General features: G+C 32.5%; 36 protein-coding genes and 1 other RNA gene. 20 read left to right on the top strand and 17 right to left on the bottom strand.

Going from position 1 to position 40,470, the window contains the following annotated elements:
- On the bottom strand, positions 1–872 hold an 872-nt coding region (locus tag ACNO7W_RS15040; protein ID WP_417938742.1), incomplete at its 3' end, for a SprB repeat-containing protein.
- Between the two features lie 573 nt (positions 873–1,445).
- On the opposite strand from ACNO7W_RS15040, the gene ACNO7W_RS15035 reads away from it, so the two are divergent.
- From ACNO7W_RS15035 to ACNO7W_RS15020, 4 genes are all read left to right on the top strand, one after another.
- Complete coding sequence (locus tag ACNO7W_RS15035; protein WP_417938741.1) at positions 1,446–1,931, top strand: SixA phosphatase family protein; 486 nt, start codon at positions 1,446–1,448, stop codon at positions 1,929–1,931.
- A gap of 5 nt (positions 1,932–1,936) precedes the next feature.
- The gene (gene ppk1, locus ACNO7W_RS15030; protein ID WP_417938740.1) at positions 1,937–4,006 is read left to right on the top strand and encodes a polyphosphate kinase 1; all 2,070 of its coding nucleotides are present in this window, start codon (positions 1,937–1,939) and stop codon (positions 4,004–4,006) included.
- Between the two features lie 69 nt (positions 4,007–4,075).
- Positions 4,076–4,966 (top strand): Ppx/GppA phosphatase family protein, encoded by an 891-nt coding sequence (locus tag ACNO7W_RS15025; protein ID WP_417938739.1) that lies wholly within the window; start codon positions 4,076–4,078, stop codon positions 4,964–4,966.
- Positions 4,967–5,208: 242 nt separating this feature from the next.
- The gene (locus ACNO7W_RS15020) at positions 5,209–5,727 is read left to right on the top strand and encodes a TMEM175 family protein (protein ID WP_417938738.1); all 519 of its coding nucleotides are present in this window, start codon (positions 5,209–5,211) and stop codon (positions 5,725–5,727) included.
- A gap of 254 nt (positions 5,728–5,981) precedes the next feature.
- Here the strand turns inward: ACNO7W_RS15020 and ACNO7W_RS15015 are convergent, their stop codons facing one another.
- The 4 genes from ACNO7W_RS15015 to ACNO7W_RS15000 form a co-directional block, all read right to left on the bottom strand.
- Entirely contained in the window at positions 5,982–6,365 is a 384-nt protein-coding gene (locus ACNO7W_RS15015) for a DNA polymerase III (protein WP_235890208.1), read from the bottom strand.
- Between the two features lie 263 nt (positions 6,366–6,628).
- Positions 6,629–7,714: a DNA polymerase III subunit gamma/tau gene (gene dnaX, locus ACNO7W_RS15010; RefSeq protein WP_143388353.1), complete on the bottom strand. Its 1,086-nt coding sequence runs from the start codon at positions 7,712–7,714 to the stop codon at positions 6,629–6,631.
- Positions 7,715–8,014: 300 nt separating this feature from the next.
- Positions 8,015–9,127, bottom strand: a complete 1,113-nt coding sequence (locus ACNO7W_RS15005) for a class I SAM-dependent methyltransferase (protein ID WP_417938737.1) — start codon at positions 9,125–9,127, stop codon at positions 8,015–8,017.
- A 75-nt stretch (positions 9,128–9,202) separates the two neighbouring features.
- Positions 9,203–9,511 (bottom strand): hypothetical protein, encoded by a 309-nt coding sequence (locus ACNO7W_RS15000; protein WP_417938736.1) that lies wholly within the window; start codon positions 9,509–9,511, stop codon positions 9,203–9,205.
- Positions 9,512–9,632: 121 nt separating this feature from the next.
- On the opposite strand from ACNO7W_RS15000, the gene rnpB reads away from it, so the two are divergent.
- The 3 genes from rnpB to ACNO7W_RS14985 all read left to right on the top strand — a co-directional run bounded on the left by rnpB (position 9,633) and on the right by ACNO7W_RS14985 (position 11,789).
- Positions 9,633–9,988, top strand: an RNA gene (gene rnpB / locus ACNO7W_RS14995) — RNase P RNA component class A.
- A 192-nt stretch (positions 9,989–10,180) separates the two neighbouring features.
- Positions 10,181–11,131: a ketopantoate reductase family protein gene (locus ACNO7W_RS14990; RefSeq protein ID WP_417938735.1), complete on the top strand. Its 951-nt coding sequence runs from the start codon at positions 10,181–10,183 to the stop codon at positions 11,129–11,131.
- A gap of 100 nt (positions 11,132–11,231) precedes the next feature.
- The gene (locus tag ACNO7W_RS14985; protein WP_417938734.1) at positions 11,232–11,789 is read left to right on the top strand and encodes a hypothetical protein; all 558 of its coding nucleotides are present in this window, start codon (positions 11,232–11,234) and stop codon (positions 11,787–11,789) included.
- 74 nt (positions 11,790–11,863) lie between these two features.
- Here the strand turns inward: ACNO7W_RS14985 and ACNO7W_RS14980 are convergent, their stop codons facing one another.
- The gene (locus tag ACNO7W_RS14980) at positions 11,864–12,463 is read right to left on the bottom strand and encodes an RsmD family RNA methyltransferase (RefSeq protein WP_143388358.1); all 600 of its coding nucleotides are present in this window, start codon (positions 12,461–12,463) and stop codon (positions 11,864–11,866) included.
- On the bottom strand, positions 12,460–13,281 hold the full coding sequence (locus ACNO7W_RS14975; RefSeq protein ID WP_417938733.1) for a DUF3822 family protein: 822 nt from the start codon (positions 13,279–13,281) through the stop codon (positions 12,460–12,462). The genes ACNO7W_RS14980 and ACNO7W_RS14975 overlap by 4 nt, the downstream gene beginning before the upstream one ends.
- 154 nt (positions 13,282–13,435) lie before the next feature.
- Between ACNO7W_RS14975 and ACNO7W_RS14970 the strand changes: the two genes are divergently transcribed.
- From ACNO7W_RS14970 to ACNO7W_RS14940, 7 genes are all read left to right on the top strand, one after another.
- A complete protein-coding gene (locus ACNO7W_RS14970; protein WP_417938732.1) occupies positions 13,436–14,857 on the top strand; it encodes an ATP-dependent DNA helicase in 1,422 nt (473 codons plus the stop codon).
- Positions 14,858–14,967: 110 nt separating this feature from the next.
- Positions 14,968–15,798: a 4,5-DOPA dioxygenase extradiol gene (gene ygiD / locus ACNO7W_RS14965; protein WP_417938731.1), complete on the top strand. Its 831-nt coding sequence runs from the start codon at positions 14,968–14,970 to the stop codon at positions 15,796–15,798.
- A 79-nt stretch (positions 15,799–15,877) separates the two neighbouring features.
- Positions 15,878–16,744 carry a GIY-YIG nuclease family protein gene (locus ACNO7W_RS14960; protein ID WP_417938730.1) on the top strand — a complete coding sequence of 289 codons (867 nt, stop codon included), beginning with the start codon at positions 15,878–15,880 and terminating at the stop codon, positions 16,742–16,744.
- Positions 16,745–16,875: 131 nt separating this feature from the next.
- Positions 16,876–17,556, top strand: coding sequence for a GNAT family N-acetyltransferase (locus tag ACNO7W_RS14955; protein WP_417938729.1), 681 nt, complete (start codon positions 16,876–16,878; stop codon positions 17,554–17,556).
- 427 nt (positions 17,557–17,983) lie between these two features.
- Positions 17,984–18,709, top strand: a complete 726-nt coding sequence (kdsB, locus tag ACNO7W_RS14950; RefSeq protein ID WP_417938728.1) for a 3-deoxy-manno-octulosonate cytidylyltransferase — start codon at positions 17,984–17,986, stop codon at positions 18,707–18,709.
- A gap of 197 nt (positions 18,710–18,906) precedes the next feature.
- Positions 18,907–20,220: a M16 family metallopeptidase gene (locus tag ACNO7W_RS14945; RefSeq protein WP_417938727.1), complete on the top strand. Its 1,314-nt coding sequence runs from the start codon at positions 18,907–18,909 to the stop codon at positions 20,218–20,220.
- Between the two features lie 28 nt (positions 20,221–20,248).
- On the top strand, positions 20,249–21,625 hold the full coding sequence (locus ACNO7W_RS14940; RefSeq protein WP_417938726.1) for a M16 family metallopeptidase: 1,377 nt from the start codon (positions 20,249–20,251) through the stop codon (positions 21,623–21,625).
- Between the two features lie 400 nt (positions 21,626–22,025).
- On the opposite strand, the gene ACNO7W_RS14935 is transcribed toward ACNO7W_RS14940, so the two are convergent.
- From ACNO7W_RS14935 to ACNO7W_RS14925, 3 genes are all read right to left on the bottom strand, one after another.
- Entirely contained in the window at positions 22,026–22,736 is a 711-nt protein-coding gene (locus tag ACNO7W_RS14935) for a potassium channel family protein (protein WP_143388366.1), read from the bottom strand.
- 173 nt (positions 22,737–22,909) lie between these two features.
- A complete protein-coding gene (locus tag ACNO7W_RS14930) occupies positions 22,910–24,787 on the bottom strand; it encodes a glycoside hydrolase family 3 protein (protein ID WP_417938725.1) in 1,878 nt (625 codons plus the stop codon).
- Positions 24,788–24,899: 112 nt separating this feature from the next.
- Positions 24,900–25,565 (bottom strand): spermidine synthase, encoded by a 666-nt coding sequence (locus ACNO7W_RS14925; RefSeq protein WP_143388367.1) that lies wholly within the window; start codon positions 25,563–25,565, stop codon positions 24,900–24,902.
- 62 nt (positions 25,566–25,627) lie between these two features.
- On the opposite strand from ACNO7W_RS14925, the gene ACNO7W_RS14920 reads away from it, so the two are divergent.
- Positions 25,628–26,179 (top strand): 1-acyl-sn-glycerol-3-phosphate acyltransferase, encoded by a 552-nt coding sequence (locus ACNO7W_RS14920; protein WP_417938724.1) that lies wholly within the window; start codon positions 25,628–25,630, stop codon positions 26,177–26,179.
- A 77-nt stretch (positions 26,180–26,256) separates the two neighbouring features.
- On the opposite strand, the gene ACNO7W_RS14915 is transcribed toward ACNO7W_RS14920, so the two are convergent.
- Complete coding sequence (locus ACNO7W_RS14915; protein WP_417938723.1) at positions 26,257–26,733, bottom strand: helix-turn-helix domain-containing protein; 477 nt, start codon at positions 26,731–26,733, stop codon at positions 26,257–26,259.
- 311 nt (positions 26,734–27,044) lie between these two features.
- Between ACNO7W_RS14915 and ACNO7W_RS14910 the strand changes: the two genes are divergently transcribed.
- The 4 genes from ACNO7W_RS14910 (at position 27,045) to ACNO7W_RS14895 (ending at position 31,963) form a co-directional block, all read left to right on the top strand.
- On the top strand, positions 27,045–28,199 hold the full coding sequence (locus tag ACNO7W_RS14910) for a M14 metallopeptidase family protein (RefSeq protein WP_417938722.1): 1,155 nt from the start codon (positions 27,045–27,047) through the stop codon (positions 28,197–28,199).
- 77 nt (positions 28,200–28,276) lie between these two features.
- Positions 28,277–28,756, top strand: coding sequence for an Lrp/AsnC family transcriptional regulator (locus ACNO7W_RS14905; protein ID WP_035672404.1), 480 nt, complete (start codon positions 28,277–28,279; stop codon positions 28,754–28,756).
- Positions 28,757–28,852: 96 nt separating this feature from the next.
- Positions 28,853–31,438: a phosphoenolpyruvate carboxylase gene (locus ACNO7W_RS14900; protein WP_417938721.1), complete on the top strand. Its 2,586-nt coding sequence runs from the start codon at positions 28,853–28,855 to the stop codon at positions 31,436–31,438.
- Between the two features lie 9 nt (positions 31,439–31,447).
- Entirely contained in the window at positions 31,448–31,963 is a 516-nt protein-coding gene (locus ACNO7W_RS14895) for a DinB family protein (protein ID WP_143388372.1), read from the top strand.
- Here the strand turns inward: ACNO7W_RS14895 and ACNO7W_RS14890 are convergent.
- From ACNO7W_RS14890 to aroB, 6 genes are all read right to left on the bottom strand, one after another.
- Positions 31,911–32,441 carry a DNA-deoxyinosine glycosylase gene (locus ACNO7W_RS14890; protein ID WP_417938720.1) on the bottom strand — a complete coding sequence of 177 codons (531 nt, stop codon included), beginning with the start codon at positions 32,439–32,441 and terminating at the stop codon, positions 31,911–31,913. The two genes, ACNO7W_RS14895 and ACNO7W_RS14890, sit on opposite strands and share 53 nt — an antisense overlap.
- Before the next feature lie 5 nt (positions 32,442–32,446).
- Entirely contained in the window at positions 32,447–34,558 is a 2,112-nt protein-coding gene (recQ, locus tag ACNO7W_RS14885) for a DNA helicase RecQ (protein WP_417938719.1), read from the bottom strand.
- 83 nt (positions 34,559–34,641) lie between these two features.
- On the bottom strand, positions 34,642–35,079 hold the full coding sequence (locus ACNO7W_RS14880) for a DNA primase (RefSeq protein ID WP_417938718.1): 438 nt from the start codon (positions 35,077–35,079) through the stop codon (positions 34,642–34,644).
- Positions 35,080–35,088: 9 nt separating this feature from the next.
- Positions 35,089–36,060: a deoxyhypusine synthase family protein gene (locus ACNO7W_RS14875; protein ID WP_035672419.1), complete on the bottom strand. Its 972-nt coding sequence runs from the start codon at positions 36,058–36,060 to the stop codon at positions 35,089–35,091.
- Between the two features lie 92 nt (positions 36,061–36,152).
- Positions 36,153–37,553 (bottom strand): arginine decarboxylase, encoded by a 1,401-nt coding sequence (locus tag ACNO7W_RS14870; protein WP_417938717.1) that lies wholly within the window; start codon positions 37,551–37,553, stop codon positions 36,153–36,155.
- A gap of 288 nt (positions 37,554–37,841) precedes the next feature.
- Complete coding sequence (aroB, locus tag ACNO7W_RS14865) at positions 37,842–38,909, bottom strand: 3-dehydroquinate synthase (protein ID WP_417938716.1); 1,068 nt, start codon at positions 38,907–38,909, stop codon at positions 37,842–37,844.
- A gap of 92 nt (positions 38,910–39,001) precedes the next feature.
- Between aroB and ACNO7W_RS14860 the strand changes: the two genes are divergently transcribed.
- Positions 39,002–40,171, top strand: coding sequence for a proline dehydrogenase family protein (locus tag ACNO7W_RS14860; protein WP_417938715.1), 1,170 nt, complete (start codon positions 39,002–39,004; stop codon positions 40,169–40,171).
- Positions 40,172–40,470: the final 299 nt, after the last annotated feature.

Raw genomic sequence — 40,470 nt, 5'->3', positions numbered from 1 at the left:
GCATTTTTCCAAGAATAAGTTACCGTTCCAACCGCGTTCGTCACCGTTCCGGCAGTCACCGTTCCGGTGCTTGCGCCAAAACAAGTTGCGTCCGTTTTAGAAGAAGCAGCCAATGCCAAAGCAGTAGCCGGTTGGGTGATGGTGATTGCTTTGCTTGTTTGTGTTCCTTTAGAATCAGTTGCAGTGATGTTATAGGTCCCGGCGGTCAAACCTGATTGGTCTTCATTTGTGTTTATTACGCCAGTACCCGTCCAATTGTAAGAGTACGGAGCAGCCCCGCCAGTAACTGAAATATTAATGGATCCGTTAGATCCATTAAAACAAGACACATTATTTTGGGTGTAATTTATTGACAAAGGTGCATTTACTATTGTTGGGCTCAGGCAGATGCATCTGGGAGTATCAAAACTACAATTTTCGGACTTATTTTGTTTCCACGACATAAAAAAGTTTGAAATTTCCATAACGTTACCACAAGTCCAGGCAATAGACCCCAATTTAATCAAGGTATTAGGGATTTCTTGATGCTCGTAGAGACAATTAGTTACATGCGTGGTCGTTGAACTATTAGTAACGGGATTGGTCACTTTTAAATCGTAATCCACCTTTAATGAATAACGTTTATTACTACTAGTGACATTCATCCATATATAAGCGTTTACAGGGGATCCTGAAGAACAAGTTGCAGATAGTGGGGTTCCGCTGTCGTCTCCAAGGAAATATTGTTCGAAAGTAAAGTCACCTGCATTACACTTAGAGCAATCCAAAGTCGGTGTCTGCGAATAGCTGTTTAGCACTGTAAAAAACAGGCTTAAAATCAAAATCATCAGTTTCAGGGTAGACTTTATTCTGAGGGTAATAATTGTTTTCATATGGAATATTTTGTTTTTAAGATGAAGTATTATTATATTTTGTTACAGATAATTTTTTTAATACGTTTATTATCAATTCAAAATATTTCTTTACTTATTGCTAAAATATTTTGAGCGAATCTAATTATATTAAATTATTATGTATTCTTTTTTCTATGAAAGACTTAAATACTCGTTAAAACGACATTTCTTGTTAAAAAAATTAAAAGAAAGTGTTTTTCTTACTTTATTTTAATTGTTTTTTTGGGCTCTTTTATTTCTGGATATTTCGTATTAATAAGATTTTAACATATCAAAGCTATGTTTTTAATTTTATATTAACAAGTAATAAAATCGATAAAACGCAAAAAAATCCGATTATCTGCGTTTTTTATTTTTTTTTTATGTAAGAATAGTTTTGGTTTTGTGTTTTTTAAAATAGCAAATTGTATTTTGTCTCGATTTCAAGGAATCGTAAATCGATTTCATTTTCATTATTTGCGTTTGAATAAAAATTAGGTTTGAAAAATATTTTGTAATTTGTAATCTCAAATAAATTGATACAATGTCATTGATGAATAAAAACTTGTAAGTATGAAAAATCTAATATTAATACGACATGCAAAATCAAGTTGGGAAGCTCCGTTGCATGATAAAGATCGACCGTTGACTCATAAGGGAATGAAAGATGCTCATTTGGTATCTTCTAATGTAAGTGATTTTATTCCTAAGTCATATATAATGTGGAGTAGCACAGCTGAAAGAGCCTCAGAAACAGCACTGATTTTTGCTCAAAATATATCGTATCCCATCGAATGTATTGATTACAAAGACACACTTTATACTTTTGATGAAAAAAAACTGGAAAAAGTTGTTAAATCGTGCGATAATGGTATAGAAAGTGTTATTCTTTTTGGACATAATGAGGCTATTACAAATTTTGTTAATAAATTTGGAGATGCATTTATTAATAATGTTCCTACAGCCGGGTTTGTGTCTTTGCAATTTGATACAGACAACTGGGATACCATTAAAAAAGGCAAAACTAAAAAAATAATATTCCCCAAAGATTTAAAATAAATAAAGTGTTAGAACATAAATATATTGATAGAGAAAAAAGTTGGTTAGCGTTTAATGCAAGAGTACTTCAAGAAGCTGCAGATGATTCAGTACCATTATTGGACAGATTACGATTTTTAGGTATTTTTTCGAATAATATGGATGAGTTTTTCAGAGTTCGTTTTGCCGCTATCAGAAGATTAAGCCTCTCAGGAATATCTGGAGAGAAATACCTTGGTGGTATTTCGGCGCAACAATTAGTGAAGGATATTACCGAAATAGTAATTCAGCAACAATCCGAAAGTTTACGAATTTTAAACATCATCGAAACCAAACTGGGGAAAGAAAACATATTCATTATTAATGAAAATGAAATTTCCAGAGAACAGGAAAATTTTTTAAAAGATTTTTTTATTCAAAAATTAAGTCCGGAATTAGTAACCATAATATTAAATGATTTAGCTGAGTTTCCTTTATTGAAAGATACTTTAGGATACTTGGCTGTAAAATTAGTTATGAATCAAACTGCTGAAGTTCGATATGCAGTCATTGAAATTCCAAAAACAATTAATCGATTTGTTGTTTTGCCTTCTAATAATGAAAAGCAATATATAATCCTGCTTGACGATGTAATAAGGCATAATTTGAGTAGTATTTTTAATATTTTCGATTACGAAAGTGTTTCTGCACATATGATTAAAATTACCAGAGATGCACAGTTAGACATTGATAGTGATTTAAGTAAAAGTATGATTGAAAAAATTTCTACAAGCGTTAAAGATAGAAGAATAGGGGAACCGGTTCGCTTTATTTATGACCAGTTAATAGAAAAAGACACACTTCAATTTTTCCTTGATAAAATGAAGATTGTTTCTACTGACAGTATTATTCCTGGCGGTAGATATCACAATCGACGTGATTATATGAATTTTCCAAATCTTGGCAGATTCGATTTACTTTACAAAACGAATGTTCCCTTGCCAATTCCAGGATTAAGTCTTCAAGGAAGTATATTAGAAAAAATTAGTACTAAAGATTATTTATTAAATGCACCTTATCAATCTTTTTCTTATCTCACTAAATTTTTACGGGAAGCAGCTCTTGATCCAAAGGTGACTTCCATAAAAATTACGTTATACCGATTGGCAAAAAATTCTCAGATAATAAGTTCTCTGATCAATGCCGCTAAAAACGGAAAAAAAGTTACTGTTCAAATCGAATTGCAAGCTCGTTTTGATGAAGCTTCTAATATTTCGTATGCGGAGCAAATGAAAACAGAAGGTATTGAACTCATTTTTGGAATAAAAGGCTTAAAAGTACACAGTAAAATATGTGTAATCGAAAGAATTGAGAATGAAAAAATAAAACGATATGGTTTTATTTCTACAGGAAATTTTAATGAATCTACAGCAAAAGTATATACGGATGTCACTCTTTTTACAAGTCACCAACAAATTCTAAAAGATATTATAAAAATATTTGAATTTTTTGACATTAATTATCGAGTGCATCGATATAAACATCTTATCGTTTCCCCTCATTACACCCGAACCCGATTCTACAAACTGATTGACAGAGAAATTTTACATGCATCAGCAGGCAGAAAGACTCATATAAAGTTAAAAATGAATAGTTTATCTGATTTTAAAATGATTGATAAATTATATGAAGCCAGTAATGCGGGAGTGAAAATACAACTCGAAATTAGAGGGATTTGTTCATTGATACCGGGGATTCCTGGGATGAGTGAAAACATTGAAGCGATAAGTATTGTAGATAATTATCTGGAACATTCCAGAATTTATATTTTTGGTAATGCTGGTCAAACGGAAGTTTATATTTCGTCGGCTGATTTTATGACCAGAAATCTGGACGGCAGAGTAGAAGTTACCTGCCCAATTTATGATCAAGAAATTAAAAATGAACTAATAGACAATTTTGATTTGGGTTGGAAAGGAAATGTAAAAGCGCGATATCATTCCTATAAATTAGATAATAAATATAGAGTAAGAAAGCATGATCCTGTTTTTAGGGCTCAATTAGAGACTTATAGATATTATCAAAACAAAATTGATGTATTAGAAGAAATTATTTAAAAAAGTGGTTTCATATTTGCTATTGTCCTCGAATAAAATAAGAAACTAAATTCAAATCATAGATTAAGAATGATTAAACTTAAAAAATATGCTGCAATAGACATCGGTTCAAATGCGATGCGTTTATTGGTTGTAAATATTGTTGAGCAAGATGGGAAAGAACCTCAGTTCAATAAAAGTTCCCTTGTTCGAGTGCCTATACGGTTGGGGCAGGATGCTTTTACAGTAGGTGAAATTTCAGAAGAGAATATGGAACGAATGTGTGATGCCATGAAAGCATTCAATCTATTGATGAAAGTACATAAAGTGGAACGCTATATGGCATTTGCAACCTCAGCGATGCGCGAAGCCTATAATGGTAAGGAAGTAGTAGCAATGATTAAGAAAAAAGCAGATATCAAAATAGAAATCATTGATGGAAAAAAAGAAGCAGCAATAATCGCTTCAACGGATTTGCATCATCTGTTAAAAACGGACCAAACCTATCTTTTTGTGGATGTTGGAGGTGGAAGTACTGAATTTACTTTATTTTCAAATGGTAAAATGATTAATTCGAGATCATTCAAAGCTGGAACAGTTCGGTTACTTAATGATATGGTATGTGACGTTGTTTGGGATGAAATCGAAAAATGGATAAAAACAAATACCCAAGAATACGATGAAGTTACTTTAATAGGTTCCGGTGGGAACATTAATAAACTCTTCAAAATGTCGGGAAAAATGCAAGAAAAACCTTTGTCTTACATTTACATGAATTCTCAGTATGCTTTTTTGAATTCGCTTTCTTACGAACAAAGGATTTCAGAATTAGGATTGAATCCGGACCGTGCCGATGTAATTCTTCCCGCTACAAGAATTTATCTTAACGCAATGAAATGGAGTGGCGCAAGAAATATTTATGTACCCAAAATTGGACTTTCAGATGGTATTGTAAAAGCGATGTATTATGGTAAGATATAATTTATATATAAAATTTGAATTTAAAGATTTATTTCAACTACAAGGAGAATAATCATAAATTGCCGCAAAGGCTCAAAGACACAAAGAAAATAAGTTACGAAGTATAGAAAATTAATCTATTTGCTTAAAATATAAAATCGTATGATTTAAAACTTAGTGCCTTTGTGACTTAGTGGCCAAAAAAATGGTTTTGTATTTGTGGTTCCTGAATAGTTATGAAATTTGAATTTAAAGATTTACTAATGAATAAAAACAGATTAGAGGCATTTAGCGATGGTGTTTTGGCTATTATAATTACCATTATGATACTGGAAATAAAAGTTCCGGAAGGGGAAAATTTTAGCGATCTACAATTACTTTTCCCTAAATTTATAAGCTATATATTAAGTTTTGTTTATGTAGGCATATACTGGAATAATCATCATCACATGCTGCAAAGTGTTACTAAAGTAAATGGTAAAATCCTTTGGGCGAACCTTCATTTGTTATTTTGGTTATCATTAATTCCGGTTTCAACAGGATGGATGGGGGAGCATAATTTTGCCAAAGCCACACTGGCTTTATATGGCTTCATACTTTTAATGGCAGGGATTTCCTATGTGATATTGCAAAATTTTATTATTGCCGGCCAAGGAGAAAATTCCCTGCTGAAAAAAGCGATAGGTAAAGATCTTAAAGGAAAATCATCGGCAGCATTATATATCATTGCGATTGTTTTTTCATTTTTTAATGAATGGGTTTCGGGCATTATATATATATAGCTGTAGCCATGATGTGGCTCATACCTGATAAAAGAATTGAGAAAGTAATCAATTCAAATTAATATGACTATCCGTAAATAATACTAAAGAAAAATTTAGCCACAAATTTCACGAATTTGTCACGAATTTTTATCCTTAAAAGAAAAATTAAACACTAATTCGTAAAATTTGTGGAAATTCGTGGCTAAAAAATAATTATAGTCCGCTAAGCGGAGAGTCATACAAATTAATATTATAACTCTTATTCCATAAGATTACGCATCCAAATCTAATCCAAATGTTGTTCGTAACAGTTCAATATTTGGATTTATTTCAAGAAGTCTGTTGTATCGGTCTTGGTCATTAAAGCTTCTTTTATTTTCAAAACTTTCATTCACAATAACTTCTATTGTAATATCATGATTGTGTAAATGACCTTTTAAATGACCTAAAAGTCCATTCAATTCTTTTTCAAAATCTAATTTGGAACCTTCATTAGGCAATTCAATTGAAATGGCAGTTCCATTCAATTTAGGATCGTTGATGAGTAATAACGATTCCATAATTTTATATCCTTTATCCCCTAAACGTTGCGCATATTTATTCCATTGCAACAACATTTCCGTTTCTGTAAAAGTTTCTGTTGGTAAATGAACCACTTCTTTTACTATCCCTTTATTGCTTTCTTCTAATGCTTTTTTGGCACGAATACTCGATAATGAAAATGCGGAAATTTTTGGTTCATTTGATGATGGAATATCAATTTTTACTGTAAGAGCTGGAACTATAGGAGTAATATCTATAGCTTCTGGTTCTTTTTGTTGAACTGATTCTATAACTGGAATAACAGGTTTTGATTCTTCAGTTTCGGTTTGAACCGTTATTGAATAATCATTCTTCCTATAATAATAAGTTGGTGGAATTATAAATTGGTCAACTTTTTTTTTTCTCCATCAAAAGTGATAGAGGCAAGTTGCATCAAACAAAGTTCAACAAGAAGCCGTTGATTTTGGCTCAGTTTGTATTTCAAATCACAATCATTTGCAATTTCGATTCCTTTTAAAAGAAAGTCTTGACTGCATTTTTGGGCTTGCACACCATACATTTGTTGTGCTTGTTCTCCAACTTCTAATAAAGATAAAGTAGCAGGGGTTTTGGAAACCAATAAATCTCTAAAATGGGAAGCTAATCCGGATACAAAATGATGTGCATCAAATCCTTTGGCAAGAATATCGTTGAAAGCGATTAATAAATCTGGAATTTTGTTTTCCAAAATTAAGTCGGTTACATTGATATATGTTTCATAATCCAATACATTCAGGTTTTCCGTAACGGCCTGACGTGTTAAATCTTTTCCACAAAAAGAAACCACTCTATCAAAAATAGACAAAGCATCACGCATCGCTCCATCTGCTTTTTGGGCAATGATATGCAAAGCGTCATCTTCAAAATTAACCCCTTGACTGGTGGCAACTTCGGCAAGATGTTCTTTAGCATCTTTTACAGTGATTCTTTTGAAATCAAATATCTGGCAACGAGAAAGTATCGTTGGAATAATTTTATGTTTTTCAGTCGTTGCCAATATAAAAATGGCGTGTTTTGGCGGTTCTTCTAATGTCTTTAAAAAAGCATTAAAAGCTGCCGAAGACAACATGTGAACCTCATCGATAATATACACTTTGTATTGTCCCGTTTGTGGCGGAATACGGACTTGGTCAATTAAATTTCTGATATCATCAACTGAGTTGTTGGAAGCGGCATCTAATTCGAAAACATTAAAGGCAAAATCTTCATTCGGATCATCATACCCTGGTTGATTTATTTTCCGAGCCAAAATACGGGCACAAGTTGTTTTTCCGACTCCACGAGGTCCTGTAAATAATAGGGCAGAAGCAAGGTGATTACTTTCTATGGCATTCAATAAAGTATTGGTAATGGCTTTTTGTCCTACAACATCTTTAAATGTTTGAGGACGATATTTACGGGCCGATACAACAAATTGTTCCATAGAATTTTTATTCGAAAGCAAATATAGGTTTTAATTTAAAGATGGAAAAATTTGCGGCTTGAAAGATTTTATAATTTAACAAAAGGGTATTTAGGACTCAAATGCTCTAGCCCTGATTACTTCACTGTACTATAATTTTTATAGGAGTTCAGTGAACTGCGTTTGAAGTGAAAATCCTTTTTCAGGCTTTTTCAGCCTAAAAAAGATTGTAACAAAGAGCAGGAAACAGCTCCTGATTAAATATCAATGTGAAATATTATGTTCCTCACCCTTTTTTGTAATCTGATTGCGCTACAGTTTTTAACTAAAGACTGTTCTTGAAGAATTCAAAAATTTTAATCCCGATAATGGAAATTCTGGCACTCCTTTTTGTTGAATCAAAACCTTAAATTTTGGACCCATATCAAACAATAATCTGTAATTCATTAATGCCTCATGGGCTGCCAATTGCAAATTATCCTTATTTTTAATTAAAGCAATATTTTGATATTCTTTAATACCGAGCGCTAATAAAAATTGTGCTTGATCCACGATACCGCAACAATCTAGTCCGTTTTGCGTGCCCCAATGCGATATAGCAGAGAAATTGGTATGAGATGTAATGTCTTGTTCTCCAATAAATTGATAAGGATTGTCATTTTTGTGATGTTTGTGATAACACAATAATGTACCGCAACTCCTGTGGTTGTGGTATAATTCAGAGGACAAAGAACCATAATCTATGGTAATTACATAACCTTTCTGTAAAGATTGTGAAACTTCTTTTATCCAAGATACCGCTTCCAAATTGACCTCCGTGCGAAATCCTTTTGGTAGTTGCACATTTAATGTTTCGAAATAATGGGTGAGTTCTTTTTTTGCAGGTTTCAAAATTTCAATAAAATCCTCTTTATAGTCTACAAAGACTTCCTTAAGCTGTTCTTCCATAATTACCTGATGCACCGCAAAATTATCAACCAATTCATTAGATAAAATACAGCCATTAATTTCAGGGATATCTTGGATTGAGTTGTACCAACTTACTTTTTCATGCAAATGTTTTTTTTCAATTTCACGCATGCTGACACTTTTTTCGATGATACAATAGGTTAAGCTATCATACAAAGGGAGATTATTCTTGAGATAATCTAAAATATCATGACATAATAAACCGGTTCCAGCGCCATATTCAACAATCGTAAAAGGTTTTTTTTCTAAAATTTCCCACATTTCTTCGATTTGACGACCTATCATGGCCCCAAAGTCAGCAGAAATATAAGGGCTGGTGTAAAAATCTCCATTGGATCCTATCTTGTCCGGTATAGAATTATAATATCCCAATTCAGGATAATACAATGCCATTTCCATAAAATCCCGAAAAGATATTGGACCTTCTTTTTTGATTCGCTCTATTATTATTTCGGATAACTGCATCGAACTTAATAATTAATTTTTTTGGAAACCTTAAAAATGAAGTTCTTTTTTTTAAATAAGATGGCTATACGGCAACTAGAGTTTGCATTGCCCGCTACTTTCGATACATAACTTTTCCAAAACAAGTGCGGCATCATTATCTGAATTTGCCGAAAAGCCAGCGACAAAAACTCCTTTTTCGCCTGAATCGGAACTTATGCCGTAAACCACCGATTCTTCATCTGGATCAGCATCCCCTTCGTAGCGGTATACGTGTTTTACTTCATATTTATGCGGATTTGTTTTAATATCATCTTGATGAATATTAAAATCGTAGGTAAAGCCTTTTTCTTTTAAATCTTCTAAGGCTTCTAAAACTGTGGTATAATGGTAAGTTGGTTTCATGATTAATGGGAGATTAATTGTTATTTATAAAGATAACCATTTTATTTTTAAGTCGTTGCAAAAGACATGTTAAAGTAAATAATCTAAAATTGACATCCATGAAAAAATGTTGTAAATTCGCACCGCAGACCGCCTTATCGTTTTATGTTGAACTTGTTTCAACACCTGATTTCAGGTTCCGAATCGAGTTCGGAATAAAGAGGAAAGTCCGGACACCATAGGGAGGCATAGCGGGTAACACCCGTCGGTTCGAGCAATCGGATTAGGACAAGTGCAACAGAAAGTATGTACAGGTAATGCTGTAGTGAAACCAGGTAAACTCTATGCGGTGAAATATCAAGTATATCAGCATTTAAGGGCTTCTCGTCCGTTGTTGAAGGGTAGATAGCTTGAGCTTATGAGTAATTGTAAGCCTAGATAAATGATAAGGCTCCGATTTTTCGGAGACAGAATCCGGCTTATAGGTCTGCATTTTTTTTTACTGCTCAATGCATTTTTTTTGCCGCAAAGGCACAAAGGCGCTAAATTTTTTTCTTCTTTTTACACTTTACACTTTTAGAATTATTTATCAATAACTCATTTTCTTTGAGTCTTTGTGCCTTTGTGGTAAGTTTGATTACTTAACTTTGTTGTTTACTTTGAAATAGTGATATATGATCGACTTATAATATGAAAACAAGAATAGGGATTTTAGGATTAGGTGGAGTAGGCGGTTATTTTGGTGGATTATTAGCCAAAGCCCATACTCAATCTGAAGCAATAGAAATTGTATTTATTGCTCGCGGTGAAACCCAAAAAGCAATAGTACAAAATGGATTAAAAATTATTTGCTCCGCCAGTTCGCTATCGCTCGGGTCAGATGAAAGTGAAATGATTGTTTTTCCAAATTTGGTTTCGAATGATCCCGAAGAAATCGGGAAATTGGATTACCTTATTTGCGCTACTAAAACCTATGATATAGAAAGTAGTTTTCTTTCTATAAAAAACTGCATTACGCCAAAAACAATAATTCTTCCTTTATATAATGGTGTCGATGCCACGGAACGCATAGAAAAGCTGTTTCCTGAAAATACTGTTTTGCAAGGTTGTGTTTATATTATTTCTATGATTGTATCTCCCGGAGTTATTCGGAAAATTGGTCCTTACGAAAAACTGTTTTTTGGTTCTAAAACAGCACCAATTTCAAAATTGAATAAATTGCAATCCATTTTCGAAAAAGCTGCTATCGAAAGTTATATTGTTGATACTATCGAAGAAACAGTTTGGGAGAAATTCATTTTTATTTCTGCTTTGGCTTCGGCTACTTCGTATTTGAATCAAAATATCGGTGCTATTTTGAATAATGCAGCTAACAAAGCAATTTATATTTCATTGCTAAATGAGATTACTTCTGTCGCTTTCGCAAAAGGATTAGCGTTGCCAAATGACATTGTGGTTCAGACGATTGTCAAACTGGAAAAATCTCCTCAAGACGCCACTTCATCGATGCACAGAGATTTATTGGCTGGAAGAAATACCGAAGTAGTTTCTTTGACAAAATATGTTGTGGATCAAGCAGTAAAATTTGGAGTTGCAACACCTACGTATCAAATGATATTAGAGAAATTAACGAGAGATTGAGTTTATTATTAAAATAAAATTCTGACAAATTAAAATTTATTATTATGTTTGCTCCCGATATAAATCAAATGATATATCGAGAACTTAATAATAATTATACATGCAATTACCAGTATTTAAAAATGATAAAGCAGCTATTTTAGCTGTTTTTATTTTAATGACAATTTTACATTCTAACGCACAAGAAAAACCAGCCGTAGAAAAAAGTCAATTTAAAATTAATGTATTACTTCCGGGATTTGTTTACGAACACGGTCTAAGTAATAAAAACACGTTTTATTCAGAATTGAGTTCAGGTTATGGATATACATCGAATAGTTTTGGGAAAACCTGGATCTTTTATCCTTACATTAATGAACAGTTTCGTCATTATTATAATTTAGAGAAAAGGGCAGGAAAGGGAAAAATTACTTCCCATAATTCAGGAGGATTTGTTGCTATGTCCGCTTTTTATAATTTCAGATCAATTTCAACGAATAATAACTTTTTATCCGAAAATTCATCGATTACTGTAGCGCCGGTTTGGGGTTTTCAAAGAACCTACAAAGGGAATTTTAATCTTGATTTGAATATGGGCGTTGGTTATAATTTTGAAAAAAATGACAGTGGTTTAGTGCCTGTATTAAACTTTACTTTGGGTTGGGTAATTGGTAAATAATTACTTTAATTCTTTAATTAAAACAGAAAAGCTCTTGGAATTTCAAGGGTTTCTCTATTTATAGAATATCGAGATTATTCTTCTTCGTCATCGCTTTGGGTTGATTCATTTTCAGAATCTTCCATGTCATTATCAGCGTTTATTTCAAAAAAACTAAAAATAGAACCACCGTAACTTTTCTTAAACGAAAAATGAATCATGTGATCCAGTTTGGTATATTTTGAATGCTCGATTACCATCATTCCTTCGTCATTAAGTAACTCCTTTTCGAAAACCAATACTATAATTTTCTCAAAGGTCTTTTGGTCTAATGCATATGGAGGATCAGCAAAAATAATATCATACGAAGTTTTACATCTTTCTAAATAGGTGAAAACATCGCTTTTTGTGGCAGCAATATTAAAATCATACTCAGAGGCAACTTGCTTGATGAATTTTACACAACCAAAATCAGCATCAACGGAAGTGATTGGCGTGCTACCGCGCGAGGCAAATTCAAAACTGATATTTCCGGTTCCTGAGAATAAGTCTAATATTTTTAGTCCTTCAAAACTAAAATGGTTGTTCAGAACATTGAATAATGCTTCTTTAGACATATCGGTGGTGGGGCGGACTGGTAACCCTTTTGGTGGAAAAATGCGTCTTCCTTTGTGTTTTCCTGAAATGATTCTCATGAGTTGAAAAGTATAAAATGATTTCTGTTTTCGGCCTCAGAAAAATAATTGTTCCATCGCAAATCTTCCACATCAATAAGTGAAACGTTGCGAATGTATTTGTAAGCGATTTTGAAATAATCACTTTCGGTATCAATATTTCCGATTAATTCCAATGGGAAGTTTTCGGGATTTAAATTCAATTGTTCGGCTGTAAATAAAATGTAATACAAGAAATCTTCTGGTGTGTTGTAATCAAAAGAATTGAAAAGCAATAATTTTTGGTTCTGAACCACAATGATTTCAAAATGACCAGAATTGATGTGAATGAACATCTTTTTATCATCCTTATTTTTGGATGCAACCAATAATTTGGAAACCAAAATACTATTGGCATGTTTGTAATCGAAAGAACCAAATTGGTCAATAAAAAAATTATTGATATTCACATAAGGAATATAAACCGCATTCATTTGATAGTTTGGAATTTCATCAAAAGCGAAAAAATCCGTTTCAAATACCTTAGTGTTGTATTGTAAATAACTGCCTAAAAAGTTCTCATCAAAAAGAGCTGTGGGAACAAAAGTAGAAAGGTTATTATTGTGAATCACCAAAATTTCATCATACGAATCCTTTAATTCCGGATAATCCCGAAATGCATCACCAAATAATTCTTCAATTTTTGTGGCTTTATGAAAAGTATCAAAATGCACTTCGTTAAATGAAGTTACCGTATTGTTTAGTGTGTCAAAACAACAAAAAGAAAGTCCAGTCAAGGAAACTTGAATGGACAGTTTTTTATATTTTTTTTCGGTGATATTTGTGTTTTGTATTGACATAATTTGATTTTCAATCCATTTCTACCTTTATATATAGTACAAGAATTAAACGCGGAGACAAACTTACAATTTTTTTTGATTCTAATGCCAATTTATGCAATTGCCTCGATTTTCATACTTATATTTGATGTTCATTTATAGCAATCACCTTCACATGAATTCCTCCTTGTTTTACAGTCTTTTACAGAGAAAATTTCCTTTTCAGCCAACTTATAAACAAGATATTTTTTTTCAAAAAATTGCTATTTTTTTAACCGAAGCCGATAATAAGACCATTTTCGTTTTAAAAGGATATGCAGGAACCGGAAAAACAACCGTGATTTCTACGATTGTAAATAGTTTATTGGACATTAATAAAAAATATGTCTTGTTGGCACCAACGGGTCGTGCGGCTAAAGTGATTGCTAATTATTCGAATAAACCGGCTTTTACAATTCATAAAAAAATCTATTTCCCTAAGAAATCTTCCGGTGGTGGCGTTTCGTTTACATTGCAACAAAACAAACATAAGAATACCATATTTATAGTCGATGAAGCTTCAATGATTTCGGATACCAATTCCGATTCTAAGTTATATGAAAACGGTTCCTTATTGGATGATTTGATTTCTTATGTGTATTCAGGAACCAATTGCAAAATGATTTTATTGGGAGATACGGCTCAGTTGCCTCCGGTGAATTTGGATATCAGCCCCGCTTTGGACATTCGCACTTTAGGAATGAATTATGATAAGGAAGTAGAACATATCGAATTGGACGAAGTCATGCGTCAGGAAGAAAGTTCCGGGATTTTGCATAACGCAACCGAACTTAGGGAGTTATTGAAAGATTCCTTTATCGATGAATTCAAATTTAATGTCAAGAAATTCAAAGATATTGTTCGTTTGACCGATGGATACGATATTCAAGATGCCATCAATTCCGCCTATAGTAATTATAGTATAGAAGATACCGCTTTTATTGTTCGTTCCAATAAAAGGGCGAATCAATATAATGAGCAAATCAGAACCAAAATCCTCGATAAAGAAAGCGAACTTTCCACAGGCGATTTCCTGATGGTGGTGAAGAACAATTATTTTTGGTTAAAAGATTCTGATGAAGCAGGTTTTATAGCCAATGGCGATATTATCGAAATATTAGAAATTTTCAATATCAAAGAATTGTATGGTTTTAAGTTTGCCAAAGTAAAAATCCGAATGATCGATTACCCCAATCAGATTCCGTTTGAAACGGTATTGTTAATGGATACCATAAAAAGCGAATCGCCATCGCTGACCTATGAGGAATCAAACCGATTGTATCAGGAAGTGTTGAAAGATTATGAAGGCGAAACCAAGTATAAACAATTCCAAAAAGTAAAAGCCAACGAATATTTCAATGGTTTGCAAGTGAAATTCTCGTATGCGATTACGTGTCATAAATCACAAGGTGGGCAATGGAATACTGTTTTTATAGAACAACCGTATTTACCGGATGGAATCAATAGAGATTACATCCGCTGGTTGTACACCGCGATGACCAGAGCAAAAAATAAATTATATTTGATTGGTTTTAAGGATGAGAATTTTGTAGAGTAAATTTCATAAACATATAAGTCATATAAGCTTAACAATTAAAGTAAAACTTAAATGGCTTATATGGTTTGAAAAATTAATTTATCTGTTTTGAACTTTTAATAGAATTGGTTATGAACACTTTAAACGACTTACATAAAATTTCAGGCTCTTTTTCGAATACCGAAAAAATGCCGGTGCTGTTTTTGGGACACGGAAGTCCGATGAACGCCATTGAGGAAAATCAGTTTGTAACGGGTTTTCGAAACTTGGCTAAAACGTTGCCGCAACCGAATGCTATTTTGTGTATTTCGGCGCATTGGTTTACCAAAGGAACCAAAGTTACCGCAATGGAAATGCCCCGAACGATTCACGACTTTGGAGGTTTTCCACAAGCGTTATTTGATGTGCAATATCCAGCAAAAGGAAGTCCTGAATTAGCGATAGAAACAAAACAATTATTGACACCGGTAGAAGTAGAGTTGGACGAACATTGGGGTTTGGATCACGGTGCTTGGAGTGTAATCAAACATTTATATCCCGAGGCTAATGTTCCCGTGATTCAGTTGAGTATTGATTACACAAAATCCGGACAATACCATTTTGAGTTGGCTCAAAAACTAAGTGCGTTGCGTACCAAAGGAATCTTGATTGTAGGCAGCGGGAATATTGTTCATAATTTGAGATTGGTCGATTTTCACAATTTTGATAAAGACAATTACGGTTACGATTGGGCAATTGAAGCAAGGGAAACGGTAAATAATTATTTACTGGACGGGAATTTCCAACCGTTGATAGATTTTGAAAAACAAAGCAAAGCGTTCCAATTAGCGATTCCTACGCCAGAGCATTATTTACCTTTACTATATACCTTGGGATTAAAAGGAAAATCCGAAGAACTCAGTTTGTTCAATGATAAGTTATTGGCGGGTTCTTTGAGTATGACTTCAGTGAAGATTATGTAGATTGATTTTGGGGAAAAATCTTATATTTGATATTCCTTCGATAAAATTTTATAAATTAAAAAAATAAAGAAAGAGATAAATGAAATTCGGTAAAACAATAAAAATATTTTTAATAGACGGAGAACCAAACGGACGAATGAGTTGTGAACTTTCCAATTGGTCTGGAAAAGCATATAAAATCCCTCGTATTAAAGTGAAAGATTGTATTGATCGTAGCGATTTAGGAAGTACTGGGGTATATCTTTTATTCGGGAAAGATGAAGAAGGGAAAGACTTAGTTTATATTGGAGAAGCAGAATCAATATTAAAACGACTTAATCAACATTTAAACCAAAAGGACTTTTGGAATGAGGCAATTGTTTTTATAAGCAAAGATGAAAATTTAAATAAAGCACACGTAAAATATTTAGAAAATCGACTTCATGATATAGCACTATCTGCCAAACGCTATAAAGTTGAAAACTCAATTACCCCAACACAATCATCAATTTCAGAATCTGACAGGGCTGAAATGGAAGAATTTATCGAGAATATAAAAATGCTCGTAAACACACTTGGACACAAAGTATTCGATGAAAAAAGAGATTTCAAACCAAAGCAAAAAGTCGAAACATTTACAATTAAAGCTGCTCGTGGTGCTGATGGGCAAGGTGAACCAACATCTGATGGGTTTGTAGTATTCAAAGGTTCAAAAGCAGCTAGTACCATTGTTAATTCAATGACTCCAAGTTTTGTTAAATTAAGACAAAAATTAATTGACGAAGGTTTGCTTGTTGATAAAATAGAATATTTTGAATTTTCCGATGACTACATATTTAGTAGTCCTTCTACAGCAGCAGTTATAGTAATGGGACGAAATGCAAATGGATTATCAGAATGGAAGCTTAGAGATGGAAAAACATTAAAAGAATTTGAAACAAACGAAAAAACAGCAAAGGCATCTTAATCTTCTAAGAGATTATAAAATCCGCAAGCGAGCGTTTCATTAATGCCAATAAACTAAAATTAAATATTTCTTTCTCTTTTTCAAAGATGAAAATCACTAATCTCCAAAACAAACCCTCAAAACTACTTATTGTGAAAACGCAAGACGATAAAAAATTAGATAATCCAGTTTGGTTTTCGTTGTCGGAAACGCATCAAAGTTTTGCGGTAGATTATGACAGAATAAAATTCTATCATCCGGATTATTGTCCGTTTGGTGGTTTTGAAAAAGGCAATGCGATTTCAAAGTCTATCGATGAATATTCTACTAAGGTTGACAATTTTTTTGTTGTTGGAGAAAAACCGGAACTTTCAAATCTATTGAAGTTAAATAAAGAAGTGATTTGTCTTCAAATGATTGTTTACAATCCAATCGATATTGCAATTAATGAACAAATCGTAAAACTTACTGACGAACATATTGATGCTTTATATGAGTTGGTGAACTTGGTGCAACCGGGTTATTTTAAAAGAAAAACTGCTTTACTAGGTAATTATTACGGTATTTTCAAAAACGATGAACTTGTTGCCGTGACTGGTGAGCGCATGCAAATGAATAATTTTGTTGAAGTAAGCGCAGTAGTCACACATCACAATCATACCGGAAAAGGATATGCGAAACAATTAGTTGTCCATACTGTAAATGAAATTTTCAAGCAAAATAAAACTCCTTATTTACATGTGATTGAAGATAATAGTGGAGCAATACAACTCTACGAGAAATTAGGTTTTGAAATTCGACGAAAAATTAGTTTTTGGAATATCACAAAGTAAATTTAAGTCGAGAGAAGTTAGAACAGTTTTGTAACTCATAAAAAAACATACTAACTTAGTCGCCAATTAGCTCGATTGTTCTGAGCTAGCTTAAACCTCTCGCTTGTGACCATAATAAAATGAGAATTAATATTTTGTGTTCGATACGAGCGGGCAATGACATTAAGTTAAGGATTCGTCAGTTCGAGTTGAGTAGAAATTTGCGATAGAAAATTTCTACGAAGTATCGAGAACCCTTTGATAATAAAGGCTTCTCAATACAATTTTAAACATTAAAGCTGTCGCATTAATGTTCAAAATTACTCGAAGTGACGGTCAAAACTGCTTAACCTAATGACATTGTACGAGCGGGACACTCTCACCAGCAAAAGATTAAAAATAAAACTTTGCGACTTAGTGTCTTCGTGGCAAAAAAAAAAATACAAAAATGAAAATAATAGCAGTCATTCCCGCGCGTTACGCATCCACACGATTTTTCGCCAAACTCATGCAGGATTTGGGAGGTAAAACGGTGATTTTAAGAACTTATGAAGCCGCAATAAACACCCATTTATTTGATGATGTTTTTGTGGTAACGGATTCTGATTTAATTTATAGCGAAATTTTTTCTCATGGTGGAAAAGCCATTAGAAGTATTAAGGAGCATGAATCGGGGAGTGATCGAATTGCCGAAGCGGTTGAAAATCTGGATGTGGATATTGTGGTGAATGTGCAAGGAGATGAACCATTTATAGATGTAGAGCCTCTGGCAAAACTGATTGAAATTTTTAGAAATGATTTGGATGAAAAAGTGGATTTAGCTTCTTTGATGCGTGAAATAACAGACGAATACGAAATCGAAAACCCCAATAATGTAAAAGTAGTGGTGGATCAAAACGGATTTGCCTTGTACTTTTCGCGTTCGGTAATTCCGTATGCTAGGGAGAAAAATGTGGGTGTAAGATACATGCAACACATCGGGATTTATGCTTTTAGAAAACAAGCTTTGTTGGATTTTTACCATTTACCCATGAAATCATTGGAAGCATCCGAAAAACTGGAGCAATTACGTTATCTAGAATTTGGAAAACGAATCAAAATGGTCGAAACTACACATGTTGGAATTGGAATTGATACTCCCGAAGATTTAGAAAAAGCTAGAAAAATGCTTTAAGAATAGCCACGAATTCACGAGTTTTTCTTCAGTAAGATTTGAAAAAAATCAGTGAATTAGTGGCTAAAAAAATAGTTAACATTTACTGAATCACCCATTTAAATGTTATGAAAAAGCCATGAATTTAACATCATTGTTATAAAATTGTAAATAGTCAATAAAATTTATTAGTTTTAACGTAACTAATTTATTGACCTATGAAAAAAATAATGCTCCATCTTATTCTTTTGGGATCCTTTTATGGACATGCACAAATGAAAGCAGATGATGTAAAAACGTTTACACTTACAAACGGAATGAAGTTTCTGGTTGTGGAAGATTTCTCCATTCCAAATGCCAATATGTATTTGTTTTATAAGGTGGGAAGCCGAAACGAATATCAAGGTATCACTGGACTTTCTCATTTTTTTGAACACATGATGTTCAATGGAGCTAAAAAATATGGTCCAAAACTCTTTGACCAAACCATGGAATTTAACGGTGGTGCTAATAATGCCTATACTACTGAAAATGTTACGGTCTATTCCAACTGGTTTCCAGCATCAGCATCTGAAGTTATATTTGATCTTGAGGGGGATAGAATTTCCAGTTTGAGTATTGATCCTACTATGGTAGAAAGTGAAAGAGGTGTGGTTTTGAGTGAGCGTCGTACAGGGCTTGAAAATTCTCCATGGCGTCTATTGTCACAGTCTGTGCAGGCAACTGCTTTTCAGGAACATCCCTACCATTGGCCAGTTATAGGGTATGAAGATGATATGAAAAATTGGACACAACAAGATTTGGAACGCTATTTTAAAACCTATTATGCTCCAAACAACTGTGTCGTTGTAGTTTCTGGAGCTATCAAAATGAAACAAGTTAAGGAATTTGCTAAAAAATATCTTGAAATTATTCCTGCACAAGCAGCTCCACCTAAAGTTCACATTATTGAACCTGCTCAAACTGGGGAACGAAGAATAATTGTTAAAAAAGAAGTAGCAACTCCATATCTCATGATTGGGTATCATACGCCAGAGTCTAAAAATGAGGATTATTATGCATTGAATATTCTTAGTTCTGTTCTTTCAAGTGGGAATTCATCACGATTGTATGCTTCACTGGTAGATCAAAAACAATTGGCCACTCAGGTATTTACTGATTTCAGAGATAGTTTTGATCCTAAGCTTTTCAATGTATATGCTGTTGCTAATAAAGATGTTAAAGAGGCTGATTTAGAGCAAGCGATTTATGTTGAGATTGAAAAAATAAAAAAGGAAGGCATTAGTGAAACAGAACTTCAGAAAATAAAAAACCAGAAACTGATGGAATTTTACTCCCAAGTAGAAACCATCGATGGAAAGTCAAATAATATAGGTACATACGAAGTGTTTTTTGGAGATTATCGAAAAATGTTCAACGCACCGGCTAACTATAATAAAATTACCGTAGCGGATGTGCAGAATGTTGCCAAAAAATATTTTACAAAAAGTAACAGAACCGTAGGAGTATTAAAAACAAATGTAGAAGATTAACTTTATGAAACAGATCAACCAAAAACTCATGATATTCTGCCTACTGGTGATTACCAGTATAAATCTATCGGCGCAGAGTTTTAAATTACAAAATTACACCACTTTTAAATTACCAAACGGCCTAACAATTAATCTGATGGAACAGCATGATGTTCCTGTCATCAGTGTTTCAGCCATACTGCCAGCCGGTGCAATTTATGACTACGATAAAGCAGGTTTAGCATCATTAACCGCTACAGCTCTTAAACATGGTACTAAAAATTTCACAAAGATAAAACTAGATGAAGAATTGGACTTCACAGGAGCTGATGTAAGTACTTATGCTTCCAAAGAATTTTCTGGTCTTTCTTCAAAATTTGCAGCTAAGGATAAAGACAAAGTACTCGCTATCATTAAAGAAATACTACTCAATCCTGTTTTTGATACTTCAGAATTTGAAAAAGAAAAAAGTCGTTTATTAGTTACACTTGAACAACAAAAGGAAAGTCCACGATTAGTAATAGGATCATATTTTGATTCACTTTTGTACGGAAATCATGTATATGGAAATGTTTTAAGTGGAAATAATTCAACTGTTAGTAAATTAACGGTTAATGATGTTAAAGATTTTTATAAAACAAATTATAAACCTAATAATGCTGTTATAAGTATTGTTGGAGATTTTGCTACTAATGAAATGAAAGCAAAACTAACCAAGTTGTTTTCTGGTTGGGAAAAATCAGCAAAAGAAGAAGAAAATCCAGTATCAAAAACGATTAACATTCCTACTGAAAATAAGGTATTACTAGTCAATAAAGGCGATGCTAAGGAGACAACATTTTATATTGGAGCACCGGGTGTGAATAGAAACAATCCGGATTATGTAGCTATTGATGTTGTCAATACATTATTTGGAGGACGTTTTACTTCCATGCTAAATGATGAACTTAGAGTAAATTCTGGTTTGACTTATGGTGCTTCAAGTAGATTTAATGCTTTAAAGAATGGGGGGTCTTTTGTAATTAGCACTTTTACAGCCGTTAAAACGACGGAACCAGCAATTGATAAAGCTTTGGAAGTATTGAATAAATTACATACAAATGGTATTGATGAAAAATCATTAAGTTCAGCCAAAAATTATGTGAAAGGACAGTTTCCACCGCGTTATGAAACAACAGAGCAATTATCAAACTTACTGTCTCAAATGTTTTGGTATAATTTTGATAAATCTTTTATCGATAATTTCGAAAAAAATGTAGATGGTCTGGATTTGGCAAAAGCCAACCAAATTATTGCCAAATATTTCCCAAAGGATAAGTTACAATTTGTACTTGTAGGAAAATCAGAAGATATCAAAAAAATTGCTGAAAAATATGGTAAAGTTACTGAACTGGAAATAAAGGATGATATAAAGAAAGTAAATTAATAAAATGAAAATAGGGGATTAGGTTCCTACCGCATGGACACAAGTTTAAAGTAGGACACAGATAACACATATTTTATCATATTATAAAAAAGTTAGCCACGAATTTACTCGAATTAATTAGTGAAAATTAGTGAAATTCGTGGCTGAAATTTCGTCTAAATATTTGTGTCGCACGGTAGGATTAGGTTCCCCTATTTTTTTGGAATAAAATCTATGTTTTTAATCATTACTGAAAATTAAGATGTTTTGGAAATATATCTTTAAATATAAAAACCAATGTATAATACTAAGAATGGAATCATTATTTCAAAAATTTAATTCTAAAAAAAGTAAAAATGTGTGAATTGAAACGGAATTGATACCTTAGAAGATTTAGAAAAAGCGAGGAAGATGATTTAAACTAACCTTCATTTTCAAAGTCAAAATAACCTTTAGTTTTTATTTTAGTAGAGAAAAAATTTAAAAATAAGACTACAAAAAATAAAAATAATAACGCCTGTATGCTCACTAGTACTTTTCCTAGTGTGGTAACGGGATAAAAATCGCCATAGCCAATAGAAGAGGAGGTAATTGTGCTAAAATAAACCGCATCAAACCAATGAGTGAATGGTTTATTCATAAAATTATCGCAGGAATACAAAACGCCAAAAGCCAACACAATTTCTACATAATTTAGGAAAAGCAATAACATAGACCTTTTATAGGAGCGTGGTTTTGAAAACAAATCGGAAGCAAAAATTAAAGTAGGGATGTACAAAACGGTTTCCAGTAAAACATAAATCAATATCACAATAACAAAACCATTAGTCTGCCATTGATTAATTAGAGTTACTAATGGAAATATAACTTTAAGCAAAACATAAAAGTCAATAGCTAAATCCTGATATTCAACTCCTTTTCGGGAAGCCAGATATTTGATGTAAATTCCAGGAAACAGTAATTGCGAGGAGGAAAGAAACAAACGAACTATTTTTTCTATTCCGTTATCATCTTGATGATCATTATTCCAAATTGCTTTTATATTTTGAACACGCTTTTCAACAGGATTGATTTTTGGTTTAGCAACTATTGGGACATTTCCTAAAAGAAGTTTTTTTATGATTTTTTTCATATCATTATCGGTTAGGAAATTCATATCTAAAGTACAAAATAATTGTCGTATTTTAAATATATTACACTTGTATTTAATTGTAATAATCTTATTAATAGTGGCTTAAAAATAAATGCTTCGCCAATTAAGACGAAGCATTTTTCATTAACAACTATAACAACAATTTGTGATTTTTAATAACCCAATCCGAAACCAAAAGGATATAAAGGATCTTTTGAATCGTAAGGAACATCTTCTTTTTGGTTTCTTACCGCTTCCATAGACGAAGGTAATTCAAAAGGTAATTTTCCCTCAGGTTTTGCATTTCCGAAAATGATATCTAATAAAGCCGCATCGGCAGCACCATAATTGGCAAAAACGCCCTTGGCAGCAGCATTAATTTCTGGGAAAACAGCCGGACGATCTAAATAAATATCTACAATCGTTGGAACGGTTTTACAAAGTGTCAAAACCTCTTCCAAATCTTTTCCTTTGAAATCTAAATCACCATGATGAAAGCCTTTAGCAAACGGATTATCAGTATCTAAAGGAACCCAAGGCGTATTCAATCGAATAATCGCAATGTCCGCTTGTTCTGGAAGCGACACTATAGTTCCATATTTAGAAGCAGCTTTTGCATCTACATTTTTTACATAAATTTTTAATTTAGAATCAGCGGCCAACGGGAGTTTGATATCATTTTTTAATAAAGTCATCGAGCGACGTTGCGTGGTTTCTCCTAATTTTCTAAAATCATCACGACCCACAATTTTGGTAGCGCTATCCACATCTATATAAGGATTGTCGAATAAACCCAAAATGAATTTTTGACGCAATAATCTTCTAATGGATTGGTTAATACGGGATTCTTTTATTTGCCCTTCCTTAACTAACTCAACAATATATTGCGGACAATTTTCACCACCAAATTGATCACAACCCGAATCGATTATTTTTTTGACGCGTTGTATTTCACTTAAATTTTCCACACCCCAAGCACGAGCTGGCCACAAAACAGGTTCCATATGAGTATCAGAAACCAATCCCCAATCCGTACAAACTACACCATCGAATTTGTATTTATCACGCAACAACTTAGTAATGATATCTTTATTATACGAAAAACCAACGTTTTCTGAAGTTTGATCCATTGGAACTCCATAATAAGGCATTATGGCCGCAGTTTTTACATCGAAAGCTGCCTCAAAAGGAATCAAATGGTAATCGAAATTTTTACCAGGATACACTTGGCCTTTTTGATATTGAAAATGAGGGTCAAGGCCTTCTTTTTGAGGGCCTCCACCTGAGAAATGTTTAGTCATACAAGCAACACTGTTGTGTCCTAATTTGGTTCCTTGGAAACCTAAAATATACGCTTTTATCATGCGTGCAGAAAGGTTGGCATCTTCCCCAAAAGTACCGCTTACACGGGGCCATCGCGGTTCTGTAGCCAAATCAGCCATAGGATGTAAGGCTTCACGGATTCCAACAGCAAGGTATTCCTGACGGGCAATATCACCAAATTGCTGCATTAATTTGGTGTCATTGATTGCTGCAAAACCTAATTGTTCCGGCCATTGTGAGAAACCATTGGCTTCCATGGCAAAAACATTATTGCTAAAATAATGACGCGGATCTGATGCAATAGTTACAGGAATTCCAAGTCGCGTATCCTCGGCAACTTTTTGAATCGCATTATAACCTATCGCCAATTCTTTTACATTTGGTGCTTGCCAATAATTGAAATGGTTCATTTTTTTATCCACAATCAATTCACGTGGGGAAGGAAGTCGGGCTGCCATTCCTGTAGCTCCTTCTTTTTTGTCGATACTTCCGTCTGTATTGATGAGTGTTCCGTTGATAAACATCATTCCGGCTTTCTCTTCGATATTCATTAATGAAATCAAATTATCGATTCTTTTTTCGATAGGAAGTTTTACATTTTCATACGGATCCATTTTTCCATTCTTATTAAGGTCACGGTATTTTGGGGGATCGATAAATGACATTAATGTAAAGCTTGAAAGAAGCGTAATACTTAAAATGGGAATAGTATTGCTAAATTTTCTCATAAAAATAATTGGTTTAGAATTAATAGTGGTTGTTTTTTATCAAATGTGTTAATATGACGTAATGTACATATTTTTTTAATTCAAAACTTATTCCTAATACGATTTAACTATTTCATTCTAATTTTTCAATTATAATCAATTCATTGTGTACTTCGACTCTTGGAATCGTTTTTATTTTGAATCGATTTTCATAAAATTCAGAGACATATTTTTGATTTCTTATGTTTTGGGATTCATTCAAAATCATGGTATTGAAAAGAATAAAACCTCGATTTCTTAAAAGAAAACAGATACGATTAATAAAATAGGTTTCAAATAAAAAATTTGGCATTGTTGTATCTTGAAAAATATCAATAATAATCAAATCGTATTTATTTTTAGTTTTCAAAACAAATTCGAATGCATCTTCAATTACAATATCGAGTTGGGGTATTTTATCTAAGTCAAAATATTTATTTGCTATTCTGATTATATCTGAATCAATTTCAACTCCGGTTATTTTTCCTTTATAATTAATCTCATCAACCAATGTTTTTATAACGCTGCCACCAGCTACTCCCAAAACTAGAATACGTTCCATGGCGGCTATTTTTTCATAGCCAATATTTTTTAATCCTATTCTTAAAATACGTTGCAAACTTCCATAAGAATAATTCGCATTTTCAGAATCTAAAACTAATTCACCATTTGCCCAGGTTACCTCAATCGATTTACTCAATGAAGATTTCGTTTGATAAATTTTTATTGGAATTAGATAACTGAATATTTTTTTAATCATTAGTGACAGTTTTACTCAAAAATAAGATATAAATTATTTATTTTGTACGAAAGAATTGAAGAATGAAGAAACAATTTTATAAATGGATATTTTTCAAGCTTATGGGTTGGAAAATAGTTGGGACGATTGATCCGAATATCAAAAAATGTGTGATGATGGTAATGCCGCATACCAGTGCGCATGATTTTTATTTGGGAATTTTTACTAGAGGAATAACTGGATTAGAAATGAATTGGGTAGGTAAGAAAGAATTGTTCCGTTTTCCTTTTGGATTTTATTTTAGATATATGGGAGGAGAACCTTTGGATCGTACTGGAGGTTTGAATAAAGTAGATTCTATTGCGGCGATTTTTCAAAGAAAAGAAGTTTTTCGTCTGGCCGTTGCTCCTGAGGGAACTCGAAAAAAAGTTGCTGAACTAAAAACAGGATTTTATTATATTGCTTTGAAAGTAAATGTTCCCATAATTCCTGTCGCTTTTGATTTTGGACAAAAAGAAGTGAATTTGGGAACTCCATTAATGCCTTCAGGAAATATAGAAGCCGACATGACTATTTTGAAAAAACACTATATAGGAGTAGAAGGTAAAATTCCGGAAAAAGGATATAAAGAATAAATCCAGTCTTTTTGATTGTTCGAAGAAAATTTCAAAACTGTTTTCAGTTTTAAAAACAACACAAAGCGGTTTAAAAATTAATCAGGGGTGTACACCTTAAAAGTTCCATTTTTGTAAAAGAATACAATTTTTTCTATTTCACCCGAAGTAGATTCTTTTACGATATGTTGACTTTCCATTTTTTTAGTTTCCAATGCATTTATCGGATTTGTATTTTTTATTTCTGAGAATAAATTTTCAGGAATAATTTTGTTGTTTAATGGAGTAGGGATATTTTGCTTTACAACCTCTTCAAATATATTTTCTTTTTTATCGATGTGTTCCGTATTTTTTGGAAATGTTCCTTTTCCATTCAAAATCCAATACAAATCAATATCAGGAAAAATGTCTAAAATTTTGAGGATAAAATCCAGACTTGGTTTGTTTCTTCCTGAAAGTAGGTGAGACAAACTCGAACGCTGAACGCCAATTTTATCTGCAAAAGAAGAAGCATTCAGACCGTAATAATCCAGTATAATTTCTAATCTTTTAATAAAATCTTCTATGTTTACCATTGTAAATTCGGATTAAAAATAATCTATTTACAAATGTAACTAAATTAAGTGAAAGCGCCAAAATTACAAGTGTAAATAGTCTTTATTTTAATAATTTAATTAAAGTTTTATTACAAGTAAACATATTTAATTTACTGATAAACAATATTATATTTTATATCTATTTTAATAGTAACATTTGTCAATTATGATAAGTTTGTTTGGTGTAGTAGAAGGTGACAAAGTGTTTACAGCATTGAAATAATTAAAAACATTTTTGTTTACAAATGTAAATACAAAGATGTTTACTTTTGTAAATCAAATAAAGTAGCATGAATTTAGAAGAATTATTTAATCAATATAAAGAAGAATCTATCCAAGGTCGCTATATCACTTTGGATTCCATTGAACCTTTATTGCAAAAATTAAACACCAATAATCAACTGAAAATTATTGGAAAATCAGTCCTTGGAAAACCTGTTTATTCGTACCAAATTGGGGAAGGTGAAACTAAAATTTTTCTTTGGTCTCAGATGCATGGAAATGAAAGTACTACTACAAAAGCCCTTTTTGACTTCTTAAATGTACTTAATAGTGGTTCGGATTTAGCGAAGCAATTGCTTAGAAACTTCACTTTTTGCAGTATTCCGATGTTAAATCCTGACGGAGCAACTTTATATACGCGTGAAAATGCTAATAAAGTCGATCTGAATCGAGACTCTCAGAACCTTTCACAACCTGAAAGCAAGATATTAAGAGAAACTTTCGAATCTTTTAAGCCTGATTATTGCTTTAATCTTCATGATCAGCGTACTATATTTGGAGTTAGTGATACAGGAAAATCTGCAACATTGTCCTTTTTAGCGCCTTCTTATAATGAAGAAAGGGAGATAAACGAATCCAGATTAAAAGCGATTAATTTGATTGCGGGCATAAATGAAGTGTTACAGCAGTATTTACCAAATCAAATAGGACGTTTTGATGATTCTTTCAATATAAATTGTATTGGAGATACGTTTCAGTCATTAGGAGTTTCAACTTTATTGTTTGAAGCAGGACATTTTGCAAATGATTATGATAGGGAAGAAACAAGAAAATTTGTTTTCATGGCGCTAGTTTCCAGTTTTACGACACTTTGCGAAAACGTTATAGTTGATAACAGAATTGACAAATATTTGAATATTCCTCAAAATAAAGTCGTTTTTTATGATTTAATGTATAAAAACATCAAAATAAATTATGATGGTATCGAAATAATCACCAATTTTGCAGCACAATACAAAGAAGAGTTAATTGAAAATCAGATTTGCTTTAATGCTTATATTTCACAAATTGGCGAATTAGAAAATCATTTTGGTCATTATGTATATGATGCTAAAGGAGCGTTATATAAAGATGACTATGATAATTTTCCGAAATTAAATCAAAAAGCTGATTTTTACTTAGATAATAACATAAAATTTGTTAACGGAATGATAAAAATATAATATTTATGTCGTTTTATTAATTTTTATGTATATTTTTATACTTTGTAATAGCAATTATTAATATTAATTAAAGAAATATGAGTAAGTTTCGTTTAGATGAAGTAGATCACCAGATATTAGATATGTTGATAGATAACACAAGAGTTCCATTTACAGATATAGCAAAAAAATTGTTGATTTCTGCAGGAACGGTGCATGTTAGAGTAAAAAAAATGGAAGATGCAGGAATTATAATGGGATCCTCATTAGTTCTTGATTATGACAAATTAGGGTATTCTTTTATTGCATATGTAGGTGTTTTTCTTAACAATACGTCTCAAACAAAATTTGTTTTAGAGCGTATTAATGAAATTCCTTATGTAACAGTTGCGTCTGTAACAACAGGTAAATTTAATATTTTCTGTAAAATCAGGGCTAAAGATACGAAACATGCTAAGGATGTTATCTTTATGATTGATGATATAGAAGGTGTTTACAGAACAGAAACTATGATTTCACTTGAAGAAAGTATAAATGATAAGAAGCGCCTAATGCATACGATTTTTAAAAATATGTAATTAATCTTGAACGCTATATTCTAAAATATAACCTCAAGTTTATTCTTGGGGTTTTTTTATGACAAATTAACTAACTAAATCAACTATAACTGAATTATGTACACGCTGCCTAAAATAGAACGTTTCAATCAAGATGTTCTTTCAAAATATCACATTTATAATAGTGTTTTTATTACATTACCATTTGATTCTATAGATAATACAGGTGTTTTACTCCCTTTGTTTACAGATGTTTGTGATACGGGTTTTAAAAAACAAGAAACGCCTAAAGAAATAGTCGATTTTTTCGCTAAAAGATATTTACATAGCGCTTCAGAAACAGAAAAAATTGATTTAATGTTTCGTTTTATTCAATATATCGAACGCCAAATTGTATTGTTTGACGCTATTGAAGACGCTGCTTTTCCAGTAGTAAACAATATGGAAGGAAGGGGATCGTTAAGAGATATAAAAGAAAAATCAGAAGCGAAAGATAAGGAAGAGGAGTTAATTAATTTCTTGGAAAATTTTAATGTAAGAACGGTTTTAACGGCTCATCCTACACAGTTTTATCCTGGAGCAGTGTTGGGAATTATCAATGATTTGACTGAGGCAATTCGTAAAAATAACTTGCTTGATATCAAACAATTATTGGCGCAATTGGGTAAAACTCCATTTATTCAAAATGAAAAACCAAATCCTTTTGATGAAGCAGTAAGTTTGATTTGGTATCTTGAGAATGTGTTTTATAAAACTTCGGGAGATATGGTCCATTATCTTCAGAAGAATATTTTTAATGGAAATTCAATTAAAAATCCATTAATTAAACTTGGATTTTGGCCAGGTGGAGACCGAGATGGAAATCCATTTGTAACTACAGAGATTACTTTGAAAGTTGCAGAGCGTTTGAGAACTTCTATATTGAAATGTTATTACGTAGAAATGAGAAATTTAAAACGTAAGTTAACATTCCCAGGTGTAGATGTTTTAGTTTCTGAACTTGAATACAAGCTTTATCGTTCTGTTTTTTATTCACGAGGGGAGATTTTTATCACTTTGGATGAATTTAAGTCACAGTTAAAAAAAATCAAACAAATAATTATAGATCAGCATCAATCATTATATCTTGATGAGTTGGACTCCCTTTTAATTAAAGTGAATTTATTTGGTTTTCATTTTGCCTCTTTGGATATTCGTCAAAATAGTAAAATTCACGATGCTGTATTTAATGACGTTGTAGCATTTTATTTGAATTCAAATCCTGGTGTTTTTCCTGAAAATTATTTTGAATTATCAGAAGAAGAGAAATTTGCAGTTCTTTCTAATGTTAATGGAGATCTAAATCCTAATGTATTTAATGATGAAATGACTAGATCGACTATTGAATCGATTCAGGCTATAAAAACAATACAGGAAAAGAATGGAGAATTTGGTGCAAACCGCTATATCATCAGTAATAACGAAAGTGCACTTAATGTGATGGAAACTTTTGCATTATTCCGTTTGAGTAACTGGGAAAATCCATCTGTTGATATTATTCCGCTTTTTGAATCCGTTGATGATTTGCAAAATGCGCATGCTATCATGGAGAAATTATATATGAACCCAGCTTATGCAAAACACTTAACCAATAGAAATAATAAGCAAACAATCATGCTTGGCTTTTCTGACGGTACAAAAGATGGGGGTTATTTAATGGCAAACTGGAGTATTTATAAAGCTAAGGAAGAGTTAACTGCAATCTCCAGAAAATATGGTATAAAAGCAATTTTCTTTGATGGTCGTGGCGGACCTCCTGCTCGTGGTGGTGGAAAAACACATAAGTTCTATGCTTCATTGGGTCCGAATATTGAAAATAATGAAATTCAGGTTACAGTACAAGGTCAAACGATAAGCTCTAATTTCGGAACTTTAGATTCTTGTCGTTATAATTTGGAGAATTTATTAAGTGCTGGTGTAACCAATCAAGTTTTTAGTAAAGGGCAAAATGAATTGACTACTGGTGAGAAAGATATTTTAGATCAATTAGCAGAGTTAGGATATGAAAAGTATTTAAGCTTTAAAAATCATCCTAAATTCATTCCTTATTTGGAACAAATGAGTACTTTGAAATATTACGCTAAAACTAATATTGGAAGCCGACCATCAAAAAGAAGTAAATCTGAAAGTTTAGATTTTGCAGATTTGAGAGCGATTCCTTTTGTAGGTTCTTGGAGTCAGTTAAAACAAAATGTACCAGGATTTTTTGGGGTAGGATCTGCTTTGAAACATTTTGAAGATACGGATCAATGGAATAAAGTTCAGGATTTATATGACAACTCTTTGTTCTTTAAAACCTTATTGGAAAACAGTATGATGTCATTGGCAAAATCTTTTTTCCCATTAACTGCTTACATGAAAAAAGATCCTGATTTTGGTGCTTTTTGGCAAATAATTTACGATGAATTTTTAGAAACAAAACGTTTGCTTTTGAAAATTGCAGGGCATGAAGAATTAATGGAGAATTATCCTGATGGTAAAGCATCCATACAAATAAGAGAACGTATTGTATTGCCATTGTTAACGATACAGCAATATGCTTTATTGAGAATTAATGAAATTAATAAAGAAAAAAATCCAGATCTAAGCTTGATTAAAGTTTACGAAAAAATTGTAACCCGTTCTCTTTTTGGAAACACAAACGCAAGTAGAAATTCAGCTTAATTGTAAAAAATGAAAACAGATCAATTGCCTGTAAGTGAATATTCTGAATTTAACGCAACTTATATTAAAGCTGCCGGAAATGTTGAAATGATTGATGAATTGGAAATTTGTCTTCACGATTTTATTCGTTTTGTGCAAAATATTCCCATGGATAAATTTGATTACAGGTACGCCGAAGGGAAGTGGACAATCAAGGACATCATTCAACACATGATTGATACGGAACGGATTTTTGCTTATCGTGCGTTGCGAATTTCCAGAAATGACAAAACACCATTACCTGGTTTTGAAGAAAACGATTATGTAGATAACACGAATGCAAACAATAGAAATATTAAGGACTTATTAGCTGAATTATCAGCAGTTAGACATTCTAATTTATTTCTTTTTAAAAGTTTTTCAGAGGAACAATTAAGGAGAATCGGAACTGCTTCTAATACGTCTATTTCAGTTCGTGCAATAGGTTTTATTATTATTGGTCATCAAAAACACCATCAAAAGGTTTTCCAAGAAAGATATTTATAGGGTATTCAAAACAAGTGGACCAGATTTTCAGCTTGTTTTTAAAAGACATTGTATTAGCAGGACTAGTTGAAGGCATCACATGATATGTGATGCCTTTTATTTGCCCGAATTTTTTTAGAAAGTATTTATGACTTTCTTTTCCGTTAAAGATGATTTTAGTGATTGCCGGAAATTCTTTGAACAATGTTTCAAAATTATTTTCTTTTTGATTTTTGATGTGGATGTCCAAACTCCCTTTTCTTTCACAATTTTCTAAAACATCCCATATTCCAATTTTATTGGCTTGCAATAATTGTATTTTTTCTTCAAAAATTTCTGATATTGGCAGATTATCTAAGAGTGTATACATTATTTTCCAGAAATGATTTCTTTTGTGCGCATAATATTCCTGTTTTTCCAAAGAAGCTATGCCAGGCATCGTTCCTAAAATCAAAATTTCAGTTTTAGAATTTACAAAAGGAGCAAATGATTGTATCATAATTTTTAAAGTGCCGTTTTTTCTTTTTCTAGTATGGCCAATGCCAATCGGATTTTTCCGTAATCTATTTTTTCTTCAAAATAATCAAAATACGGTTTCAAGGCATTTGGAGATTCCAGTTTTATTTGTGCTTCAGCAATTTGAGATACTTCTTCTTTTGATATAAGCGGATTTAAATCAATAGCAGCTCCGTCAACATATAATTTGGCTAAATGTGACATAATCGTGCTTAAACCTAATTTTCGCTTTTGAGAAATTTCTTCAACTGATAATCCATTTTGGTACAATTCTAATGTCTCTTTATAAGTTGTGGCTTCTTTCTTTTTTTTTACAACTTTGGACTTTTGAAAATCAATGATAGCTTTTATAAATATATCGCCATATTTTTCCAATTTTGCTTTCCCTACGCCATCAATAGCAAGTAATTCCTGGTCGCTCATTGGTCTTTCGGTTTCCATTTGGCGTAAAGCCGCATCACTAAAAATGACATAGGCAGGAACGGATTCTTCTTTAGAGATTTCGTAACGCAGTTTTCGTAACGTTTCAAAAAGTGAATTCGCATTAGATTTGCTTTTCACTTCTTTGACTTCTTGTTTGTCAATATTGATTTTTTGAACTATAGTCAATTGTACTTTTTCTCCTTCAAACAAGACTTTTTTTGCAAGGGTAGTCAGTCTAATTTTGTTTTGTTGATGAAAAGCAATTTCGCAATACCCCAAATTGATGAGTTGGATTAAATATTGGTTCCAATCAAACCAAGAAAGATCAATGCCGACGCCATAAGTTTTTAGATTTTGATATTCTTTTTCGTAAATATAGGTGTTTTTTGAACCACGCAAGAAGTCAATGATTACGGGTAATGGTTCCGTTTCCTGCAAACGAATAATCGCTGACAATGCTTTTTGAGTAATTACCGTACCGTCGAAAAAAGACGGCGGGTTTTTGCAAATATCACAATTTCCACAGTTCTCCGTAACTAATTCTCCAAAATACGAAAGCAATATTTTCCTGCGACAACTTAAGGCATCTGCATATTGTTTCATTCTTTCTAGTTTTGCCAATTGTACTTCGGCATTCAAACCCTGTGAGGCAAATTTTTGCAATTGAATGACGTCACCGTAGCTTTCAAACAATACCGTTTCAGATGGTAATCCATCGCGACCGGCACGACCAATTTCTTGATAATAGCCTTCTATGTTTTTTGGTAAATTATAATGAATCACCCAACGAACATTTGATTTGTCAATTCCCATTCCAAAAGCTATTGTGGCGCAAACTACTTGGCAATCGTCATTGATGAACTCGTCTTGGGTTTTTGAACGAATCTTGTTGTCTAAACCAGCGTGATAGGCTTTAGCATTAATGCCAATTTTTTGTAATTTTTCGGCAAGTTCCTCCGTTGTTTTTCTGCTTAAGCAATACACTATTCCTGATTCGTTTGGTTTTTCTTGAATGAAATCGATAATCTGTTTTACTCGATCTAAAGCAGGACGAACCTCTAAACTTAGGTTTTTTCTATCAAAAGAAGCTACGAATATTTTAGGATTTATTAGATTTAATTGTCCGCTAATATCCTTACGGGTAGCTTTATCAGCAGTCGCAGTTAAAGCTAAGATTGGAGTAGAAGGGAAGCGATTTTTTAGATAACCCAAGTTAGTGTAAGCAGGACGAAAATCGTGTCCCCAGGCCGAAATGCAGTGGGCTTCGTCAATAGCAATAAGACTTATGGTTAAACTATTGAAAATAGTATCAAGATATGATAAGCTTTCCGGAGCAATATAAACTAATTTTATAATGTTCGCTTTTAAGCTTTCAATATAAAATTGACGTTCGCCTTCGGTTTGGCTGCTATTTATAAAACAAGCTTGAATACCGTTCGCTTTCAAACTATCCACTTGGTCTTTCATTAAAGCAATTAGTGGGGAAATTACGATTGTTATTCCTGGTAGAATCAATGCAGGTAATTGAAAACAAATTGATTTTCCACCGCCTGTTGGCATAATAGCCAAAGTATCTTGACCGGAAAGTACACCATTTATTATGTCTTCCTGATTGGGTCTGAATTTTTCAAAACCAAAGTTTTCCTTGAGTTTGGTATGTAAAATTTGTTGCGTCATTTTGGCGTATATTTTGAATTCTAAATTAACAAAAAAAGGAACTCGTTTGGGAGTTCCTTTTTTATTTTTATCGAAAAGTTAAATTAATCTTCGTCATCTTCATCGTCTTCGTCCGATATATCTTTATCTTCAATATCATCATCGTCATCGTCTCCATCATCTCCTGTATCAGAATCTGGCTTGTCTAGATTGTCATCGTCATCATCATCATCGGCTGAATCATCATCATCATCGACTGAATCATCATCATCATCATCAAGCTCTAGACCGCTAATTGGTTCTACAACTGCATCTATATCATCATCTTCGTCGTAATTTTCAATTCTATCAGCCAATTTTGTACTGACTTTTACTAAATAAATAGTGTCTTCAGTCCGTACTTCAACAGCTTCTATTAATTCGTTTTTAGCATTTCTAAAGCGGATAATGTCTGAATCATCATATCCGTCAGGAAATTTTTCTACCAAAAGGTTTAAAATTTCATTTGTAAGTTTTGCGTAATCAACTATTACTCTTTTCATAAAGTTATTCTATAAATCTAATAAATAAGCGAAAATTAAAGGTGCCACAATCGTAGCATCGGACTCAATAATAAACTTTGGAGTTTTTATATCTAATTTGCCCCAAGTAATTTTTTCATTCGGTACCGCTCCAGAATAAGAACCATAACTGGTTGTCGAATCTGAAATCTGACAAAAATAACTCCAAAACGGAATGTCATGCATTTCCATATCTTGGTATAACATTGGGACAACACATATTGGAAAATCTCCTGCAATTCCTCCACCAATTTGGAAAAAGCCTACACCATTGGTACTGTTTTTTGGGTACCAATCAGATAAGAAAACCATATATTCTATACCTGATTTCATTGTAGATGCTTTTAATTCACCTTTAATAACATACGATGCAAATATATTTCCCATGGTACTGTCTTCCCATCCTGGAACAATAATAGGTAAATTTTTCTCGGCAGCTGCATACATCCAACTGTCTTTTAAGTCAATTTCATAATATTCTTCAAGAACACCTGAAAGTAACATTTTGTACATAAATTCATGTGGAAAATATCTTTCGCCTTTATCATCGGCATCTTTCCAAATTTTGTAAATATGTTTTTGCAAACGACGAAATGCTTCGTGTTCCGGAATACAAGTATCGGTAACTCGGTTTAAACCTCTTTCTAATAAATCCCACTCATCCTGAGGAGTCAAATCTCTATAATTTGGAACTCTTTCATAATGAGAATGGGCTACCAAATTCATAATGTCTTCTTCAAGATTTGCACCTGTACAGGAAATAATTTGAACTTTGTCCTGACGAATTATTTCGGCAAAAATCTTTCCAATCTCCGCTGTACTCATAGCACCAGCCATGCTCACCATCATTTTTGCACCGTTGGCTAATTGTTGCTCGTATGCCTTAGCTGCGTCAACTAAAGATGCAGAGTTGAAATGCAGGTAATGCTTCTCAATAAACTGACTGATTGGTCCTTTGCTCATTTTTTTAAATTTAAAGATTTAAAAATCGAAACATTGAATTTGTATTTCAAATTTAACGAATTTTTAAATTGACTAATTGTATAATTAAGTATTTATTTTTTGTCGTAACCCAATATTTTTAAAACATCATCGGAGGTTTGTTGTTCTGAGAAAACCTCAGTTGCCAAAATTCCGTTTTCGTCTCTATCTATCAGTATGTGTTTGGGTTGCGGAATCAGGCAGTGGTGTAAACCGCCATATCCACCTATTGTTTCCTGATACGCTCCAGTGTTGAAAAATCCGATATATAATGGTTTCTCTTTGTTGTATTTTGGCAAATATATAGCATTCATATTTTGCTCTGAATTGTAATAATCATCGCTATCACAAGTCATTCCGCCCAGTAAAACCCTTTCATAAGTATCATTCCAGCGATTTACCGCTAACATGATAAAGCGTTTGTTGATAGCCCATGTATCTGGCAAAGTAGTGATAAAAGAGGAATCAATCATATTCCATTTTTCTCTGTCATTTTGTTGCTTTTGGTACAAAATCTGATAAATTGCTCCGCCACTTTCACCTACGGTATAGGAACCAAATTCGGTAAAAATATTTGGAACATCAACTTCTGCTTCGTCGCAGGCTATTTTTATCTGATTGATAATTTCATCAATCATGTACTGATAGTCATATTCAAATGCCAATGAGTTTTTGATTGGAAAACCACCACCAATATTTAATCCATCTAATGTAGGACATTCTTTTTTTAATGCAACATAAACTTTGATACATTTTACTAATTCATTCCAGTAGTATGCATTGTCATTGATTCCTGTATTGATAAAAAAGTGCAACATTTTAAGTTCCAATTTTTTATTTTCTTTGATTTCTTTTTTATAAAAAGGAACGATGTTTTTGTATCCAATTCCTAATCTTGAAGTATAAAACTCAAATTTAGGTTCTTCTTCGGCAGCAATACGAATTCCAATTTTGAATTTTCCTTTTATCTGACCTTGAAGTAAATCTAGTTCTTCGTAGTTATCAATAATTGGAATAGCATTTTTATGTCCGTTGTTTACTAACCGAGCTATGTTTTCAATGTATTGATCTCTTTTAAAACCATTGCAAATGATATAAGTACTTTTATTGATTTTTCCATTTGCTAATAAATTTTCAACAATATTAATGTCAAAAGCGGATGAAGTTTCAATGTGAATGTTGTTCTTAAAAGCTTCATTCATAACAAATTCAAAATGAGAGCTTTTTGTGCAATAACAATAATAATACTTAGCCTCATATTTATTTTTCTCCATCGATTTACGAAACCAGCTTTTGGCTTTGTTAATGTTATTGGAAATTTGAGGTAAATAAGTAAATTTTAATGGAGTGCCATATTTCTCTACCAGTTTCATCAAATCAATATTGTGAAACTGAAGATTATCTTTGTTTAAAGTAAACTCTTCTTGTGGAAAGTAATAGGTTTGATTTATTAAATCAGAATATTTTGTATTCATTTAGTTTTCAGGATTTTAGATTAAATATACGTAAAAATAATTAACCTAAAATTCAAACTCTGATATTTGCATAAATAATTTGAAGCTTTTCTTGATCGGCTTTCAAATACTGAAAAACATCAAAACTAAAGTTTCCTTTGATAGAATAAAAACGTTTCAATATTCTTAAAAAAGACATATTGTTTTGGTTTTTCTTAGAACTATAATTTCTCTTGTTTTGACTTTTTTTCATCGCAGCAAATGTAAAAAATATTATATACGTAATGCAATCCTTTTTATAAAAAATAATTAAGATTTATAATCCTGAAACGCTTTAAGAATTAATTCATTTTCAACCGATTGATTGATTTTTATTTTTCCGATGCCTTCTATCAATGCAAACTGGATGTTACCATACTCATTTTTTTTGTCGTGAATAAGTAATTCCAAAATAGGTTCGATATCATTTTCTTCAAAAACAATGTCGTCGTATATAGTCTTGATAGTTGATTTTATTTGAAAATATTCCTCCTGATTGATTAAATTTTTATTTAACGAAATGTAACTTTCCAATATCATTCCAACAGCAATTGCTTCTCCGTGCAATAAAGTAGTTTTGTTTTCATTCTCCAGAAAATAGCTTTCAATCGCATGACCAAGTGTATGACCAAAATTCAATGATTTTCGGATGTTTTTTTCAGTAGGATCTTGCATGACAATTTCATTCTTTATTGCTACAGAACGATATATTAATTCATCAAAATCGACAAAATCAATGGCTTTCAAATCTAGAAATTGCTCCCAATATTCTTTATCATATATCAAACCGTGTTTCAGCATTTCGGCAAGACCGGAACGCATTTCGTTTTGGGGCAATGTGTTAAGATATTGTGTATCTATAAGTACCATTTTTGGCACATTGATTACACCTATTTGGTTTTTTAAATTCCCTAAATCAACACCATTTTTCCCGCCTACAGAAGCATCAACCATGGACAATAGAGTAGTAGGAATATGAATAAAATCAACTCCTCTTTTGAATGTTGAAGCGACAAAACCACCTAAATCAGTAACAACACCACCACCAAGATTAATCACGAGACTTTTTCTGTCGGCACCAAGTTCAGTTAATACATTCCAAATTTGTACACAGGTTTCTATATTCTTGTTTTGTTCCCCTGCTTCAAATTCAATGATTTCAATAGTAAGATCAGTTTCTAAAAAAGGTAGAAATTTTGGCAAACAAAACTCATTTGTATTGCTATCTACAATAATAAATAGGTTAGAATACTTGTTCTCTTTTAAATGAAGGTTTAGTGCTTCATATCCTTTTTCATTGAAATGAATCGGATAACTGTTGGCTTGAATTGATTGCATCTTTATTGATTAATTGAAAGGGCAAAATAAGGTAATTTTTGCTGAATAATATTCAAAACTCTATCTATATTTGTACAAAAATATCACAAAAAATGGAAAAAATATTCAATAATACACAAGTTGCGTTTGCATTAAAAAGCGATACCGAACTCGATAGAGCTTATTTTCTTTTCAAAATGATTGATAATCAGCCTTTAGTTCGAATAGGAACTGCGGTTACTAATTTTGCACTGAAAGCAAATCTTCCTGTTGAAGGTTTAATTCGCGCCACCGTTTTTGACCATTTTTGTGGCGGAGTAAATGAGGTTGACTGTCTTTCTGTGGTTGATAAAATGTTTACCAAAGGTGTTTCGTCTGTATTGGATTATTCTGTTGAAGGAAAAGAAGAGGAAGATCAGTTTGATGCTGCATTGGAAATGACTTTAAAAACGATTGAATTTGCCAAAGAACGCAAAGCGATTCCTTTTGCAGTTTTTAAACCAACTGGGTTTGGTCGTTTTGAATTGTATGAAAAATTAGGAGAAAAACAAACGTTAACTGCCGAAGAGCAAGCCGAATGGAATAGAGTAGTGGAGCGTTTTGATTTGGTTTGTAAAGACGCCCATTCAAAAAATGTTGCACTTCTTATTGATGGTGAAGAAAGTTGGATGCAAGATGCCGCTGATGATTTAGTTACCGAAATGATGCGCAAATACAATAAAGAAAAGCCAATTGTTTTCAATACGCTGCAAATGTATCGTTGGGATCGTTTGGATTATTTGAAAAAATTACACGAAAAAGCCAAAAAAGAAGGGTTTTTAATTGGAATGAAATTGGTTCGTGGTGCCTACATGGAAAAAGAAATTGCGCGTGCTGAAGAGAAAGACTATCCGTCACCAATATGTGCTTCAAAAGAGGCTACAGATGAAAATTACGATGCGGCAGTGCGTTACATGATTGAACATTTAGATATGATGTCTATTTTTGCAGGAACCCATAATGAGGCAAGCACCTATACTCTAATGGAATTGATGCAAGAGAAAGGAATTAAATCAAACGATGACAGAATCTGGTTTGGTCAATTGTACGGAATGAGTGATAATATCAGTTACAATTTAGCCGCTAATGGTTATAATGTTGCTAAATACCTGCCTTTTGGTCCCGTAAAAGATGTGATGCCGTATTTGATTCGTCGTGCTGAAGAAAATACTTCAGTTGCCGGGCAAACCAGTCGTGAATTATCAATGATAAAAGCGGAACGAAAGAGAAGAAAAGGGAAGTAAAATAAAGTTCTCAGTGATCAGTTTTTAGTATTCAGTTATATTAAAATGTATAAAAACTTTCATAAAAAAAATCCATTTGCGAAAAACGAGGGTACTGAAAAACATCACTTATTTTGATTAACGTTCTTTTTTGGACAATAAAAAAAATGCTTATAACAGGATTTAAGCATCCGTTATAAGCGTTTTTATTGGTCCCAAAAGTAGTTAAAACTATGCACTTTAGTGCATTTCGCTTTTAGCTTCTAAAAATGTACATTTGAAATATGGATTTTCAAAGAACAAATGGACATACAGTATCA

The sequence above is a fragment of the Flavobacterium sp. ZB4R12 genome (genome assembly GCF_048276375.1).
Taxonomy (GTDB): Bacteria; Bacteroidota; Bacteroidia; order Flavobacteriales; family Flavobacteriaceae; genus Flavobacterium; species Flavobacterium gawalongense.
Note: the sequence above shows the minus strand (reverse complement) of the source record. Positions and strands in the feature narration are given on the sequence as shown.

Bases quoted from the DNA above. Each gene is read 5' to 3' on its own strand.
- ACNO7W_RS15035 (WP_417938741.1), top strand. From the start codon at position 1,446: ATGAAAAATCTAATATTAATACGACATGCAAAATCAAGTTGGGAAGCT.
- ACNO7W_RS15025 (WP_417938739.1), top strand. From the start codon at position 4,076: ATGATTAAACTTAAAAAATATGCTGCAATAGACATCGGTTCAAATGCG.
- ACNO7W_RS15020 (WP_417938738.1), top strand. From the start codon at position 5,209: ATGAATAAAAACAGATTAGAGGCATTTAGCGATGGTGTTTTGGCTATT.
- dnaX (WP_143388353.1), bottom strand. From the start codon at position 7,714: ATGGAACAATTTGTTGTATCGGCCCGTAAATATCGTCCTCAAACATTT.
- ACNO7W_RS15005 (WP_417938737.1), bottom strand. From the start codon at position 9,127: ATGCAGTTATCCGAAATAATAATAGAGCGAATCAAAAAAGAAGGTCCA.
- ACNO7W_RS15000 (WP_417938736.1), bottom strand. From the start codon at position 9,511: ATGAAACCAACTTACCATTATACCACAGTTTTAGAAGCCTTAGAAGAT.
- ACNO7W_RS14990 (WP_417938735.1), top strand. From the start codon at position 10,181: ATGAAAACAAGAATAGGGATTTTAGGATTAGGTGGAGTAGGCGGTTAT.
- ACNO7W_RS14985 (WP_417938734.1), top strand. From the start codon at position 11,232: ATGCAATTACCAGTATTTAAAAATGATAAAGCAGCTATTTTAGCTGTT.
- ACNO7W_RS14980 (WP_143388358.1), bottom strand. From the start codon at position 12,463: ATGAGAATCATTTCAGGAAAACACAAAGGAAGACGCATTTTTCCACCA.
- ACNO7W_RS14975 (WP_417938733.1), bottom strand. From the start codon at position 13,281: ATGTCAATACAAAACACAAATATCACCGAAAAAAAATATAAAAAACTG.
- ACNO7W_RS14970 (WP_417938732.1), top strand. From the start codon at position 13,436: ATGAATTCCTCCTTGTTTTACAGTCTTTTACAGAGAAAATTTCCTTTT.
- ygiD (WP_417938731.1), top strand. From the start codon at position 14,968: ATGAACACTTTAAACGACTTACATAAAATTTCAGGCTCTTTTTCGAAT.
- ACNO7W_RS14960 (WP_417938730.1), top strand. From the start codon at position 15,878: ATGAAATTCGGTAAAACAATAAAAATATTTTTAATAGACGGAGAACCA.
- kdsB (WP_417938728.1), top strand. From the start codon at position 17,984: ATGAAAATAATAGCAGTCATTCCCGCGCGTTACGCATCCACACGATTT.
- ACNO7W_RS14945 (WP_417938727.1), top strand. From the start codon at position 18,907: ATGAAAAAAATAATGCTCCATCTTATTCTTTTGGGATCCTTTTATGGA.
- ACNO7W_RS14940 (WP_417938726.1), top strand. From the start codon at position 20,249: ATGATATTCTGCCTACTGGTGATTACCAGTATAAATCTATCGGCGCAG.
- ACNO7W_RS14935 (WP_143388366.1), bottom strand. From the start codon at position 22,736: ATGAAAAAAATCATAAAAAAACTTCTTTTAGGAAATGTCCCAATAGTT.
- ACNO7W_RS14930 (WP_417938725.1), bottom strand. From the start codon at position 24,787: ATGAGAAAATTTAGCAATACTATTCCCATTTTAAGTATTACGCTTCTT.
- ACNO7W_RS14925 (WP_143388367.1), bottom strand. From the start codon at position 25,565: ATGATTAAAAAAATATTCAGTTATCTAATTCCAATAAAAATTTATCAA.
- ACNO7W_RS14920 (WP_417938724.1), top strand. From the start codon at position 25,628: ATGAAGAAACAATTTTATAAATGGATATTTTTCAAGCTTATGGGTTGG.
- ACNO7W_RS14915 (WP_417938723.1), bottom strand. From the start codon at position 26,733: ATGGTAAACATAGAAGATTTTATTAAAAGATTAGAAATTATACTGGAT.
- ACNO7W_RS14910 (WP_417938722.1), top strand. From the start codon at position 27,045: ATGAATTTAGAAGAATTATTTAATCAATATAAAGAAGAATCTATCCAA.
- ACNO7W_RS14905 (WP_035672404.1), top strand. From the start codon at position 28,277: ATGAGTAAGTTTCGTTTAGATGAAGTAGATCACCAGATATTAGATATG.
- ACNO7W_RS14900 (WP_417938721.1), top strand. From the start codon at position 28,853: ATGTACACGCTGCCTAAAATAGAACGTTTCAATCAAGATGTTCTTTCA.
- ACNO7W_RS14895 (WP_143388372.1), top strand. From the start codon at position 31,448: ATGAAAACAGATCAATTGCCTGTAAGTGAATATTCTGAATTTAACGCA.
- ACNO7W_RS14890 (WP_417938720.1), bottom strand. From the start codon at position 32,441: ATGATACAATCATTTGCTCCTTTTGTAAATTCTAAAACTGAAATTTTG.
- recQ (WP_417938719.1), bottom strand. From the start codon at position 34,558: ATGACGCAACAAATTTTACATACCAAACTCAAGGAAAACTTTGGTTTT.
- ACNO7W_RS14880 (WP_417938718.1), bottom strand. From the start codon at position 35,079: ATGAAAAGAGTAATAGTTGATTACGCAAAACTTACAAATGAAATTTTA.
- ACNO7W_RS14875 (WP_035672419.1), bottom strand. From the start codon at position 36,060: ATGAGCAAAGGACCAATCAGTCAGTTTATTGAGAAGCATTACCTGCAT.
- ACNO7W_RS14870 (WP_417938717.1), bottom strand. From the start codon at position 37,553: ATGAATACAAAATATTCTGATTTAATAAATCAAACCTATTACTTTCCA.
- aroB (WP_417938716.1), bottom strand. From the start codon at position 38,909: ATGCAATCAATTCAAGCCAACAGTTATCCGATTCATTTCAATGAAAAA.
- ACNO7W_RS14860 (WP_417938715.1), top strand. From the start codon at position 39,002: ATGGAAAAAATATTCAATAATACACAAGTTGCGTTTGCATTAAAAAGC.